The following is a 57,671-nucleotide window of genomic DNA, read 5'->3' as shown; positions in this document are numbered from 1 at the left end:
AACTCGCCGGTCTTACGGCAAAGCTTGTAATAGCCCCACCGCAGGGTGACGCCGATTTTCGGCAACAGAACCGCTGAGATAATCTCGCCGTCCTCAAGCAGCGTTGTAAAGGCGCCCAGCATGAACTCGCTGGCGCGCACCTGACGCGTACCGCCCGCCTTCGCGAGCTCAAGCCGGGCATCAAGGGTCGAAAGCGCCAGCGGCCAGTCCGCTGCGGGATCGGCATGAGCCAGACTGCCGCCGATGGTTCCTCTGTTACGAATCGCGCGATATGCAATACCCGAAGCGACATACTGCATAAATCCGTTACGCAAAGGCTCGTACTTCCCGTCCTCGATTTCCGCGTGAGTGATGGCTGCGCCCACACGAACCCCATCCCCTACGACAGTGACACTGCGTAGTTCGTCGACATGTGACACGTCGACCACGCGCGATGGCCTCGCCAGACGGAGATTCAGCATCGGCCCCATCGACTGGCTACCGGCGATCGGCTTCACGCCCGTCGCCGATTCGCCAAACTCACGTAACGCATCGGCCAACGTGGCGGCGCGTACGTATTCAAAGGCAGCGGCCTTCATCAAATCACCTCGTGAGCATGTTCGGCTTCTGCCTTGCTATGCGTGGCCGCTTTGGCCGCCTCAATCGCAGTAAGCAGCCGTCGTGGCGTGAGGGGTGTCTCGCTGACAAGCGCTCCAATCGGGCTAAGCGCATCGTTCACCGCATTGAAAAGTGTGGCAGGGGGTGCAATTGCGCCGCCTTCGCCCACCCCCTTCGCGCCGAATTCCGTATAGGGCGACGGCGTTTCCATATGAATGATGGTCAACGGCGGCAACTCCGTAGGCCCGGGCAACATGTAGTCTGCGAGCGTGGACGTCAGTGGCTGGGCGTTATCGTCGTATAGCGTTTCTTCATAGAACGCGGTGCCAATGCCCTGTGCCGTGCCGCCGATCGTCTGGCCTTCGACAACCATCGGGTTAATCATTCGCCCACAGTCTTCGACAATGACGTAGTCCAGGATATCAACGTGGCCCGTCTTTGTGTCAACCGCCACGGCAGCCGCATGCGTCGCGTAGCTGAACGCACCGGTATCGACCTTTGGCTTGAAACCTTGGGTGGCCTCAAGCCCGGTCAGATCGACGCCAGGAGGTAGCCGTTCGGGCCGTAAATACCACGCGTGGCCGATCTCCGCGAGGGAAACCCGCCCCGTTGCGCCCACCACCTCGCCGGCCTCGAATCGGACCGCGTCCTCCGCTTCGTCCAGGATGTGCGCGCCAATTTTGATCAGTCGCGGCACCAGTTCACGGCACGTTGCAGCAACCGCACCACCAGCCATGACGATGCTGCGAGAAGCGTAGGTGCCTGTCGAGTACGGCGTGAGGGCCGTGTCGCCGTGCACGACCTTGATCTTCTGAATGGGAATGCCCAGCACTTCATTGGCGATCTGCGCCAATGTCGTTTCCATCCCTTGCCCATGGGAATGGATGCCCGCACGAACCTCCAGACCACCATCCGCTGTAATCCGGACAGTTGCCAGGTCGTAGCCTGGAACGACAGGCAAACCCCACGACGCGAATACCGCTGTGCCGTGCGCCGATTGCTCGGTGAATGTCGCGAACCCAATGCCGATCAGCCTGCCGTCCGGCTCGCCCTGTTTCTGGCGGCGGCGCCACTTGGCGACATCAAGCTGTTCCGCGGCCCGCTTCAGACTCTCCTGGAAATCGCCGCTGTCGTAGTGCTTCTTGACAACGTTCGTATAGGGCATTTCGGCCCCGCGAATCAGGTTGTCATAGCGAACCTCCCACGCCTCACGGCCGACAGCCCGCGCGATGGCGTCCATGGTCAGCTCGATAGCGAAACAGACACCGGTGCGTGCCACGCCGCGATACGGAAGGAACCCGGGCTTGTTGGTTGCCGCGCACTGGGTACGACAACGATATCCCCTGAAATCATAGGGGCCAGGCAGATTGCCCAACGCCTGCCCTGTTTCGAGCCCAATCGTAAAAGGCCACGCGGAATACGCGCCTCCGTCAATCAACAGATTGCAGTCCAGCGCGAGGAGTCGCCCGTTGTTGTCCGCATACGCGGTAAGTTCGTAGTGGTGCTGACGCGTATTCGCCCCCGCGATCAAATGCTCGCGACGGTCTTCGATAAAGCGAAACGGACGTTTGTAGGTGAGGGCAAGCCACGCGACACAAAGCTCTTCCTGCTGAAGCACGCATTTGTAGCCAAACGCACCGCCCACGTCCGGCGAAATGACTCGCACCTGCGCGTGATCAATACCGAGGCATTGCGAAAGCACCGTACGGATCATGTGCGGGACCTGGGTCGACGTAATAACGACCAGTTGCGCCTGCGTGTGATCCCAGTACGCCAGTACCGCTTTGCCTTCCATTGGGACCATGCACTGGCGAGCCAGGTCGACCTTTTGCTTGATGACGATCGGTGCATCCCTGGAGCGCTCGTCGAAATTGACGTCAGCCTTCAGATCGAGGAAGAGATTGTCTGTCCAGTGGTCATGCACCCGCACGTCCGTACGGTCACGTGCCGCGAATGCACTCGCCAGCGCCGGCAGTTCGTCCAGATCCAACTCGACTTCCTCCGCGATGTCCTCTGCCTCCGCGCGGGAACTCGCGAAACACATCGCCACAGGCTCGCCGACAAAGCGCACCTTCCCAGATGCGAGCGGTGGGTGCGACGAGGGCTTGTAAGTCGGCAAGCTGGAATCGGCCACAATGTCTGTCGCCGTCCGCATGTCTTCGCGCACAATGACCCGGTCGGCGAAGCGTTCGGGCTTACCGATGCGCTCGATGCGCGCATGCGCAAGCGGGCTGCGCAGGAACGCGACTTCCTGCAAATCAGGAAACGTATAGTCGGCGACGAATTTGCCCTTGCCATGCAAATGTCGCTCATCCTCGCGACGCCTCACGCGGGCGCCGACGCCGCCACTTTCGATGGGCGCTTCCGTCGGGTCAGTGTGGCTCATAAGCATCCCCCTGGTTTGTAGCCCGCTGTTAACATTCTCTGATCACCCCCTTCAAACGGGATAAGCCAGATCGTTCGCAATCATCGCCGTGTCGTAAATTGCCTGGCGTTCCTTCAGGAGCAGTTCATTGCCATTTCGAGCAAAGCGGTCAAAAAGCCGACCCGCCTGATGCAGGGAAGTCGCGCCTTCAACCAGGGTCTGCATCAACATGTAATTGCTCTGAGCAATGATTTCTTCGTCTGTAACGTCAAGGATACGAACGTTAGTGACGAAATGCAGCATCTGCCGCGGAGCAAACATCTGCGTCCTGGAGATAGCAACTGCGCGGTCGCGCAGCATGTCCCGGCCTTCCGCGTAGACCAGTCCGACCGGAAACCCGTGGGCGGCATTTTCGTACTCGGTCACCCGATAAAGACAGTTTTCCGTAAAAAAGTCTGGCCACCGTTCGATGTCGCCCCCGTCGAGCACCGCACAATATTCGGCATGGAAATCTTCCACGGCTGCGCGCGCGGCGAGTGCCTTGTCGTGTGCAATTGGCTTCTTCTCGAATCCTGGCAGCATCTAGAACCCCATCACTTCACGGTAGTGTTTGTACATCGCACGAATTGCAGCTTCCGAAATCAGATTGTCCGCCGTGCCAATTTTCTCGCTGTCGAGTTTGAGAACACTTCGATCGGTCACCGAGCGACGCACGCCTTCCTGCACAAACTTCATGGCTTCGTTATCCTCAAGACCGAGGAACCCCGCCGGCCCCATCAGGTTGCCCTGGCGCAGCCGGTGACGCGTGGTCTCGTCAGAGTCGTCTTCGTATCCGAACATCGTCCACAGCATGATCATGCTGTTCGGACCATTCGGAACAATATGCCGGACCCCCAAGGTATTCATTTCACGCTGGACAATCAGATTCGGCCAGATTGTCTGCATCGTCACCGACCATTCTGAATCAAACTCCTTGACGTACTCAAGGAACCGCTCGTCCTTGAGGACCATACCCTCGTGGAACGAGCGCATTTCCTTTTTCTTGTCGGCATCCACCGTTGCATAGAGTGAATCGCTTTTCGCCGACGCCATCGTGCCGTGTATGCCGTATTTACTGTCGGCCACCATCGCCGAGCGGTTTCCTGCAACCAGCAAGCCGAACACCACCAGGAACGAGTGCAGCAGCGTTGCGTGGTACGGGTCCTTCAGATTCTCGTGGTACATCTTCCAGTTGCATGGCAACTCGTTCTTGTAAAACCCGAGGATGCGCAACTTCTTGCCGTTGAAGACGGTGTCGAAATCCTTCAGGATTTCGGGCGTGAGGTAATCTTCAATCGGCTCCATGTCGTGCGTGAATGAGGCGAAGACCACCCCATTGCGCGTCGTGACAGCGAGCTTCTTGAGACCGTGGTCCTCATTGCGGAAGTCGCGTGGCATCCCGCCGAGTTTGTTCACACCCCGTTTGAACGGAATACCTTGCAGGTTCCCTTTCAGGTCATAGGACCACTGGTGATACGGGCACACGAATTCAGTATTGTTGCCGCGCGTATGGCGACAAAATTCAGCGCCGCGATGGGCGCAGCGGTTTTCGAACACGTGGATGGAACCATCTTCTGCGCGCGAGACTACCACCGGCGTCGGACCGACATACGAGCGCTTGTAGTCCCCGCTGTTGGGCACTTCAGCCTCCAGCGCAACGAAGTTCCAGGTACGGCCCTGAAAAATCCGCTCAACCTCGCGAGCGTACACATCGTCACTCGTGTAAACCCAGTCTGGAATAGCGTGGAGGCCTTCTTCCGGCCAGACCAATTGCTCGATGGGCTTATTTTTGACGCTCGGCGCACCGAGCCCGATTACCGTCTCTGACGAATACAAAGTACTCTCCTGAATGCGTTATGAGTGAGCTTTACGTTCAAGTTGTCGCAACTTGACGTTCAGGTCCGCGAGGGCCTCGGGGTCGACCTGAATCGCCTCCTCAACGAGACCGCGAATCGCACGCAGTTCGCCGCCGTTATTGACTGCGAGTGCATACACAATGACGTTGTCGCGCAAGCCCATGAGTAAGGTCCTGTCGTTCGATGTCTGCCGCTCGATCCATTGATCCACCGGGCCGTCGAGCATTCCGAGCATCTGCACGTTCCAGTCGTACTGGTCCGTCCAGAACCAGGGGCTTGGCCGGTATTCGACCGTCTCGCCCAGCATGTTGCGTGCGGCAACGATCGCCTGGTCCTGTGCGTTCTGCCATGACTCGAGACGCAGACGCCGCCCAGCTGAGCCAAAGGGGAAATTTGCGCAATCGCCTGCTGCATAAATGCCGGCGACCGTGCTTTCGCAGTGTGCGTCAACATGTATGCCGTTACCTGTCTCGAGGCCGGACGCCTTGGCGAGCTCTTCGTTCGGCTCCTGCCCAATGGCAACCACGACGAAATCGCAGCGCTGTGATGCATGGTCAGCAAAGGTCAGCGTTACCCCAGGCGCATGCTCAACTGAGGCAATCAGCTTGGCACCCAGCATGAACTTCACCCCGTTCTGTTCGTGCTTGTTGCGCAAGCGGTCCGAGAATTCGCGCGGCAGCGCGCGCCCCAGTAATTGCTCACCCGCTTCAACCACGGTGACGTCGATTCCGCGCACCCTTGCGCTGGCTGCAAACTCAAGCCCAAGAAAGCCGCCGCCGATGACGACCACCGAACTCGCGCCGACCATGCGCTGCCTTACCCGCATCGCGTCCGCCAGAGTACGCAGCGTAAATAGATGGTGACTGACAGGCGTGCCCGGCAGGTGGCGCGCGCGACCGCCCGTTGTCAGCAGGCATTTGTCGAAGCTGATGCTTCGCCCACTCTTGAGCATCGCAGTGCGGTGCGTCACGTCCAGTTTTTCGACACCGTCTGCTATCCAGTCGATCTTTCTGGTCGCGTAGAAGTCGCTCGAATGTAACCACGCGTCGAAGCATTCGTTATCGTCCGCTGCCGTCAGCACCGTCTTCGACAGTGCAGGACGCTCGTACGGCCTGTGCTGTTCATCACCGACGAGCAGGATCGAGCCCTCGAAGCCCTGCGCCCTAAGCGTCTCGGCTGCGCAGCCGCCGGCTTGTCCGGCACCGACAATCAAAATCGTTTCCACTTTCAGATTCCTGGCGTAGTCAAAAAGATTCGGCGCTCAGAGCTCAACCATCACTGCGCCGCCTTCGACGTGGACCCTGTAAGTCTTGATCGGCGCGGTCACAGGCGCACAAAGCGCGGCGCCAGTCTTCACATCGAATTTCCCCTGATGAAGCGGGCACTCAATGCATCCGTCTTCCAGAAAACCATCGCTGAGCAGCGCAAATTGATGCGTGCACACGTTGTGCGTCGCATAGACCTCTCCATCTACGAGATACAGGGCGATCTGCTCCTTGTCGCCCATTGCCGCATAAGGCTCGTCCGGGTTCAGATCGTCAAGATTTGCTGCGAATTTGAGTGTCATCGCTTTGCCTTGGAAATTGATCAGTATGCTGATGAATTCATGGTACCAGTAATTCACTTTGAGTCAATACGCACAAAATTATCGTTTACCCTTTGAAAATGGGTGTCGCGACAGGGCCGCACGGCGAGAGCTACATTTGGCAGCCACATAAGCCGTATGACGAAGAAAATGAAAGCCCAGCACAGATCCAGCAGAGCCCTGACGCCGCAGGGTTCACTGCCCTTGCTGATGGAGACAAAGGGAAATTCGAACGGCACAGCACCCAGTTCCGTGCCGACCAACAGCGCAAGGATCCCTCCCAGATGATCACCGGCGACAGGCGACGCTCAACTCGCCGGAAATATCGGCGCACAGGATGTCCGCCCGGAAATGAATGTGGACATTTTCGGTCTCCCCGGCTTATTTTTAGCCATGGGGATCGGCACGGCGTGCATGAAAGGAGCCCAGGCGCCTGAGGATGAGACCGCGGCACAGCGGGGGCGCTATGCCGCAATATGGTTAGCCCGAAGTCGGCCGCGAGCGCTGGATAGCACATGAACACTATCAGATCGAAAGACGGCGTTGAGATTCTTTACATCACCCTCTTTCCATGTACAGCCATGTATCCGTAGCGTGTCCAGATACATGGACATACACACGGCGTGCTTCACGACACATCCCAGATACGTCCGCAATATCTAATACGTTCAACGGCGACTATTGCATATGCAACATGAGAGCGGACATTGATCTGAACACTCAACGCAATGCAGGCAGTGAAACAAGGGGCGAGATCGCGCGCACCTGCCTTCTCACACGCACGCGGCAGACTTCGCGCAGCCCGGCCTCGAGATTCGGCACGCCTTCCATTGAACTTCGATATTGACTCAGGACATGCTATGAAATCATTGATCAGGATTGCCACCGCGAGTGCCATCTGTGCTGCGCTGATGGCGGCCGCTTTCCCTGGCTACGCGCAGTTGCCAGCAACGGCCGCGCAGCGCCCAGCACCGGTGCATCAGCACGTGACGGCGCGGGCCGCGGGCGTATCGGACGCAGCGCTGGTGAAGTCGCTTCCCGGCTTCAGCAATGGGTACGCCGAGGTTAACGGTGTGCGGCTGCACTACGTTGTCGGCGGCAAGGGTGAGCCTTTGGTGTTGCTGCCCGGCTGGCCTGAAACCTGGTGGACGTTCCACAAGATCATGCCGGCGCTTGCTGAACACTACACGGTGATTGCGGTCGATCTGCGCGGCATGGGTGCTTCGTCGAAGCCCGACAACGGCTATGACAAGAAGACCATGGCTGCAGATATTCACGAACTCGTGAAGTCACTCGGTTACGAGAAGGCCAGCGTTGCCGGCCACGACATCGGTTCGGCCGTTGCGTTCGCCTATGCGGCGAACTATCCGCAGGCCACCGACCGGCTCGTGATGCTCGAACTGCCGCATCCCGATGACAGCTTGCTGTCGTTTCCCCTGCTGCCGCCACAAGGCAACGTCGGCGACAAGCTCGGCAGCGCGCGTCCGTACCTGTGGTGGTTCGCCTTTAACCAGATTCATGGTCTACCCGAAAAGCTGCTCGCCGGCCGGGTTGGCCTTGAGCAGGACTGGATCTTCACCTATTTTCTGAAGAACGAGAGTGCAATCGACGCACGCGATCGCGCGGTCTATGAGCACGCGTACAACAGCATCGAGGCCATTCGCGCAAGCGACGGCTGGTATCAGGCACTGCCGCAAGACGTCGTCGATTACAGGAACTACGGCAAGCTCGATATGCCCGTTCTCGCGATGGGCGGCCCTGCCTACGGGTGGATGAAGAAAGTCATCAGCCAGAAAGCAACGAATCTGAACGCAGTCGAAGTGCAGGACAGCGGCCATTTTGTCCAGGAAGAGCAACCCGAGCTCGTCGCGAAGACGATGCTTGACTTCCTACAAGCCACGCACGATTGATCGGCGCATGCATGCGATCACTTTCGCCATTCTCTGTGTATATGCATGCATAACTCAAACTCTGTTTAAACGGTGCATGACGAACGACCTGTTCGAGCTAACGGCAACACACTGATCACTATTGGAGACTGATTCCATGTCAAACGACGCTCCCCAATCCTCATCGCGCCGGCACTTTGTCGGTGTGGCCGCCGCGACGCTCGCCGCCGGCTCGTTGAGCCGGCTTGCCCTCGCGGACACGACCCCGGCCGTCGGCAAGATTACGGAACCCGCCAACGGCGACAAGACCGCGATTCGGCCGTTCCGCGTTCACGCCCCCGAAACACAGCTCACCGATATGCGGCGGCGCATCAAGGCCACGCGTTGGCCCGACCGTGAAACCGTGCCCGACGAATCGCAGGGCATCCAGCTCGCCACCATTCAGGGGCTCGCTCAATATTGGGCGAGCGGCTACGACTGGCGCAAATGCGAAGCACGGCTAAATTCATATCCGCAGTTCATCACCGAGGTCGACGGGCTCGATATCCATTTCATCCATGTCCGGTCGAAGCACGAAAACGCGATGCCGCTGATCGTGACCCACGGCTGGCCCGGCTCGATCATCGAACAGTTCAAGATCATCGACCCGCTCGTCAATCCAACTGCGTACGGCGCACCGGCTTCGGATGCGTTCCATCTCGTGATTCCGTCCTTGCCGGGCTATGGCTTTTCGGCGCGGCCGACCACAACGGGCTGGGGACCGGAGCGCACCGCGCGAGCGTGGGTCACGTTGATGAAGCGCCTTGGCTATGAGCGTTTTGCTTCGCAGGGCGGCGATCTCGGTGGCATTGTCACGAACATCATGGCGAAACAGGCGCCGCCCGAGCTGATCGGCATTCATGTCAATTTCCCCGCGTCCGTTCCGGCGGAGATTCTGAAATCGCTGGCGGCGGGCGACCCGATGCCTGCCGGCTTGTCGGACGAGGAGAAGCACGCGTATGAGCAATTGAGCGCCAACTTCAAAAAGAAGCGCGGCTACGCCTTCGAAATGGGCACGCGCCCGCAGACGCTGTACGGTCTCGCCGATTCGCCTGTCGCGCTCGCCTCCTGGCTTCTCGACCATGGCGACGGATACGGCCAGCCCGCCGCTGCGTTGAGCGCGGCGGTCCTCGGCCACCCGGTCAACGGTCATTCCTCCGGCGCGCTGACACGAGACGATGTGCTCGACGACGTCACGCTGTATTGGCTGACCAATACGGGGGTTTCGGCGGCACGGTTCTACTGGGAGTCGCACGCGAACTTCTTCCTCGCGGCCGACGTCACCGTGCCGGCCGCCATCAGCGCGTTCCCAGGCGAAAATTACCAGGCGCCGAGAAGCTGGACCGAAAAGGCCTATCACAACCTCATTTACTTCAATAAGCCTGAAACGGGCGGACACTTCGCGGCATGGGAAGAACCGCTGATCTTCGCGAACGAAGTGCGCACGGGGTTAAGGTCCTTGCGCACATAAGGCGCCAAGCGCTCCGACGCGTGTGCGTCGGAGCGTATGGCGGCCAATAGAATCGATCAACGAGAAGCAAATGCCAGAAGCGGGGCTATCGCCATTTATGCTGGGGAATGCGGGTGGACGCTGGAGTCGCTTCCCTTCGTAACACACGCGGTGTGGGCGACGCTTCGCCCGAGAGATGCATCACGGAGAGGTTGTGGTATCGGCATTGTTATATTTTGACGCCGGCTTACCCGCTGTGCCCTCCTCCATCGGACGAGCAGTCGAACGAATGTGATGAGGTGTGGTGGTCACCATGGGCCGACGAGTCCGTGTGGCAAACATCGGACGCGCGCGCGTCGCGGGGTGTCGAAATATCCACCATCGGCAAGTAGGGAGTCTCCGATGGTCCCGGTCGATTCCGCTTGTTCGTCCTGAACAATCGCTTGAGGAACTTGAGCATCATTCGTCCTTGTTCTTGGCTTATACGAAACAGCAACTCAGCAAATCGGGGATTCCTAGGGCGCCTTTGTGCAAGATTACTTCAATTTATCAACTGGCACCGTATGCGCGGCGTGCGTCCTAACATTCCAGGGGGCATTGCCGGACCGTAACCGGCCGAATCATGAAGCGGTCCGTACTTCTCGACGACGTCCGGCGACACGTTCAGGCGCGGCGCGAGCGGACCAGCGCATGGAACAACATTCACCACTTTTGCGCGCACGTTCTTCCAGCCAGAGCGAAACAGGCTTTCGATAACGTAGGGCAGGAACCCCCTCTGCGTCAGACGCAAGTTTTTTAGGTCAGTCACTATCAAGTTGCGCTTTACATTGCCGATAACAAACGTGAATGGGCGTTACGCGCGTGCGGTAGCAACGCACTGCATGGTCGGCACATAGACAACACGCCGGCAAGGGAGACCCTATAACAGCTCGCGACGACGGTTGCCATGAAACGAACGGCATCCGGTAATCGTCCGGGAAAAGACGGACATAAAGAATAATGAAGCGACGTCTGATGCAATGCCTGTCGGGGATGGCATTGCTAGCTGCAGCCACGAGTACATTTGCCGACGACGGCTTCGCTATCACGCGCTTCGATGTGGAGGGGAACAGCCTGCTGCCGGCGGACGAGGTGCAACGGCTGTTGCAACCGATGAGCGGACCGCACCGCGTCTACGGCGACATTCAGCATGCGCTCGAAGCGCTGGAAAATGCCTATCGCAAAGCGGGCTACACCGCTGTGCAGGTCTATGTGCCCGAGCAGGAGTTGACCAGCGGCATCGTCAGAATCCAGGTGACCGAAAACCGGATTGGCAAAACCACCGTCACCGGCAACCAGCACTTCAGCGAAAAGAATGTCCTCGCCGGGCTGCCGCAACTCCAGAGCGGCCAGTCGCCGAACCTGCGCAAAATCTCGGAGGCGGTGCAACTAAGCAACGACAACCCCGCCAAGCAGGTCAGCGTGACGCTGAGCAGCGGCAATGAACCCGGCACGGTCGACGCCGAAGTCAAGGTGGCGGACAGCAATCCGCTGCACATCTTCGCCACGGTCGACAACACCGGCGCGTCCTCCACCGGCCGCTGGCGCACCGGCGTCGCCATTCAGGACGCCAACCTGTTCAATCTCGACCAGGTGGGCACGCTGGCGTACACGACCTCCCCCGACAGCCCGAGCGGCGTAAGGGTCAACGTCTACTCCGTCGGCTATCGGATCCCGCTGTACAGCCTTGGCGACAGCCTTGATTTTTTCTACGGCAAGTCCGATATCAACACGCCAAGCTCGTCGCCGACACTCGGCGGCCTGCTGGGCTTGACCGGCAAAGGCGACATCTACGGCTTCCGTTGGAACCACTTCTTCGCCCGGCGTGGCGAGACCACCAGCAAGCTGATCTTCGGCTTCGACTACAAGAAAATCGATTCGACCTGCAACGTCAACGGCGTGGGAATCAGCACCGCGGGACCGACGCCGCCGGTCGCGTCCTGCGTGCCCTACTCCACGATGCCGCTCAGCCTGACGTATAGCAGCCAGACGCTCGGCGTCGGACAAAGCATCGATTACGACATCGGCATCTCGCGCAACATTGCGACCGGCACGGAATACACCAACACCGACGGCCGCACCGATCGGTATTCGTACCTGACGCCCGGCAGCCGCGATACCGTCGACGGCTTCATGATCCTGCACGGCGACGCTTCAATCATCCAAAGCTTCGCCAACGACTGGCAATGGCGTGTCGCCACCACTGCGCAGGTCACGAGGAACCCATTGGTGTCGTCGGAACAGTTCGGCCTGGTTGGCATGTACGCCGTGCGCGGTTTCACGGAGCGCGCGGTGGTTGCCGATAGCGGCGTGTTCGTCAATACCGAGATTTATACGCCTCAACTCGTCAGCAAGGGCAATTTGCGCCTGCTGGCTTTCTTCGACTTCGGGTATGGCCACAACAGCAATGTCGGCAGCAGCGGCATTCCAGCGAACCTGAACGTATCGAGCATGGGTGTCGGCGCACGTTACGCCTTCGGCCGCAACGTCAGCATCAGGCTGGACGTCGCGCGAGTCGACGCGGCCGGCAATTCACTCACCGAGAAGCGCGGAGACTTCCACGCCGATGTCAGCGCAAGCCTGGGCTTTTGATATGACGAGTCGAAATCAATTGAAAATGCCGGCAGCCGTCTCGCCATTGCGCATGTCGGCCACGGCGGTTGCGGCCATTCTCATGACGTGGAATATCCCGTCCATGGCGGCACCGCCCGCACCCAACACACTGCCGACCGGCGGCAACGTTACGTACGGGACCGCCACGATCACGCAAAATGGCAATGCGCTCAACATCAACCAAAGCAGCGGTTCCGCGATTGCGAGCTTCGGCACGTTCAGCATTGGCGCCAACGCGGTAGTCAACATCAACCAGCCGGGGGCGGCATCGTCTTTCCTCGCGAGAGTGACCGGTTCGGATCCCTCGCAGATCTACGGCCTGCTCAAGTCCAACGGCACCTTCGCGCTGATCAATCAGAACGGCATCCTGGTCGGACCGTCCGGCGTGGTCGACGTGTCGCGGTTCATCGCCAGCGCACTCAACATCAGCGACAGCGACTTTCTGGCAGGACGGCTGACGTTCAGTACCGCCGACGTTGCCGGCCATGTCGAGAATCAAGGTGTCATCAAGACGGCCGGCGGCGGCAGCGTCTACCTGATCGGCGCCGACGTGAAGAACAGCGGCGTGATCACCAGCCCGAACGGCGAGGTGCTGCTGGCGGCAGGCCAGTCCGTGCAACTCGTCGACACCGGCACGCCAGGTGTGACGGTCAATGTGACCGGCACGGGCGGCAATGTCACCAACCTCGGTGACATCGCAGCGGAAGCGGGCAACATCGGCATTGCGGCGGGCCTGATCAACAACAGTGGCGCCATCAACGCAACCAGCGTGGTGAATCAGGGCGGGCGGATCTTCCTGCGCGCTTCGCAAAACCTGACTACGACGGCGAGCTCAAGTGTGACCGCCGATGGTGCGACCCAGGGCGGCGACGTCACGCTGTATTCGGACAAGGTTGCCTATCTCGACGGCAATATTTCCGCAACCGGCCGTGCCGGATCGGGCGGCTATGTCGAAACATCGGGCAAACAGTCGCTGGACGTGGTGAAGCTGCCGACAGTCGGCGCAGGCGGCAAGTGGTACATCGATCCCTACTCGCTCGAAGTGGTGTCGGGCAGCTCCAGCAACACGACCAACTCCGGCAACGTGATCGCCTCTACGGGCGCGGGTTCCACCATCAGTGCCGGCACGGTGTCGGGCATGCTAAACAGCGGCTCCAATGTCGTCCTCGCCACCGGCGCCGATGACGGAGCCACCGGCGGCGACATCACCGTTAGCGCTGCCATCAACAAGACCAGCGGCGCGGCGGCATCCCTGACCCTGAACGCCGATGGCAACATCAACATCAACGCCGATGTCACCAGCACGTCGAACACGCTCGCGCTGACCCTCAACACCAACGCCCGTGGCATCGCAAGCGGCAGCCACGCAGTAACTGTCAGCGACGCCACCCTCGGCCCTAACGGTGGAACACTATCCGTCAGCGACGGCTTCGGCACGTCCGGCAACGGCAACCTGATGCTGGCGAGCGGTGGTTCAATCGACCTCAGCCACGGTGGTGCCCTGTCCACCGGCAACCTGACACTCCTTGCCGGAGGAACGCTGAACGCCAATGCTTCCGCGAACCTCAGCGTCGGAGGGACATTGACCAACGGCGGGACGTTGTCACTGAGCAATGCCAGCCTGAACGCCGGCTCGCTCCTCAATACCGGTAGCCTCGCGCTGCACAACGCCACGCTGACGTCCGGCACGTTCACCAACGACACCGGGGGAAATCTGTCCGGTAACGGCACGATTTCGGTGGCGTCGGGCACCGGCGTCCTGCTCAACAACGGCACGATCGCCCCTGGCGGCGACGGCGCGATAGGTTCGCTGTCGATCAACGGCGGCTATAGTCAGAGTGCTACCGGCACGCTGCTGATCGACATCGCCGGCGCCGGCAGCTACGACACCCTGAGCTACTCTGCGCCGTCCCTCTCGCTGTGTGGAACGCTGGAAACAAATTTGCTGGGCGGCTATGTCCCGGTGATGGGAACGACCTTTGCTGCACTTTCCGGTCCCGTCAGTAGTACTCCGCCCGGTGTATTTCGTCATGTTCTCGGCAACGTGATCGACAGCAGCGGCGCCCTGCAGATGATCAAACCGGTTTACAACAGCTCGGGGCCGGGCTTGTCGCTTGCCATGGCGGGATCGGAGACTATCACCTATTCAGGCACCGCCGAGAGTCTGTGGGGCAACCCCTATTTCTGGTCGACCGGTTACTTCCCGACTGCCATCGATAACGTCATCGTGGCAGCGGGCGCACGCATGGCGCATGGATACTATGACGGTGTCGATACGGTCAACAGCATCACGTTCAACACGGGCTCCAATCTGTACATGTCGGGTGGCACGCTCAATGTGACCAACATTAACGGCAGTGGCAGCGTCGCCGCCGGCGGCGGCGTTCTGGCTTATACGGGCGTCGCCAGTCTTGCTTCGCTGTCCTTGACCAACGGCGGAAGCATCGTCGGCACCGGTAGCGGTTCCCAGCTCAATATCACTGGCGTCTTTTCGCAGAACGGCGGCTCGATCTCGACCAGCGGCGACATGTCCGTGACGCAAGGCAGCGGCGATCTGATGGTAGGCGATATCACCGCGCGCAACCTGACGCTGACCGCGGCAAACGGGGCGATAACCCAGCAGTTCTCGCCGCTGCACGTCACGCAGCAGTTGAGCACAACGTCTGCCAATGGCACGACGCTGACCCTTGCGGGCAATCAGATCGCGGGAATTTCCGCAAGCAATACCACGACCGGCGACATCGCGATCGTCAATCATCTCAACACTTCCGACGCTAGCACAGTGAGTGTCAACCGCATCAATAACGCAGGGGGCAACGTCAGCGTAAGCAACACTGGCGCGATGATCGTCGGCACGGCCGGTGTCAACGCGACGGGCGGCATCGATCTGTCGGTCGCCAACACCGGTGCTTCGACTGACAATCTCACGCTCAACGGCGTGCTTGCGTCCACTGCGGGGAACATCAACTCGTTCGCCGGCAACAATATATCGGTCAATGCGAACGTCGCGACTTCTGTGCCGGGGTTGGCCACATTCACCGCGGTAAATGGCGCCGTGACGTATGCGGCTGGCGTCAGCATTGCTGACGCCCACGGCACAGTCGTGCCAGTGGCGGCGACGGCGCCGCCGGTTGTGACGCCTGTGACACCTGTCACCCCGACGAACCCAACGCCCCCTACGACCTCCGTGACCCCGGTTACCCCGACCAGCCCATCGCCGCCTACGACCTCGGTGACTCCTGTCACCCCGACGAGCCCAACGACTCCCCCGCCCCCTGGTTCTTCGCAAACGGCGGCGTCCGTGGTTACGCAAGCGGTAACGCCCGTATCGAATGCCGTCGTTCAGGCTGTGACGTCGACATCGGGTGTCAGTTCGACCGTCACGCTTTCCACTTCGTCAACCAGCACCAGCAGTTCATCGCCCGCGGAGTCCACGACGGTGGGCGGTGAGCCAGGCACGTTCGGCGGCGATGACACGACGACAAGTTCCGGCCAGAGCACGGTGAAAACCGGCAACAAATCCACCACGACCAAACTGTATTGCAGCTGATATCCCGACAATGAAACGACTCATCAATACAAACCATTGGCGCGACGGTGCGATGTTCCGGCTTGCACGGCAGTTGCTGTGTCTACTAGCCATGTCAGGCTGCGGCAGCATCGCCTACGCGCAGACTGCGGGGACGGTGACGCATTTGTCCGGCGTGCTGACGGTGAAACATGCCGACGGCAGCACTGCAGTGCTGGCGATCAATTCATCCATATTGCAGGGTGACACGTTGGTCACCGAAGCAAACACGTACACCCGCGTGAAATTTGTCGATAACGGCGAGATGGTCTTGCGTCCTTCTTCGCAGGTCATCGTCAAAAGCTACGTATTCGACGTTGATCACCCCGAGAAGGACAGTGTCGCCATCCAGTTGGTCAACGGCGGCCTGCGCTCGGCAACCGGGCTGATCGGACGGCGCAACCATGATGCCGTCAGCTTCGAGACGCCGATAGGCGCCATCGGTGTACGCGGCACCAACTTCGGCGCAGTGTTCTGCCAGAGCGATTGCGGCAGCGTACCGACGCCACGGGGGAACATGCCCCAGAATGGTCTGTATGTCGATGTGTCTCAGGGCGCTATAGTGCTCACCAATCCGGCCGGCCAGCAGATCTATCAGACCGGCCAGTTCGGTTATGTCGCCAACCTGAACACTCCGCCGGTGGTGATTCCGCCAACGGAGGGCGTGCCGGTAACAATGCCGCTGTCGATCAGTAAGAATGCTCCGCCGACGGGTACCAGCGCGGCGAGCACTGACGTGGATTGCGTGGTGCGGTAAACATGTGCGCTGGGCCACACATCACCGGGAGGTGAGCCGCCAGGTGGTCTAAGCTTTTTCTAATTACATCCCGAGCATTCCATCCGTTATAGGCGGGGGCGGAGGCGCTATGAAGGATAACGGCGAATCAGAATCATCGGCGTCCGAGAATGTGAGCGACGCTTCGCGTCGCCGCTTCCTTCGCAACAGCGTCGCTGCGGGCGCAGAGGCGCTTGCACTTGCCGCCGGAGGCGCTGTTCCTGGCGCGCTTGCCGCAGCGGCGTCCGCTGCCCAGGCTCGCGGCAAGCAACCGAACTTCCTGATCCTGATGTGCGATGAGAACCGCTTTCCGCCGGTCTACGAGTCGCCACAGACCCAGGCTTTCCGTCACACCTATCTCAAGACGCAGAATCAGCTGCGCCGCAACGGGGTTGATTTTCAGCGGCATTACGCGGCGTCGGTAGCGTGCTCGCCCAGCCGCGCGTCGATCTACACAGGACAATATCCGTCGCTGCACGGCGTCTCACAGACCACCGGCGCGGCCAAGGAATCATTCGATCCGGACGTGTTCTGGCTCGACCCCGGCAGCGTGCCGACACTCGGAGATTACTTTCGCGCGGCAGGCTACGAGACGTACTGGCGCGGCAAGTGGCACGCCTCGGACGCCGACATGCTGATTCCGGGCACCCACGCCCAGTTCTTGAGCTACAACTCGAAGAATGGCGCCCCCGACGCCGACGCAGAAGCGCTCTACAGCAACGCCGAGCGCCTCGATCGCTTTGGTTTCAGCGGCTGGATCGGCCCCGAGCCACATGGAAAATCGCCGCTCAATAGCGGTTCCTCTGTGCCACGCGGTCAGCAGGGGCGCGACGTCGGTTTCGCGCAGCAGGCCAGAGACCTGATCCGGAAACTTGACCACGACGGCAGTACCAGCCCGTGGTTCATCGTGTCTTCGTTCGTCAATCCGCACGACATCACGCTCTGGGGGCTATGGGCAAACACCGGCCAGGCCGGGGATTTCGATTTCACCGTCCACTCCTACGTGCCGGAATTGCTGTTCGACCCTGAGCAATTCAAGCAGACGCGCAACGACAATCTGGCGAACAAGCCCTCGGCGCAGGCGTCCTATCAGGAAAGCTACGGGAAGTGGATGCAGCCTATCTTCGGGGACACGGCGACGCTCGAGAAGTACTTCCGCTATTACTACCAGTTGCAGAAGAACGTCGACGACCAGATGATGACCGTCTTCCAGGCGCTGCTCGGTTCGCGGTTTGCGGACAACACCATTGTCCTCTTCACGTCCGACCATGGCGACCTGCTCGGGTCGCATGACAACATGCATCAGAAGTGGTACACCGCCTACGACGAAGCGATCCGCGTCCCGCTGATCATCTACAGCAAGACGCTGTTTCCGCAGCCACGTTCGGTCGATTCGTTGACCAGTCACGTGGACCTGCTGCCGACACTGCTGGGACTCGCGGGAATAGACCCCGAGCCGATTCGCAAGAAACTCTCCGAAGATCACACCGATGCGCAGCCGTTAGTAGGGCGTAATCTTGCGCCGCTGGTGCTGGGCGAGGTTGCTCCGGAAAACGTCAATGACCCGCTGTATTTCATGACTGACGACGATCCGAGCCGCGGGCTCAACCAGGACAACTGGACCGGAATCGGATACAACTCCGTCGTGCAGCCGAATCATCTGGAAACGGTGATCGCGCGCCTCTCGGATGGCAAGGTCTGGAAGTACACGCATTACTTCGACAATCCGCAGTTCTGGAGCACGCCTGGCTACCCAGGCGATCGCCGCGATCCCAACTACCCGAACGTCGACGACGTGGTGCTTCGCCGGGTGGGACAGATCCCCGCCCCGCCTCCGTATCGCGATGACGACTTGGGCCCGCAACCGATCGCCTACACGGTCACGGTCAAGTCGACGCCGCACCCGGACGAATACGAGATGTACAACGTCACCGACGACCCCATGGAACTCGCCAATCTCGCTGACGACCGGACCTATCGGGCGCAGAAGAGCCAGCTTGAGCAACTGCTGCAGAAAGAGCGATGTGCGAAGCGGCTGGTGCCGCAGAGCGGGACCGTCCCGGGACAACCAACGTGCTAAAGGGTGAATGACCGGTTGAATACGCAAGCGCTTAGCGGCCGTAGCATCGCCGTACGGTGGGCATCAGCAAAGCCCGATGAAGGAAGGTTCATCTTCGTCAATCAAACGGCCGATTACCAGGTGAAGCCGACGTCTGATGACTGAGCTAAGTCGCAGGCGAACGTCGCTTCCTTACCGGCCCTGCCCGATTCCGAACCGACAATGGGAGCCATTGGCGATCGGCCTATGTCGGGCAGAAGTCGACCCACAGCGGCCGGTCAAGCTGAAACAGCTTTGATGGCTGCTCCCGGAATGCTTCAGACGTTCGGCGCCTCCGCATCTTGAAACAGACCGAGTGGCGCGGCGCGTAGACCGGCAAATCTCGTCTGTGTAGCTGGCATCTTGCTAGTTCGACATGGATCCATGCGAGAGCGGCATCATGCGGCGGGCCATTTCCGCTTATCATGCCCGCCTTCCACCCGTCTATACAGGCTGTTCGCATTCCCTGCGGCACCCACGACAGGATGCGTCCACAGCGTGCAGACTTACCACAACCTATTCACAACGCTTCAAACCTTGACGTCACGGCTATCAACCTCTCTTTTTCTGCTCTCGCTTACCGCGATAGGCATTGCATCGTGCCTCAGCGCACCAGGCGCAAGTGCCGCCGCTCAGCCACCGTCTAACATTCAGGCAGTGTCATGGATGTTAGTTGATGGCGAATCGGGCCAGATACTGGTCGAACACAACGCGGACGCTGAGCGGCAGCCTGCATCGCTCACCAAACTCGTGACAGCGTATGTCGCACTCGATGCGCTGAAGCGCGGGTCCGTGCGTTGGGACGAGAAAGTGCCTGTTGACGCGGCAGACATTGGTGAGGTCGGCGGCGACGAGGCAAGAATGTATCTGGTGCCGGGGCAGCAGGTACCTGTCAGAGACCTTGTTCAGGGTCTCATTGCCGCGTCGGCAAACGATGCCGCCCTGGTGCTGGCCAAACGCGTTGGCGGCTCGCCTGCCGGATTCGAGCAGTTGATGAACGACACCGCCAGAAAGCTCGGGATGACCCACACCCATTTTTCAACGCCTTCAGGCATCACAACGCCGGGAAACTACTCGACCGCCCGCGACCTTTCCACGCTGGCCATGCGCCTGACCAAGGATTTCCCGGAGTACTACACCTTTTCATCAGAGCAGCACTTCGCCTATGGGAAGTTCGAAAAACGGAACAAGAACTGGCTGCTCGGCAAGGACCCTTCCGTCGACGGCATGAAGACGGGTCATACGCGAGCGGCAGGATATTGCATTGTCGCCACTGCAAAACGGAAGCAGATCTCCCCTCCGATGATGCGTCGCGTGTTCGCTGTCGTCCTGGGCGCACCAACGGCTAACGACCGTATAACGGGTGCAGGCAGCCTCCTGAACTATGCGTTCTCAGCGTACAAGGACTATCCCCTCTCGGACGATGCGGGACATCGTGTCGTCACGCGCATGTCCGAGCCAAAGCTGGTGCAGACCAGCAGCCCTTGAAGTCGTCGGCAGTTGAGGACGCCAGGTCATAACATACTCGCAGCTGGGGCGGACAGCGACTTGCCCCGGCGCCCGTCACCTGATCACCGCAATACGACGGCCTGTCTGGGTTGGGTCAGCATCGTCGGCTGAAGGATATCATCCAGTTGTACCCGCGTGAGAAGACCACGCTCAACGACAATCTCCGCGACGCTCCGGCCGGAAACGAGTGCCTGCTGAGCGACCTGGGTTGCATTCACATATCCGATGTAGGGGTTCAGCGCAGTCACAATGCCGATGGAGTTCTCGACGAGTGACTGCAGTCGCTCACGGTTCGCGGTGATGCCGTCCACGCATTTTGATGCCAATGTCAGGCAGCCCGCCCGAAGATGGGCGACGCTCTTGAAAAGACTGTGCGCGATAACCGGCTCAAACGCGTTCAACTGCAACTGACCCGCTTCTGCCGCGAAACTGACCGTCACATCGTTACCGATCACCTCGAACGCAATCTGGTTCATCACTTCGGGGATAACCGGGTTCACCTTGCCCGGCATGATGCTGGAACCTGCCTGAACGGGCGGGAGGTTGATTTCCCCAAAGCCTGCGCGTGGACCACTGGAGAGCAACCGGAGGTCATTGCAGACCTTCGAGAGCTTGACGGCCACGCGCTTCAGCACACCCGACAGTTGCACGAACGAACCGACGTCCTGTGTTGCCTCGACGAGATTCGGCGAAGTGGTGACGGGAATGCCTGTGACGGAAGCAAGGTGACGGCATACAAGCGGCGCGTACTCAGGCGACGTGTTGATACCGGTGCCGATCGCGGTCGCCCCCAGGTTGATTTCGCAGATCAGCTTTGACGCCTCCATCAGACGGTCTTCGTCTTCGCCCAGCATCACGGCAAAGGTACTGAATTCCTGACCCAACGTCATGGGCACTGCGTCCTGCAACTGCGTCCGCCCCATCTTCAGGTCATTGCTGAACTCCTCGGCCTTTCGTTCGAACGAAGCACGCAGCACACCCATTGCATGGAGGAGCTGCACGGTACCCATGTAAGCAGCGATCTTGAGCGCAGTCGGATAAACGTCGTTGGTACTTTGTCCCAGATTGACGTCCTCGTTAGGGTGCAAAGCTGCATAGTCGCCGCGTCAACATCCGAGGTACTCCAGCGCGAGATTGGCAATGACCTCGTTCGCATTCATGTTCGTGGACGTGCCGGCGCCTCCCTGAATGACGTCGACCACGAACTGGTCATGCAGCACGCCCTGACGAATCGCCTCGCAGGCCTGCACGATGGCCTTCAGTTTGTGCTCCGGCAGCAGGCCCAGCTCGTGATTGGCGAGTGCTGCCGCCTCCTTGACGCTGGCAAGCGCGTTGACCAGATTCGGATACGTCGAAATTGGAATGCCCGTGATCGGGAAGTTCTGCAGCGCGCGCAGCGTATGGATGCCGTAATACGCCTCCTGCGGAACGGGCAGATCGCCGAGAAGATCGTGCTCGATACGGTGAGTCGAAACTGACATGTGATGCTCCAAAGGAAAAGGCAAAACCGTTGGCGCGTCCGGTGCGTTTGCGAACCGGGCGACGAAAGCTTTCGGGGCGAGCCGGTGTCCGCTCAGTTAGTGGCACTGCCCTTCGCGTAGGCGATGCATTGCCTCGCGAGGACTTCAGTCGGATCAACCAGTTGAGCGCGCCCGCCGCTGCGGCCGACGAATTCGCCCGCCGGAAGAAGAATTGGAAGCTCCGTGCATCCGAGAATGATTACTTCAACGCCCTCTGCAATCAGTCCTTCAACTGCCGCGATGATGTCTTCCCGACACTGACCGGTCGTGAAACCTGCCTTGACGCCGTTCTTTCCGTAGATGGCGTCCATCACACGCGCTTGCAAAGCGGCACCCGGGGCAATCTGGCGCAGACCCTGTGATTCGAGAGCCTTCTGGTAGACACCGCTGCCTAGCGTGCCCGATGTAGCCAGCACGCCGATATCGCGCAAGCCGGGAAAGGATTCACGCAGGTAGCGCACCGTGGCCGTGAGCATGTTGACGATAGGTATATCGAGGTATGGCTGGATCCGGTCGACGAACGCATGCGCAGTGTTGCAGGGAATCGCGATGATGTCTGCACCGCCGTCTTCCAGCTTTTTGCACGTGGCGTAGAGCGAGACGGTCGGGTCCACTCCTTCGCTAATGAGGTTTTCGGTTCGGTCGGGAATCTGCGGATTCTGTTCGACCAGAAGTTTGATGTGGTCCTGATCGCGCGACGCCGGCGTATGAAGAACGACCTTGTTAAGGAAATCGATCGTCGCAGCCGGGCCAACGCCACCCACCACGCCGAGCTTGAAAACGGGAGCAGCCGAACCGGGACCGCCAGAGAAGACATACTGCGCATACGCCATGTTGGAATCGACAAGTGGCACTTGCAACTGGCCGATTTCCCCGGCGACGAGGGCGATTTCCGTCATGCCCGGCACGATGACGTCGACGCCGCGCGCCACGAGGCTCTCGCACGCAGCGCGCAGCAACTCTACCGGGCGGCCACGGAGATTGCCGCTCTTGATACCGTCAGAACCATAGACGGCTTCCGTTACCGTATCGGTGTTGTCGGCAGTGTGCGGATACACCACTTCGAATTCGGGGGCTGCGAAATACCGTTCAAAGAGCCTCTTTTCACGAACGTAATCGGATGCGAGAACGCCGATACGCTTCGCGGCGGGGAACTTCCGCTGCACGTGGCTGCGAACTGCTTCGACGATATCGACAATAGGCAGACTCGTATTTGCCTTCAGTTCGTCGATAAACGTGTGACTCAGAAAACACGGGAGTACGACCGTCGTTACGCCGCGTTTCTCGAAGTCCCGGATCATGTTGAAGATGTACAGCTTGCGCTCCGTCGTCGCGGCACTGCCCGCCCCGGCTCCCTTGAACGGGCGCTGCTCGAAGATGACCTCGGCATGCTCGGCGTCGGAGGACGCCGGCGTCGCCTTCACGATCTTGAAGAACACATCGGCGCTTGCCAGCGGGCCCAATCCCCCTACTACACCCAGCTTGCGCCGGCTTTCCGCTACCGTCGTGCTCATCGTGCACTGGCCTCCACCTGCTCGAAGGAGGCGTCCGTCGACTTTGCTTCGCGTGCAGCTTCCCATTTCGCAATGACAGCAGTCGCAACGCTATTGCCAATCACGTTGGTCATCGTGCGACCCATATCGAGAATCTGGTCGATCGCGAGGACCAGGGCCACGCCGGCGGCAGGCAGATGAAACATCGGCGCGACAGCCGCAACGACGACCACCGACCCGCGCGGCACACTCGCCATTCCCTTGCTGCTCAACATCAGAATCAGCAACATGAAGATCTGCTGCGACACGGGCATCTGGACGCCAAAGGCCTGAGCAATGAAGATCGCGGCAAACGCCTGATACATCATTGAACCGTCGAGATTGAATGCGTAGCCCAGCGGCAACGTGAAGCCGACCACCTTCTTGTCGACGCCGAACTTTTCCAGTTGCTCGGTGAGTCGCGGATAGGCAGCCTCGCTGCTAGCTGTCGAGAACGCGATCATCGCGGGTTCGCGCACTGCCTTCAGCAGACTACCCACCTTGCGTCCGAGAAACACGTAACCGATCGCGATGAGGATTGCCCAGAGAATCAGCAGCCCGAGATAGAACGATCCGATGAGCTTGCCGTAGGTGTAGATCACATCGAGGCCACGCAGCGTCACGGAAGAAGCGATCGCGCCGAACACACCAAGCGGCGCAGCACGCATGACGTAGTTCGTGAGGCGAAGCATCACGGGAACCATTCCATCAATCGCCTGGATGACGATGCCGACGCGCGCGTCGCGCTTGAGTGCACTAAGGCCGATGCCAAGAAAGAGCGAGAAGACGAGGATCTGCAGAATGTCATTGCGCGCCATCGCATCCAGCAGGCTTGTCGGGAATGCGTGCGTGATGACATCCTTGACGTTCAGTGCCGCCGTGTTGAGTCCCGTGTTCACTTCGCCGGAACTCTCGGTCAGATGCAAACCTGCTCCGGGTTCCAGCGCATTGGCCATGACGAGCCCGAGCGCCAGAGAGATGAGCGATGCGCTGATGAACCATCCAACCGAGCGAAGCCCGATCCGGCCTACATCGTCACCGCTATCCATGCCCGCCAGCCCCGACACGAGTGTGACGAAGACCAGCGGCGCGATGATCATCTTGATCAGACGCAGGAAAATATCCGTGACAATCGAGAAGTAGCCGGCCACTGCTTTCAGCGTGGCGGGATCAGTAATGTTCGTGTGGCACGCGTAGCCAGCCCCGACTCCAACGAGCATGGCTACCGCGATGCTCAGCGTAAGGCGATTCTTCATTGTCATCCGTCCTGTAGCGGCGTGGACGGCAGGAAGTGACGGCCACGCGCGGGAGAAGAAATGAAAGCGGCGCTGGAAGCGGCACTTTCACCGTAGAACGGATGGTAGGGACGTTCAAAAAAACGCTGATGCTGTTACGACATGCTCCCATGCGAATCTCGCATAACGCGGGAAAACCCTATTCCAGCGTAGCGGAGCCAGCGCGCAGGTGATGCCAGAGCGTATCGAGGAAGTCGCTGCGATTCGTCGAATCACGATATGCGCGCAGTTCCACCTGCAAATGCCAACTCGCCGGCCCGGCCGGTACGAGGTCGCCATCGGCAAGCTCTTTCGTAATCGTGCTCCTGGGAAGCCAGGCTACGCCTTCGCCTTCCATGACCAGCTTCTTCAGCACCTCGGCCATGTCGGACTCGTAGTGCAGGCGCAACGACGGCGCATCCGAGGCTCGCTTCAGCAGCAGTGCCTGACAACGCCCGAAGTAGCTGGTCTCCGTGTAGGAGATAAGCGGTAGCGGCCGTTGCTTCGTCCCGGGCAGGCGGAACTTGGGTGCTGAACGCTCGTTCGATCTGCTGGTCGGCATCAGCGTATCGAGACCGACGGTGACATGCTCGTACCTCGCGGCATCGAGATGAAGGGGAAGCTCCGGATGATGATAGGCAAACATCAGTTCGCAGTTACCGTTCACGAGCATCAGAATCGAATCGTGAACGTTCGTCGGCACGACCCGGGCCCGCACCTCGCCGAATTGTGGAGCGAGTGCCTTGAGCCATGTCGGAAGGAAATTCAGCGCTATCGTGTGCCCCGCGCAAATCTGCAGACTCTTGCCCGCGATGCGCTGCTCGGTGCGGATGATGGCCCGCGTATCGAGAAGCCGTGCAAGCACATCGTCGGCGACTTCGCGAAACAGTTGACCGGCGGGTGTCAGCACGGGAGGAAAGCTGCTGCGGTCGATCAGTTCAGCGCCGACCCATTGCTCGAGCGACTGGATTCTGCGGCTGAACCCGGATTGCGTGACATTGCGAAATTCAGCGGCGCGGGAAAAGCTCTGGTACTGGGCAAGAGCGATGAAATCTTCAATCCATTTGATTTCCATGTTGGCCTTCGGACCGTCTTCGGAATCGTCGATTTTAGCCGTACAGTGACCATCCGGATCGGTTCGGCTGCAGATGCCAGCTCACCGATGAGCGGCTGCTTGTGTCTGGATCCGCGATCTCCTGGTCGGATCGCGACCGATGCCCCCTCCGCAGGCTTAAACAGCATACTGTGAATCTGCGGACGACTTATGCCCGTTGGAGCGGTTGGAACTGCTCAACGCGGTTGCGCCGATCTTCTGACGACGTCGCTAGCGCCATCGTCATCCCACCTTTGACCTGGGCGCTTTGGCTTTTCGCCCACGCGAAGTGGGCTTTACCGGCACGCTCCGTCCATACTTATTCCACCAGGCCGTTAGTGCCTCCATCGTGGGTCCAAGCCCGCGGGCCTTCTGAGTGATCTCGTACTCGACGCGCGGGGGTACTTCCGCGAACACGGTGCGCGACACCAAGCCATCCGCCTCCAGTTCACGAAGCTGCGCTGTCAACATGTGCTGCGTAATGCCGGGAATGGCTTTTCTCAGCTCGCCGAAGCGATAGATTCGCTGGTTGAGCAGCCACATTATTTCGAGCTTCCATTTGCCGGAAAGGAGCGCGAAGGCACGCCGCATTTCGTCGTGCATGTTGATCTCGTCATCGCTATTGGTCTGGTCTTCCATACTAAGTGCCATTTTTTCATCCTACTTGCGCGATTTCATCTTACGCGACATTCTCATGCCAAGTCGATTGGACGACTCGCAAAGGAAAACTTCATGCTTGAGAGCTATGCATATTGGATCAGCACGGCGCTGTTGTCGCTTTTATATCTGGTCTCCGTTCACCTGTACCTGACCAAACGAGACTTGGTGAAGCAGACCCAAATCGCGCTGGGCTACTCCGCCAATCATCTAGTGCCCTTCATGATCGTCGTGAAGATCCTGGCCCCTATCGCCATTCTCTCGCGGCTGAGTGTTCCCCTCAGTGATTTCGCCTATGCCGGCATTTTTTATCACCTGATCTTGTCTGGCATGGCACATCTCGGTGTGCGCAATCCGAAGGCGGCCGTGCCCGCAGTCGTGGGCCTGGTGCTCCTCGCCATCTCATTCGCCACCCAAAACGCTGCTCGACAGGTTCCGTCACCCTATGCGCCGAGCCTGACGCAGCCAATCCAACAAAGCAACTGAATGGAGATATATATGGGCCGACTTAACGGAAAAGTAGCTATCGTCACGGGCGCCGGGCGAGGTATCGGACGCGCTACTGCCAGGCTGTTCGCAGCGGAAGGCGCAAAAGTAGCGGTTCTTTCGTTCACCCCCGCCAATGTCGATACCGTTGTCGCCGAGATCAAGGCCTCCGGCGGCACGTCCCTTGGCGTGCCATGCGACATCAGCGACGCAGGGCAAATCAAGGTGGCGGTGGAAAAGGTCGTCGAATCCTACGGTGGCATTGACATTCTCGTGAACAACGCCTTCGACCCCACCGCTCCCTTCTCGTCCATAATCGATCTCTCCGTGAAGCAATTGCAGCGCAATTTCGAGGTCGGCCCGATTGCCTATCTGCGCACGATGCAGGCCTGCTACCCCCATCTCAAGGCGAGCGGTGAAGGGCGAGTCATCAATTTTGGCTCGATGGCGGGCGTCGTAGGCCTTGTGGGTTACGGACCGTACAACATGGCGAAAGAGGCGGTTCGTGCCCTGACGCGAACTGCAGCGAAAGAATGGGGCGCCGATAAGATAACGGTGAACAATGTCCTACCAGTCGCTGAAACATGGGACAAGGAAACCAACGTGCCCGCCCCAACCAATCCTCTCGGCCGATATGGATCGCCGGACGATGACATTGCGCCCGTTGTCCTTTTCCTGGCGAGCAAGGATGCGCAGTTCCTGACGGGCTACAGCCTCACCCCTGACGGAGGCTCGATCATCGACAGCGCACGCTAATCCACGAGAGCACGATCACCTTTCTGCATGACTGCGCGGGTCCTGGAATGCCACGTTGTCTCGAAGGCAAGTCTTTCAGGCGGAGCGGACACTCGAATGTCCGCTCGGAGATGCGGGCGATTGGCCGAAGATGGCCGACAAACGCCCTTTCACTCGCCGACGCCTGCGAGCGCGATGTTCCCTGCGCAATGATCAGTGCAGTAACCGTAACCGCCCGTCTGGGTCTCGCGTAATGCGGGAACACCAATGCAACGGTCCACCCTGCTCCGTGGACCAGTCTTCGTCCAGACAATATCGCCCGTCATCGGAAATCGACCAACGTGCATCAGCTTTCCGTACTCCCTGCTTCGACCCGGGATTTGGAAGTCGGCTAACTGTCGCGGTCCCGTCCGCGCCATTGGTCCATTCACGAACGCCACCATTCTGCCCGATCCGATTCATGGTCGATCCCGGCACCATAGAAAGTGCCTGCTCGCGGGTTAACGCCTCGCCCTCATCCGCCAACGCGCTGATCTGAATAAGGCATACGGCCAACAATCCGATAAAAAATCGCATATCCCTCCACATTTCTTTCGCTTTACACACGTAAGGATTCGGAAAACGTTTCCACAGGATTGTGCGGATTCATTAGCTTGCGGTTAAGTCTAGTTCAGTGTGTCGACATGTGCATCCGAATGGGTGATTCCGCTTATGTTTGTCCGACGCGTCGGACGCGTGCCAGACGCACCATTCAGGTTGCGGCGGTGCATAGATATCAACAACCTGAAATCGATCAGTTGCGAAAGGTATTTCGCAGTATCACTCGCACATAACAAACCTGTAATCGATGAGTCAGTGTCAGGCAAACCGCAGCAGCCACAATGCACTTCAAATCCTTAGCAATCTTCGTGCGGAGCTACTGGAGGGAGTTTGAACGTGAAAACATCGCCAGACGATGGCGCCGCATTGACGGCGCTACAGGAGATAAACGGCACCTCACGGACCATCACGGCGGAAACGGCCTGGCGCTACGATACACGACAGACACCCACGTGTTCTCCGTTGCCCGATAACACACTAGGCCTGTCGCGCTGGACGCTTCCCGCAGCCTGTGCCGAACGCGTCGTCAATCGGAGCGAAGCCCCGCACCACACAATCGCGATCAGTCTGAAGTCCACCGAACTGACGTTCTGTCACGGCGGCCGCGTGATCTGCGACGGCCGCGTGACGCCGGGCGTGACGCAAATTACGCGACCCGGGCAGGAAGTCAGTGCAATCTTCAGAGCCCCCTGCGACGTGCTACACCTTTACGCGCCACAAGCGCTGCTGCGCGAGTGCTACGCTCACATCACCGGCCGGCCATCTGTGGGCGATGTCATGCTCGGCAACGCCGACATCGTGCCAGACGTCGCCGTGGCGCGGCTTGCTCAGGTGCTCGTATGGGCACACGCCGAAGGCTCGACGGTCAGTGATCTGTTTACCGACAGCATTGGCCTCGCGATCGTCACGCGTTTGCTTTCGCACGAAACTCACACGGCGCGCAGTCAGCAGCGCACGGCCACGATCCTGCCTCGCTGGCGCCTCAAACGGGCCATGGAATTCATTGACGCGCATCTGTCTGAGCCCATCCGGCTCCACGACATCGCGCAAAGCGTGGGACTCACCCGCATGCACTTCGCCGCGCAGTTCCGCGCAGTCACCGGCACGAGTCCCCACGATTTCCTCGTGCAAAGGCGCATCGAAACGGCGCAGGTGCTGCTCGCAACAACTACCCAGGGTGTGCTGGATATTGCGCTCGCCACCGGTTTTCGTTCGCAAACGCATTTCACGACGGTATTCAAGCAACGTATCGGCGAGACGCCCAGCCGCTATCGCGCGCAGGTAGGCGCTGCCGCGTGTTCGATCCATCGCTTCGACTAGACGGCGGTGCCCCCGTGGAGACCTGATCAACACGTACCGCTACGGTCAAAGGTCGAGGGGCGGTCCCGAACAGCAGACCGCCCTCCTTCCCCGCCCGGCGAAACAGGACCGTTCACCGCGTCAGATTCACCTTCGCGAGATCGATCAGCCCCTTGCCGCGTCCGTCCATCACAGCCTTCATCATGAAGAGGCCGAAATGCCACGCTTCGTCGATGGTGGTCTTCGGCGGCATGATCAGTTCCTGACGTGCGCTGACAACATCCACGAGCGCGGGCCCATCGTGCGCCAGCGCCGCCGCTATCGCACCTTCGAGCTCCTGTGGCTTCTCGACCCGGATCCCCTTCACGCCGACCGCTTCGGCCATGCGCGCGAAGTTCGGATTGACGAGGTCGGTGCCGGTATCGACGAAACCCGACGCGCGCATTTCGATCTCGACAAAGCCGAGCGTGCCGTTGTTCAGGACGATCACTTTCACCGGCAGGCCCGCCTGAACGAGCGTGAGGAATTCGCCCATCATCATCGTGAAGCCGCCGTCGCCGGACATCGAAATCACCTGGCGGTCCGGATACGTGGCCTGTGCACCGATCGCATGCAGCAGCGCGTTCGCCATCGAGCCGTGGTTGAACGAACCGACCAGCCGGCGCCGGCCGTTGAGCTTCAGATAGCGCGCCGTCCATGCGATCGGCGTGCCGACGTCGCAGGTGAAGATGGCGTCGTCGGCCGCGAGCTGGCTCACGAGCCGCGTCACGTATTGCGGATGGATCGTCGTGCTCGACGGGTTGCTCTCCGCGAGCGCGTCGAGATCCTGGCGTGCGTGCCGGTAGTGCTCGAGCGCGCTATCAAGATGCGACGAATCGGTTTTTTCCTCGAGGACCGTCAGCAAGGCGGCGAGCGTGTCCTTGACCGAGCCGAGCAGGCCCAGATCGAGCGAGCAGCGGTTGCCGAGCGCCTCGGGACGCACGTCGATCTGCGCAATCTTCGCGTCGTCCGGATAGAACTGCCGGTAAGGGAAATCGGTGCCGAGCAGCAGGAGCATGTCGCACGCCTTCATCGCCGCATAGCCCGATGCAAACCCCACCATGCCCGTCATGCCGACATCGTAAGGATTATCGTGCTCGACGTACTCCTTGCCCCGTAGCGAGTGCACCACAGGTGCCTTCAGGCGCTTCGCAAGCTCGACCACTTGGTCATGCGCGCCCGCGCAGCCGGCGCCGCACATCAGCGTCACGCGAGATGCCGAGTGCAGCATGGCGGCGAGGCGTGAGATCTCTTCGTCGGAAGGCCGCAGCACGGGCGGCACCGAGGGAATCAGCCAGGGCGCCACCTCGGCGGCTGTCGGCGAGAGCGCAATGTCGCCCGGAATCACGACGACAGCCACACCGCGCCGGCCGACCGCGACGCGCATCGCACGGGTCAGGATCTGCGGCAGCTGGCCGACGTTCGAGACGAGCTCCACATAGTGGCTGCACTCCTTGAAGAGGCTTTCCGGGTGCGTCGCCTGAAAGTAGTCGATGCCGATTTCCGAACTGGGGATGTGCGCCGCGATCGCCAGCACGGGCACGCCGCTGCGATGGCAGTCGAAGAGCCCGTTGATCAGATGCAGGTTGCCCGGCCCGCAGCTGCCGGCGCAGACGGCGAGCTCGCCGGTGAGATGCGCTTCGGCGCCCGCCGCGAATGCCGCGCCCTCCTCGTGGCGCACGTGAATCCAGTCGATCTCGCCGGAACGTCTGAGCGAATCGGAAATGCCGTTAAGCGAGTCGCCGACCACACCATAGATGCGCTTCACGCCGGCGTGGGTCAGGGCATCGACCACATAATCCGCGGCGGTAGTCATGAGGCGGCTCCCATGAAAGAGCGAAGAGGGGTTCGCGCTACTGCGTATCCTTCGAGCATGTCACTCTCCTGTTTGTAAGGCGTACAAGCACACGTGCCCGCGGCCTCGGTTTCACTGCGTTCATACTCTCGTGTCTCGTCGAGGCGTACTTCTCGATTCGCACGCATTTATCGAAATCGCAAGAACCGTGGTTTCGGAAAGGTTCAACCGTAGCGTGCTGGCCACTTGCCCTGGCTGGAAGCGCGTCCTGCGGGTTAGCGGATACGGCACGCAATTGCTCGGAAACCGGACCGGTTTTGGGCGATACTAGACTGAAGTTCATTACGCTGCACAGTAGGCGCAACGGGTGCGCCCATCAGCCCCGCCGCTGCCGGAAACACTTCTCCTAGTGTGCCTGCCAACACCAAGCGAGGTCCGACATGGAACTGCTTACGGTACCCATCAGCAAGCCCGAGGCGACGAACTTCATTCTCGGTCAAAGCCACTTCATCAAAACGGTCGAGGACCTGCATGAGGCCATGGTCGGCACCGTTCCGGGCATCAAGTTCGGTTTGGCGTTTTGCGAAGCCTCCGGCAAGCGCCTTGTGCGCCGCTCCGGCACCGACGCCGATCTGATAGAACTAGCCAGCCGGAATGCCTCGGCCATCGGTGCGGGTCACAGCTTCATGATTGTTCTCGGCGACGGCTTTTTCCCGGTCAACGTGCTGAACGCGATAAAAGCTGTGCCGGAGGTCTGCCGGATCTTCTGCGCGACGGCGAATCCCACGCAAGTCGTGGTTGCCGAAACGGATCAGGGACGCGCGATCCTGGGCGTGGTCGACGGGTTTGGGCCGCTCGGTGTGGAAGCCGAAGAAGACGTTCAATGGCGCAAGGACCTGCTCCGCGCGATCGGCTACAAGGCGTAGGCCCGCCTGCCCTCCTGCCGCAACGCGTCCATCTGCCGACTTATGGAACCTCCGCAGCTCCAGCCGGGCACCCTGTGGCCGGCCATCCTCCGCCAGACCGAACACGCGTTGCGGCGCGGCGCGCTGCGACCGATCGAGACGACTCAAACGCTGATCGAAGAAGACGGCATACCCTTCCTCGTTCGCCAGGTCTCGAGCCTCGCCAGCAAGGAGCAAAGCCGGCAGGCGGACAAGACAACGGTCCGGGACCGTCGTGCGTTCAATCCGTTCCTCCCTTATGACCCGGACCTGTTCGTGGCCGATGTCTCGGACACTCACGTCGCACTGCTCAACAAGTTCAATGTCATCGACCATCACCTCCTGATCGTCACCCGCAGCTTCAGACCACAGGAGGCGCTGCTCGACCTGGCGGACTTCGCCGCTTTGTCCGCGTGCATGGCCGAATTCGACGGTCTGGCCTTCTACAATGGCGGTGCGCAAGCGGGTGCGAGCCAGCCACATAAGCACCTGCAGATCGTGCCGCTGCCGCTCGGTGAAGCGGGGCTGCCGCTCCCCATTGAGCCGGTCCTTGCATCCGCACGGATGGAGGGTGCAATCGGCACGATGCCGGGCCTGACTTTCCGGCACGCATTGGCCCAAATGAAACCGGCTTCCGCGGCCTCGCTGCACACGGCGCACACCATGCTGGATTGCTATGGCGCATTGCTCGAGGCGACGGGCCTGCGGGCAATCAAGATGAATGGCGAACTGCATCATTCAGCGCCCTACAATTTGCTTGTCACGCGCCGATGGATGTTGTTCGTGCCCCGGTCGTCGGAATGCGCCGAGGGCATTTCGGTGAATGCGCTGGGTTTCGCCGGATCGCTTTTCGTGCGCGACGCGGTACAGATGCAGGTCATCAGGGAACTTGGCCCGATGAACCTGTTGCAGCGCGTTGCCGTCCCTCTGGCAATCGGCCAATAACGCGTGCACGCATACGTTCCTAACGTATCAGACCGCACCCGCACTCACGCACTCAGTACGGCGCCCAACCATCGTCACCGATGAGCGGCACGAAGCTCACATCGCCGAACGAGTACTCGTGATAGTCGTGTTCGCCCCGGCGAACCAGCTTGATCAACTGCTGATGATGACGCTCGCGGCCTACCGGCATGACAATCCGCCCGCCAACCGAAAGTTGCGAGCGCCACGCGCGCGGGACGCGCGGACCACCGGCGCCCGCGATAATTGCGTCATACGGCGCATACGCGGCGAGGCCGAGGGTCCCGTCGCCGAGATGCACCGTCACGTTGGCAATGCCCAGCCGCGCCAGCGTCTCGCGAGCGGTATCGGCGAGAAGCGGATCGCGTTCAACGGAATCAACGTGGGCGGCGATGGCCGCCGCAATCGCCGCGGCATACCCGGAGCCCGTGCCGATGTCGAGAACCCGGTCGTGCGGGCCCAGTTCAGCCGCCTCGATCATCTGCGCGACGACGATGGGCTGCGAGATGGCCTGCTGACTTGCAATCGGCAATGCATTGTCGTCGTATGCGCAGTCACGCAGGTACGCCGGCACGAATTCCTCGCGCGGCACCTGGCGCATTGCGGATAGCACATGGGCATCGCGTATGCCCCGTCCCGCGATTTGCTGCACCACCATCCACTCACGCGCTTGTCTGAAATCGATCATGGTGACCTCCTTCTGATGGTCACGCAGGATTCGTGCACAAACGACTGGCGGGGAGCATCGATCGACTGCGGCCTGCTGTGCGGCGGCCAAAAAAAGGCCGCGAACGATATGCCGCGGCCCTCAATCACACGCGTTCGGGTAGCAACCTGACGCCAGATAACTTTCGCACACCGAATCCCTCTGCACAATCGGGTGTTTTGTCGGATCAATCCAGCGGGCCAGTCCGTTTATTGCCGGCCCGCGAAGGCCGCGGGCGGCATGATCAATGCTTATGGTGCATCCAGCTCATATGGTGCGCATCGAGCCACTGAGCCATCCCCTCGCCCTTGTGATCGCGCATATAACGCCGCGCCAGCATGACAGCCACGGCCAGCACGACCGCGAGGCCCACTACAAAGCTAATCATCGACTGAGTCATGGCAGCCTCCTTGACGAGTTGCGACCATGCCTACATTGTAGGCGCTGCGGCGAATTCGGCTTTTCGTCGGCCGGTGACGAATTCAGGCGGGCGCACCGTATGGCGCATGGACCTGTTTTCGCCAATAATGACCCCACCTCCACCACTGGACGAGGGCGACCATGCGTTACAGTCCCGACGCCATCCGCACGATCGCTCTGGTCGGGCATGCCGGATGTGGCAAGACATCGCTTGTGGAAGCCCTGCTGTTCCATGGCGGAGGCATCCATGCGGCCGGCAGCGTGGAGCGCGGCACCACGGTCTGCGACTTCGACCCGCTCGCGCGCAAATATCACCACTCGCTCAACTCCAACATCGCCCACCTGCACTACCGCGATACCCGCCTCTATCTGCTGGATACGCCGGGTTATCCGGACTTTTCCGGCTTGTCGATCAGCGCGCTGCCCGCGGTCGAGACTGCCGCGATCGTCATCAATGCGCAGACCGGCATTGAGATGATCACCCGGCGCATGATGGCGTGGGCGGAGGAACGTAAGCTCTGCAGAATGATCATCGTGAACGGGATCGATGGCGAAAAGGTCGATCTTCCTGGCCTTCTGGTGCAAATTCAGGAGACCTTCGGCAAGGATTGCCTGCCCATCAACCTGCCGGCGCAAGGCGGCCGCCAGGTGGTGGACTGTTTTTTCAATCCCGCCGGCGATGCCGATTTTCTGTCCGTCGCCGCGGCGCACGACGCACTGGTCGATCAGGTGGTCGAGATCGACCCCGAGCTGATGGAGCTGTACCTGGAGCAAGGCGAGGCGATCAGCCCGGAACAATTGCACGAGCCTTTCGAACGGGCGCTGCGCGAAAACCATCTGGTGCCGGTCTGCTTCACGTCGACGGTCAACGGTGCCGGCATTGCGGAGTTGCTCGACGTGTTCGTGCGGCTTCTGCCCAATCCCATGGAAGGCAACCCGCCCCTCTTCTATCGCGATGCCGGCGGCCGCCGCGAAGTCGTGCGCGCCGAGCCGGACGCCGACAAGCATGTCCTCGCGCACGCGTTCAAGATTGTGATGGATCCCTACATCGGCAAGATGGCTGTGTTTCGCATCCATCAAGGCACGGTAAGGCGCGACAGCCAGCTCTATATCGGCGACGCGCGCCAGCCGTTCAGGGTCGCGCATCTGATGATGCTGCAGGGCAAGGAACACGTGGACGTGCCGCAAGCCGGGCCAGGCGACATCTGCGCCACGGCCAAGGTCGACGAGATCGGTTTCGACGCCGTGCTGCACGACGCCCCCGAGGACGGCAACATCCACCTGACCCCGCTCGACTTTCCCACGCCGATTTATGGTTTGGCGATCGAGCCGGCACGTCCGGGCAACGAGCAACGCCTCTGGGAAATTCTGCAAAAGCTGAGCGCGGAAGACCCGTGCCTGCGCATCGAGCACCCGGTCGGCACTAACGAGACCGTGGTACGCGGGCTGGGCGAGCTGCATCTGCGTCTCATGCTGGAGCGGCTAGCCGATCAATACAAGCTCGAGGTGGTCACGCGGCCGCCGAAAATCGCCTATCGGGAAACCATCGGCGCGAAGGCCGATGGTCACTATCGTCACAAGAAACAGACGGGCGGCGCCGGGCAATTCGGGGAAGTGATGCTGAGCGTCGAGCCGCTGCCGCGCGGCACGGGCTTCGAATTCGTCGACGCCGTCAAGGGTGGCGCGATTCCCGGCCAGTTCATGCCCGCCGTGGAAAAAGGCGTCTTACAGGTCATCGACAGCGGACCGCTGGCCGGTTACCCGATGCAGGACGTGCGCGTCACCGTCTTCGACGGCAAGAGCCATTCGGTCGATTCAAAGGAAGTGGCCTTCGTCAGCGCCGGGCGCAAGGCCTTCATCGATGCGGTGCTGAAAGCCCGGCCGATCCTGCTCGAACCGATCGTGGACATCGAGGTGATGACGCCGGAAGCGACGCTGGGCGACATCATCGGCGATCTGTCCTCAAAGCGCGGCCAGGTGCATGGCACGCGCACGGCCGACGGCAATGCCGTGATCGTGGCGGGGCAAGTGCCGTTGTCGGAACTCAACGACTATCAGTCGCGCCTGAACGCGATTGCCGGCGGACACGGCAGCTACAGCATCCAGATCAGCCACTACGATCCGGTGCCACCCGCCCAGCAGGAGCGGATGGCGTCGCAGCACAAAAAACAGGGCGACGACACGGCGTGATGAGTGGCGGACTGACGGGCTCCCGCCCGCTTGTCCGTCCATCAGGCCTGTCAGATTTCCACTCGCGCGCCCAGTTCGATCACCCGGTTGGCCGGCAGCTTCAGATACGCCGCGACGTTGCCGACGTTGTGCAGCATGACCGAGAACAGACGCTCGCGCCACATCGCCATGCCGCTGCCCGGCGTCGGCACCAGGGTCGCGCGGCTCAGGAACCAGGAGGTTTCCGCGGGTTCGAACGGGAGGTCATCCACCTTGCAGCCTTCGAGCGCACGCGGCAGATTCACCTCATCCATAAAGCCATACGCGATGATGATCTGGAAGCAGTGCGAATCGAGACGATGCACGCTGACCCGCTCACTCGCCGGCACCCACGGCACCTCCTCATTGTTGACCGTCAGGAAAACAACGCGATCGTGCAGCACGCGGTTATGCATCAGATTGTTAATCAGCGAATGAGGAACCGCATTGGGCTCGGCCGACAGAAAAATCGCCGTACCGCCTACGCGCATCGGCGAGCGCGCCAGCAGTGTCGTCAGATAGGACTTGAGCGGCATCGTGCCGGCCCTGTTGCGCGCTTCCGTGCGCATCATTTCCGCGCCGCGGCCCCAGGTCGCCATGATGGTGTAGATAATCAGGCCGATCAGCAGCGGGAACCAGCCGCCCTGCGTAATCTTCAGCAGGTTCGCGGAGAAGAACGTCGCGTCGATCACGAAGAAAAATACCGTCGCGAACACACAGAGCGCCCAGTTGAGATGCCACGCGTAGCGAATCACGAAGAAGGTCAGCATGGTCGTGATCAGCATCGTGCCGGTCACGGCGATACCGTAAGCGGAACCGAGCGCCGTGGACGAACCGAAGCCCACCACCGCCGCCACGACCGCCGCCAGCAAGGTCCAGTTGATGCCGGGCACGTAGATCTGCCCCATTTCCCTTTCCGACGTGTAGACCACGTTCATGCGCGGCAGAAAACCGAGCTGCATGGCCTGCTTCGTCATCGAATACGTGCCGGAGATCACCGCCTGCGACGCGATCACGGTCGCGGCTGTCGCCAGCCCGATCATCGGATAGAGCGCCCATTGCGGGAACATTCTGTAGAACGGATTTTGCAGCGCGCCCGGGTCGGCCAGCAGCAACGCACCCTGCCCCAGATAGTTCAGCGCGAGGGCCGGAAACACGAGACCGAACCACGTCAGCCGGATCGGCCGCGCGCCGAAATGCCCCATGTCGGCATAGAGCGCCTCCGCGCCGGTCAACGACAGCACGACCGCGCCCAGTGCCACAAAGGCCAGCCACTTGTGACGCAGGCAGAATGCAAGCCCCGTGAACGGATCGAGCGCAACCAGTATCGCGGGCGCCTGCATCATATTGACGACGCCCACCACCGCAATCACGATGAACCAGAGCACCATCACCGGTCCGAACACGCTGCCGATGCCGGACGTGCCGCGCTTTTGCAGCAGGAACAGCGTGACCAGCGCAACCAGCGTTACCGGAATCACGCAGGTCTTGAGAAACGGCGCGGCGACTTCCAGTCCTTCGGCCGCGCTCAGAACGGAGATGGCCGGCGTGATGACGCTGTCGCCGTAGAACAGCGCCGCGCCCATGATGCCGACGCTGAGCAGCGTGCGGCGCAGCGTCGGCCGGTCCGCGACCGACGAGTCGGCCAGCGCCAGCAGCGCCATGATCCCACCCTCGCCGTGATTGTTGGCGCGCAGAATCAACGCGACGTACTTGAGCGAGACCACGATAATCAGCGACCAGACGATCAGCGAGACGATGCCGACGATATTCAGCGCATTGAGTGCGAGTCCGTTGGTGGGATCGAATACGGTCTGAATCGCGTAGAGCGGGCTGGTGCCGATGTCGCCATACACGACGCCGAGCGCGGCAAGCGAGAGCGCGGCCGTCGCCCCCCGATGATGTCCGTGCCCGCCGGACTTGCCCGTCTCAGGATTGGCTGAAATTGACTGGCTCATGTCTCGCTCCGGTTCTGATTCTCTCGCGGTGCAACATGCCGGACAGGCAGTGGCGCGTGCGGAGATCGTAGGTCCTTTTGCGCTTCGTGCTTCCCGTTTTCGCCTGCGTCCCCCGAGAACATAGCCAGCCTCGCCATGGGTCATGCCAGCGAACGCCGCACATTATTGTTCTTATGTTCGGCACACCTTGCGTTGCGCAATTCCGATGCGCTTCCACGCATGAACGACAGGGTGTGCCTCATTCAACATACACCATTGGCTATGGCGTAGAAAGGAAACCCGGAACGCCGGCCCCTATCCGGCACTGCGCTGATCCGCCATCTCCTGCGGGCGAACAGTCGGCGCTTTGTTCTGCAGAAACGGCGCGATGTGCCGCATGGCGCGCGACACGTAGTCGTCTTTTTCGCCCACCGGCGCGACGTAGTGAATCGCGCTTTCCGCCGCTTCGATCCCTTCGAGGCGGGCGATGATCCAGGCGGCAAGATAATGCGAAGCGAGACACCCGCCGGCGGTGGCGACATTGCCGTTGGCGAAGAAAGGCTGGTTCAGAACGTCGACGCCGGCCTCCTGAACCCACGGCTTCGTCGTCAGGTCGGTGCAGGCCGGCACGCCGTCGAGCAAGCCGAGCTTCGCCAGAACCAGCGTGCCGGAGCATTGCGCGGCCAGCAACTGCCGTGCCGGATCGAAACGCAATTGCGCCATGAGCGCCGCATCGGCGACAACGTCACGCGTCAGCCTGCCGCTGCCCACGATGACCGCGTCGGCCGTGCACGCCTCCTGCAGGCCGATGTGCGATTCGAGCACCACGCCGTTCATCGACCGTACCCGTGCCGCGGGGCTGGCGATCGAGACGCGCCAGTCCGGTTTCCTGACGCGATTGAGCACGCCAAGAGCGATCAGCGAGTCGAGTTCGTTGAAACCTTCGAAAGTGAGAATGGCAATGTGCATGGTGTTGTTTTCCTCGGCGAACGGGGGCGTGAGGTCGGGTTGCGGTGAATCATCGTATGGCCGAAAATCAATACAATCAAATAATTGTCATGGATACATTCCCGCATGGCCCAAGCCCGCTACAAACTTCTCGTGGATGCGTTGGCAGCCGACATCCGGTCGGGGCGTCTGCCGCCTGGCACGCGCCTGCCAACCCATCGGCAACTCGCCGTGCGGGAAAGACTCGCCCTCGTCACCGCGACGCGCGTGTATGCCGAGCTTGGCGCGATGGGCCTCGTCAGCGGCGAGACCGGACGCGGCACGTTCGTCAGGGAAACGTCTCTTCCGCCGGGCCTCGGCATCGATCAGCACACCTTGGCGTCGGATCTGGCGGACCTCAGCTTCAACTATCCGTCGCTGCCAGACCAGGCCGAGCTATTGAGGAACGCCTTGCGCCAGCTCGCGTCGTCCGGCGATCTGGATTCGCTGCTGCGCTATCAGCCGCACGGCGGGCGGCAGCACGAGCGGGAGACGGTCGCGCGACATCTCGCCAGCCGCGGATTAGCGGTCGAGGGCGAGCAGATTTTGATCGTCAACGGCGCGCAACATGGGCTCGCGGCTACCGTCATGGCGCTGCTGCGGCCAGGCGACGTGGTCGCCGTCGACGCGCTGACGTACCCGGGCTTCAAGGTGCTGGCGAACACATTGCACCTCGAACTCGCGCCGATTCCAAATGCGGGCGACGGCCCTGACCCGAAGGCGCTCGCCCGGCTCTGCAAGAACCGCAAGGTGCGTGCCGTCTACACCATGCCGACACTGCATAACCCGCTCGGGTGGGTGATGAACGCCGAACGTCGGCATGAACTGATCGCGCTTGCCCGTCGCCACGGACTACTCATCATCGAGGACGCAGCGTATGCCTTCCTGGCCGACGACCCGCCGCCCCCACTGGCGGCGCTCGCGCCTGAAACGACGGTGTATGTGTCGGGACTATCGAAAAGCGTGGCCACCGGACTGCGGGTCGGCTTCATCGCCGCGCCCGCTCAATGGGTGCCCCCAATCGAGCGCGCGATCAGGTCCACGACCTGGAACACTGCCGCCGTGATGACGTCCATTGCCTGCGGCTGGATCGACGATGGCACGGTGACCCGGCTCGAGGTGGAAAAACGTCGTGATGCGAGGGTCCGTCAAACGATGGCGGCGGAAATCCTCGACGGATTGCGGCGCGTCGCTCATCCCGCCTCGTACTTTCTCTGGCTCCCGCTGGACGAGGAGGTTCGGGCCGACCGGATTGCCATGGCGCTCATGCGCGAGCGCATCGCCGTGTCGACCGCCGAGCCCTTCTCGACATCGGAACACGTGCCTCATGCGCTGCGCCTCGCACTCGGTTCACTTGACCTGGACACCCTGCGACAGGCGCTGGAAAAGGTGAGGCAAGTGATCGGCGCTTATACGTATTAGCCATTTGCCGCCATGCGCATTCGACGCCGTCGCGACTAGCCGAAAGATTTCAGAAAACGCCTGACACAATTCTGTTTTTATATAAAACGGCCCGTATCCCGCCACGCTATTATTCGATCGGTTTCACACGCGGCTTTTGGTGACAATTCGCAAAAGGCATCACTCGCGCATCCTGTCTTATGCGGTAACAGTTCATGCGCCATGATTGGAATGAATCCGGTTGTACTGGTGCCATGCAATTCAGTGGTACTTCGAACACCCTGTGGATCCTGGTGATGAACGCACGACAACTGTCGGATGCGCAAACCGGCAGGGCATTGCCATAATGCATCAACCAGCTAATCCATTGGTGCCAGAAATTCAACCTAAATTTATTTGACCAAAAGATTGCACATTTCAACGGAAAAGGTTTATTAGTCTTGCCATCGCGATTCACGGCGTATAGAGATCCGGCGCCGAGGCGCCGCTGCACCCGCATTGAGATTCTCAGCGCCAGTTCCCCCCTCCATCACGGAGTCAACCGCTATAGACCAGTGTAACAACGTCGACGTCTCGCGCACCGCACCACTGCGATACCTACAACTTCCAACCGGGAGAGACTTCATCGTGAAACGCTCAAGGGCATACCAGAGAAGCTCGCACATTCTGTTCGCCGCATTGACCGTACTCGCCGGCGCACCACTCTTCATCGAGGTCACGGTGCCTGCCGCTTACGCACAGTCACCGGCCACGCTCTCGAATCAACAGCTGGACTCGCTGACCGCGCCGATCGCGCTCTACCCTGACGCCCTCCTCGCGCAGGTGCTGATGGCCTCCACCTTCCCGCAGGACGTGCCCGCCGCCGCCGCATGGTCGAAGGCCAATCCCAACCTCAAGGGCGACGATGCAGTGAAGGCGGTCGGTTCGCAGCCGTGGGATCCGAGCGTGCAATCGCTGGTGGCGTTTCCACAAGTGCTCGCCACGATGGCGTCGAAACCCGACTGGGTCACACAGCTCGGCAACGCCTTCCTCGCGCAGCCGAACGACGTGATGGACTCGGTGCAACGCTTGCGCAAGCAGGCCCAGAAGGCCGGCAACCTGCAGACCAATCAGCAGCAGAAAGTGATTGTCGAACAGAACACGGTCCAGATCGTGCCGGTGAACCCTCAGGTCGTGTATGTGCCGACCTACAACCCGACTGTGGTCTACGGCGCATGGCCCTATCCCGCCTATCCACCGGTGTATGTGCCGCCCCCGCCGGGCTACGCGGTAGCGAGCGGCCTCGCCGCGGGGCTCGCGTTCGGCGTCGGCGTCGCGATTACCAGTTCGTTGTGGAGCAACGTCAACTGGAACAATCACAGCGTCAACATCAACGTCAATCAGTACAACAACATCAATGTTAACCACCGGCTTGATGTGAACAGCAGCACCACCAACTGGAACCGCAACGCTAACGTCAACCGCAACACCAACGCCAATATCAGCGGTGCGCAGCGCGACGCGTATCGCGGCCGCGATACGTCGGCGTCACGGGCGCAGGCGCAGCAGACCTTGCAGAACCGCACCGGCCAGAATATGGGCGGCACGGCCAGCGAACGCCTGCAGGGTATCCAGCACGGCGGCGACAATGCCGGCAACATCCGCAACAGCGCGCAGAACGCGAATCGCGACAATGCTTTGCGCGGCGCCGGCAACGGTGGCGAGACGCAGCGGGACACGCAGCGCGGGCAGGCAAGCCGGCAATCGATGGCGAATAACGGCGGCGGCTTCGGATCGAATGGCGGAGGACAGCAGCGTGGCGGGAATCTGGGAGCAGGCGGTGGCGGACAGCAGCGCGGTGGCGGTTTCGCGTCCGGCGGTGGAGGCGGCGGCGGGAGACTCGGAGCGGGCGGCGGCGGTCAGCGAGGCGGTGGCGGCGGTCGCCACTTCGCCCGGTAACGTTGAACCGCTAGTTGAACTGCTCGTTAAACCGATCTGACAGGAGCCGCTCATGATTCGCATCCAACCGTTTCGCGCCCTCGGTGCGCGTTTTGCCGACGCTGTCGCGCCGGCCCTCGCCCCTCGCGTCATCCCTCGCCTTGCCGGCAGCGCGTTCGGCCTCGCCGCCCAGCTGTTCGGCGCGGCCACTGCGCACGCTCAAGCGGTATATCCGACGCCCGAAGCGGCAGTCAGCGCATTTGTCGACGCCCTCTCCACGAGCGACAACGACGCCATGCAGCATGTGCTCGGCAAGGACTTCACCCGTTTCATTCCGACCAAGGACATCGGCGAAGACGACATCTACGATTTTCTCGGCGCCTGGTCGGCTGGACACCAGATCGTCGACGACCCTGCGCCGCTCAACGGCCACGCGAGCAAGCATCTGTCAGTCGGCACCAGCGGCTGGACGTTGCCAATTCCGCTCGTGGAAGCGTCGAAAGGATGGCGCTTCGATCCTGCGGCCGGCCGCGATGAAATCATGACGCGCCGCATCGGCCGCAACGAGCGCGCGGCAATGCTGACGTCGCTCGCCTATCTCGACGCGCAACGCGACTACCAGGGGCTGACCCAGCATTACGCGCTGCACATCCTCAGCACGCCGGGCAAGCACGACGGCCTGTACTGGCCGACCGCGACGGGTGAGGCGGAAAGTCCACTCGGCCCGCTTGCCGCGACGATGCCGCATTCTGCGACCGTCACCAAAGAGGGCTACCACGGTTATCACTTCCGCATCCTGAGTGCGCAAGGGCCGCATGCCAAAGGCGGCAGCCAGAACTACGTGGAGAACGGCACCATGACGAAGGGTTACGCGCTCGTCGCCTGGCCCGCCGAGTATGGCAAGAGCGGCGTGATGAGCTTCATCGTCAATCGGGACGGGCAGATTTATCAGAAGAACCTGGGGCCACAGTCCGCGCATGCCGCGGCCGCGCTGAAGTCGTTCGACCCGGATTCATCATGGGAGGCCGTGCAGCCCTGAGTGTGCACGTCACCGCAGGGCGGGCAAGCGCCCGGCGCGAAGGGTGAGTACTGCGATGCGGGTCGCCGGCCCGCACCCAATACGGGGTCCCGCGGTGCGCGACAGCCAGCCCCCTGCCAAGATCCTGAACCTACCCATGAGCCGCCCGCAAGGACCCGCCGTGCCCCCCGAGCTGCCCGATCCGGACATTGTGCTGCGCCGTAGCTGGCTGCCCTCGCTGGTCTGGGTCATTCCGCTGATCGCCGCGTTGATCGGCATCGTGCTCGTCGTCAAGTCGGTCACGGAACGCGGCCCGGCGATCACCATCACCTTCAACAGCGCCGAGGGCCTCGAACCCGGCAAGACCCAGGTCAAGTACAAGGACGTCGAAATCGGCGTGGTGAAAACGATCAAGCTGTCAAAAGATCAATCCCACGTGGACATCGCCGTGCAACTGACCAAAGAGGCGGAGAATTTCGCCGTCAAGGACACGCGCTTCTGGGTGGTTCGCCCGCGCGTCGGCGCGAGCGGCGTGTCGGGCATCGACACGCTGCTGTCGGGCGCCTATATCGGCGTGGACGTCGGCCACTCCAAGGACATGGAAACCCGCTTCATCGGACTCGAAACGCCACCGCCCGTCACCGGCGACCAGAAGGGTCACCGCTATACGCTGCACGGCGATGCGCTCGGTTCGATCGACGTCGGCTCGCCGATCTTCTACCGGCGCGTGCAGGTGGGCCAGGTCTACGGCGTTTCGCTCGACAAGGACGGCACCGGTGTGACGATGCAGGTATTCGTGTCCGCTCCATACGACCAGTACGTCGGCACCAATACGCGCTGGTGGCACGCGAGCGGCGTCAATGTGCGGCTCGACTCGTCCGGCTTTGTCGTCAACACGCAGTCGCTCGCGGCGATTGTGGTCGGCGGCCTCGCGTTCCAGACTCCGCCGGGCCAGGCTATGGGTCCGCAGGCGACGGAGCAGGCCGACTTCCGCCTCGGGTCGGACGAAACGGACGCCATGCGCGCGCCGGACGGCATCCCGATCCGCGCGGTAATGACCTTCGACCAGTCGCTGCGCGGGCTGTCGGTGGGCGCGGTGGTCGACTTCCGCGGCATTGCGCTCGGCAAGGTGACGGATATCGGCGTCGATTACGATCCGCAAACCCACAGGTTCTCCATGCCGGTGTCGCTCGAAATCTACCCTGACCGGCTGAAACGGCGCTCCCGCGGTTCAGCGCCCATACCCGAGCCTGGCAGCACGGCAAGCCACCAGTTGCTGCAGCGTCTCGTCGAGCGTGGCTTGCGCGGCCAGTTGCGCACCGGCAATCTGCTGACGGGTCAGTTGTACATCGCGCTCGACATCTTCCCGAACGCGGCGCCGGTCAAATTCGACACCGCGAGCGATCCGATCGAAATGCCGACCATTCCGAACACGCTCGACGCGCTGCAGACGCAGGTGGCCGACATCGCGAAGAAACTCGACCGGCTCCCGTTCGACCAGATCGGCGCGAACCTGAACAACTCGCTGAAAAACGCCGACGCGCTGTTCAGCCGCCTGAACAGCGAGGTGGTGCCGCAGGCACGCGATACGCTCGTCGCCGCGCAGCGGACCTTCGGCTCGGCCGAGGCGACGTTGCAGCAGGATTCGCCGATGCAGTCGGACGTGCATCAGGCGCTGCAGGAACTGACCCGCACGCTGCAGTCGCTGAACGCGCTGGCCGATTATCTGGAGCGTCATCCGGAATCGCTGGTGCGCGGAAAATCCGGAGACAAGCCATGACTACCTCGCAACGCGCCTGCCGCCGGGGTGTGTTCGGCGGCATCGGGGTCCTCTGGGGACTGGCCGCTCTCGCCGCCTCGCTGGCCGCCTCGCTGGCGGCCTGTTCTTCGCCGTCGGCCAGCTTCTACACGCTCGGCTCCGGCGACACACCGGTGACCTCCAGCGGCACCGGCGCCGCGCTGTTAATCGAAGTCCCGCCAGTCGACGTGCCGCCGCAGATCGCGCGCACCGCATTCGTGGTGCAGACCGGCGCGAATCAGGTCGGCGTGCTCGAGCAAAGCCGCTGGGCGTCGCTGCCCGCCGATGAAATCCGTCAGGCGCTGTCGCAGGATCTGACCCGGCGGCTGAACGCCATCGACGTATCCGGCACGCCGCATCCGGATGGCGTGCCCGTCTATCGCGTCAAGGTGAGCGTGCGGCGTTTCGAGTCGTGGCCCGGTTCGCACACGCTGATCGATGCGGTATGGAGCGTGCGAGCGCTGCATACACAAACCGTGATGACATGCCGCAGCGTGATCACCGAAACGGTGGCGAGCGACAACGACGCGCTCGTGGCCGGCCACCGCCTCGCGCTCGATCAGGTGGCCGCGAAAATGGCCGCCGGCGTCGCCTCGCTCAACGCGTTGCCGGTGAGCCGCACGCAGACCGCAGCCACGACAACGGGCGCGTCGTCGACACGCGCGCGTGCGGCGGATGCCAGCGTGCCTTGCCCTGCGGATTGATGCGGGCGCTGACGGATCAGCGCGCAATCCGCGAGACGGGTTCGCTGTGCGTTGATCGCGCGTCGATTGCGCGTTGACGGCACTTTGACCGCTCAACAGACGCTCATTGGCCGCTCATTGACCGTTCAATGACCGCCCAATGAGCGCTCAGTGCCGCCACGATCCATGCGGCACTTCCACGTCCCGCCGCGCCGCCGCCAAACCTTCCAGCATGCCCGCACGGTCGAGCGCAGTGCAATACACCGGCTTCGCGCGCTCGAAGCGCCAGCTGTCCGCCAGCGCGCCGGCATCGACGGGATCGAAGCCGAATTGATCGAGCAAGCCGCTCACGACGCGTTTGGCCTCGTCATCGTCACCGGCAAACGGCAGTGCCCGGCGCTTTGCCGTGTCGGGTGCGTTGGGCTGCCTGCCATCTGCTTCGAGATTCTTCGCCAGGATCGCGTTGAAGGCCTTCACTACCCTGGCGCCCGGCAAAGCGGCGGCGAGCATCTGGCTGGTGGTCGTGGCGCGGCTCTCGAGCGCCTCGATCCGGCCGTCGCGGTCGGGATAGTAGTTGCAGGTGTCGATCACGATCTTGCCGTCAAGCGCTTCCGCCGGTAATGCATCAATGCTGCTGAACGGCACCGCCACTACCGCCACATCGCCGAAAGCCGCGGCCTCCTGCGCCGTGCCGAGCGCGCAGCCGAGCGCCGCGCCCGTGCTGACCAGCGTACGCGGGTCGCGGGAGTTGCTGATCATGACCGTGTGACCGTTCTGCTGCGCCAGCGCCGCCATCGCGCGGCCGATAAAGCCCGCGCCGAGAATTCCTATTTTCATGTTTCACACTCCATGCCTGTCCGGGGATCGAGCCGTTGAACACGCGCTCAACGGTGAGAACCACTATGATTCAAAACTCGAACGGAATAAATGTGCGAATTTCGACGACTGTCGAAAATCTGAGTGGGGAATCATGGATCGACTGACCAGCATGGCGATTTTCGTCAAGACGGCCGACAGCGGCTCCTTCGCCGCGGCGGCGCTCGCGTTCGGCATCTCGGCGCAAATGGCCGGCAAGCACGTGAGCACGCTCGAGGAACGCGTCGGCGCGCGTCTCATCAACCGTACGACGCGCCGCCAGAGCCTCACCGAGATCGGCCAGATCTTCTACGAGCGTTGCAAGGCGCTTCTGGCCGATGCCGAAGCAGCCGAATCGGTTGCCCAGGCGCTGTCCGCTGCGCCGCGCGGTCGGCTGCGCATCAACGCGCCCGTCACGTTCGGCGCCTGCTGTCTTGCGCCGCTGATCACGCGCTACCTGAAGGCGAATCCCGAGGTGCGGGTCGAGCTGACGCTGACCGACCGCTTCGTCGACCTGATCGATGAAGGCTATGAAGCGGCAATCCGTCTCGGCGCGCTGTCCGACTCCTCGCTGATCGCCCGGCCGCTCATGCCTTACCGGCTGGTCGCGTGCGCGTCGCCCGGCTATCTGGCTGAACGGGGTGAGCCGCGCACGCCGCGGGCGCTGACGGAACACGAATGTCTGAGCTTCGTCTTTACGAGCATGCCGCCCGCCACCGAGTGGCGTTTTACCGATAGCGCCAACACCGAACATGTCGTGCCGATTGCCGGCCGCTTCGAAGCCAACGACGTGAAGGCGTTGCTGGCCGCCGCGCTCAACGGCGGCGGCGTGATCCTCGCGCCGGAGGTCGCGGTGAAGGACGAACTCGCGGCAGGCCGACTCGTGCGCCTGCTGGACGGCTACGAAGCCGAAGCGCGGCCGATGCATCTGGTGTTTCCCGCCGCCCGCGTCACGCCGAAATTGCGCGTGTTTATCGACCAGGTGGTGGCCGAATTCGGACCGCAGCACGCGTGAGCGCGCCGGGCACACAGGCGCGTGATCGGTTCGTGACAACCCGCCAATCTCACCGCATTGCCCGCTAGAATGCCCGGCTTTGTCCGCTTCGGGCCCGCCGCAAGGCAAAATACGGGTTTTGTGCGCGCGAACCGCGCCGCGCTCCCGGATAAATCAGACGTCGGCGGCAGGCATGCCGCCGGCCCTCGCCAACTCGCATGACGACCGCCCGCGCAAGCCCCGCCAGGGGGCCTCGCGGCCGTTCGCGTGCGGCGCGGCCAGGACAGCTCGTCCTTTAACAGAGCACCTCAGGAGCATTTATGACCGATTCGAACCCGTCTTTCCTCGGCAGGATTTCCCTTGCCGTGGGCACGTTCTTCAGCATCCTCGGCGACGGTGAGTTCGCCGCCGGAGTGTTGCGTCTGCGCAAGGGTGGTGCAGCGCCCGCCCCGGCCCCCACGCCGGCGCCCGCCGCCGCACCGGCACCGGCTCCGAAGCCTGCGCCCGTGCTGAAGGAAGCGAGTCCCGACGCCGCGCTGCAACTGCTCGGCTTGCTGCAACGCGACGCCCGCTTCATCGATTTCGTCGAAGAGGACATCAAGAGCTATAGCGACGCCGACATCGGCGCGGCCGCGCGCCTCGTGCACGACGGTTGCCGCGCCACGCTGCGCGAGCACTTCACGATCCGCCCGGTGCGCGACGAAGCCGAAGGCAGCCGCGTCACGCTGGCCGAAGGCTTCGACGCGGCCTCGATCCGTCTGACCGGCAACGTCGTCGGCAAGGCGCCGTTCAACGGCAGCATTAGCCATCGCGGCTGGCGGGTCGACGAAGGGCGTCTGCCGAAGCTCGCGGACAGCCACAACGCGAAGGTCATCGCACCGGCCGAGGTGGAGCTATGAGCGACGCAAACCAGTCACGCGAGTCACGTTACGTCATTGGCATCGACCTGGGCACCACGCATTGCGCGCTGTCCTATGTGGACACCAGCGCCAGCGACGGCGAGAAAACGACCCAGGGTGTGCTGCCTGTTGCCCAGCTCACGGGCCCCGGCGCGATCGGCAACCTCGACCTGCTGCCCTCGTTCCTCTATCTGCCGCATCCGGACGAGCTCGCCTCCGGCGACCTCTATCTTCCGTGGACCGGTCAGCGCGAGTTCGCGGTCGGCGAGTTCGCGCGCAGCCGCGGCGCGGCCACGCCGATCCGGCTCGTGTCGAGCGCGAAGAGCTGGCTGTGCCATCCGGGCGTCGACCGGCGCGCGGCGATTCTGCCGAACGACGCGCCGCCGGAAATCGCGCGCGTCTCGCCGCTGGAAAGCTCGGTGCGCTATCTGACGCATTTGCGCGAGGCATGGGACCACGCGCATCCGGACGCGCCGTTCAGCCAGCAGGACATCACGGTGACGATACCCGCCTCGTTCGATCCGGCCGCGCGCGAGCTGACCGCCGAAGCCGCCGAGGCGGCCGGTTATGGCCGCATGACGCTGCTGGAAGAGCCGCAAGCCGCGCTGTATAGCTGGATTCAGAAGAGCGGCGGCCAGTGGCGCAAGCAGGTCAAGGTCGGCGACATCATTCTCGTGGTCGACGTGGGCGGCGGCACGACCGACCTCTCGCTGATCGCGGTGGTGGAGCGCGACGGCAATCTCGAACTGCATCGTGTCGCGGTCGGCGAGCACATTCTGCTCGGCGGCGACAACATGGACCTCGCACTCGCGCACGTGGTCGCGCGCAAGCTGGCGGCGCAAGGCACCCAGGCCGACGCATGGCAATTGCGCGCCCTTACCTATGCATGCCGCTCGGCCAAGGAAACGCTGCTGAGCGACTCCGCCACCGAGACCGTGCCGCTCGTCGTGCCGAGCCGCGGCTCGAAACTGATCGGCGGCTCGATCCGCACCGAGCTGACGCGCGCGGAGCTGACCCAGACGATCCTCGAAGGCTTCTTCCCGCAGGTGGACAGCGCCGCGCGTCCGGTGAGCCGGGCTCGCGCGGGTCTCACGCAGCTCGGCCTGCCCTACGCGCAGGACGCCGGCATCACGCGGCATCTGGCGGCCTTCCTCGGCCGCCAGGTGGGCGCGCTCGCCGAACTGGAAGGTCTGGGCGAGACGGCCGCGGCGCGGGATGCGAGCTTCCTGCATCCCACCGCCGTGCTGTTCAACGGCGGCGTGTTCAAGTCGCCGCTGCTGGTCGAGCGCATCATGAGCACGCTCAACGGCTGGCTCGCGGCTGAAGGCGCAGCGCCGGCACGGTTGCTCGAAGGCGCCGATCTCGATCTGGCGGTCGCGCGCGGCGCGGCCTATTACGGCTACGTGCGGCGCGGCCAGGGCGTGCGGATTCGCGGCGGCACCGCCCGTGCGTACTACATTGCGATCGAATCGGCGATGCCCGCCGTGCCGGGTCTCGAGCCGCCGATCCAGGCGCTGTGCGTGGCGCCGTTCGGCATGGAAGAAGGCACCGAGGCCGAGTTGCCCGCGCAGGAGTTCGGGCTGGTGGTCGGCGAACCGGTGCACTTCCGCTTCTTCGGGTCGTCGGTGCGCCGTCAGGATCAGGTCGGCACGCTGCTCGACTTCTGGGGCCCGGAGGAATTGCAGGAGCTGGAAGAGATTCAGGCAACGCTGCCCGCCGCCGGCCGCACCGCCGGCGAAGTCGGCCCGGTGAAGCTGCACGCGCGCGTCACCGAAGCGGGCACGCTCGAACTCGAAGCCATGCCGCGCGGCACCGACGAGCGCTGGAAAGTCGAGTTCGACGTGCGCGGCAACGCGAATGCATGAGTGAGATGAAGCGGTATAGCGTCGGTATCGATCTCGGCACCAGCAACACGGTGCTCGCCTACGCCGAGGCGGGCGCGGCAGGTGGTTCGCCGGGTGGTTCGCAGCAGATCCGCGTCTTCGAAATCGAGCAGCTGGTGAGCCCCGGCGAAGTGGCCGCGCGCCCGCTGCTGCCCTCGGTGCGCTATCACGCGGCGCCGGGCGAACTGAGCCCCGGCGATTTGCAACTGCCGTGGTCCGCCGCCGCTAATACTACCGGTACGGAAGACGCGCAGCCGGTCGTGATCGGCCGGCTCGCGCGCCTGCTGGGCGCTCAGGTGCCGGGACGGCTAGTGGCGAGCGCGAAAAGCTGGCTCTCGCACGCGTCGGTTGACCGCGTCGCGCCGATCCTGCCGTGGGGCGCCGCCGACGACGTCCACAAGGTCTCTCCTGTAGAAGCCAGCGCGAGCTATCTGGCGCACGTGCGCGCGGCCTGGAACCAGCGGTTTCCCGATGCGCCGCTCGAACGCCAGGACGTGGTGCTCACCGTCCCCGCCTCATTCGACGAAGGCGCGCGCGCCCTGACCGTCGAAGCGGCGCGCATGGCGGGCCTGCCCGTCCTCAAGCTGCTGGAAGAGCCGCAGGCGGCGTTCTACGACTGGCTGTTCCAGCATCGCGAGCGGCTGGCCGGCGAGCTCGCGCAGACCCGCCTCGTGCTGATCTGCGACGTGGGCGGCGGCACCACCGATCTCACGCTGATCGAAGTGAATTTGCAGGGCGGCGAGCCGCAGCTCACGCGCATCGGCGTGGGCAATCACCTGATGCTCGGCGGCGACAACATGGATCTGGCGCTCGCGCATCTGGTGGAAGCACGGCTGCCGGGCGGCGGCGAGCGCGGGCGTTTGTCGGCGGCGAGCCTGTCGCAACTGGTGGAGCGTTGCCGCGGCGCCAAGGAGCAACTGCTCGGCGCCGATGCGCCCGAATCGGCTTCGATCACGCTGCTCGGCGCAGGGTCGAAGCTGATTGGCGGAGCGCGCACGGTGCAGGTCACGCGCGCGGAGGTCGAGCAAATTATCGTCGACGGCTTCTTTCCGGCAGTGGCGTCCAGTGAGCGGCCCGGCAGGCCGCGCGGCGCGATCGTCGAGTTCGGCCTGCCCTATGCCACCGACGCGGCCGTCACGCGTCATATTGCGGCGTTTCTGAGCCGGTTCGCGGCGCACTCGCGTAAGGCGCTAGGCACGGACGACGCCGGCACGGGTACGAATGACGGCGGCGAGGCTGCGTTGCCCGTCCCCGATACGCTGCTGCTGAACGGCGGGGTGTTCCGCGCGCCGGCGCTGAGCGGGCGCCTTGCGAGCACGCTCGGCGCATGGCGCGGCGCGCCGCTCAACGTGCTGCACAACGACAACCCCGACGTGGCGGTCGCGCGCGGCGCGGTTGCCTATTCGCTGGCGCGTGCGGGCCACGCGCCGAAAATCGTCGGCGGCTCGCCGCGCAGCTACTTCCTCGTGTTGGACGATTCCGGCGACGCCACGCCTGATGCGCTGCCGCAGGAACGCGGCATTTGCCTGCTGCCGCGCGGCACCGAAGAAGGCCACGAGATCCTGATCGCGAATCGCGCGTTCGCGCTGCGTCTCGGGCATCCGGTGCGCTTTCACCTCGTCTCGTCGAGCGCGGACACGGTGTATCAGGCCGGCGAGTTGATCGATCTGGCCGATATGGCTGCAGGCGATTTCGTGCGCCTGCCGCCGATTGCGACGATCGTGCAGCCGCGCGGCGCGAGCACCGCACGTGAAACCAAGGTGCAGATCGCGACCTCGCTCACGGAAGTGGGCACGCTCGAAGTTCACTGCATTGAAGCCGACATCGAAGCCGATAAGCCGGCGCAACGCTGGCTGCTCGAATTCCAGTTGCGCCGCGAAGACGCACAAGTGAACCTCCCGGACGATCCCGCGAACGCACGCCATCCGGCGCTCGATCAGGCGATCGAACAAATCGACCGCAGCTTCGGTTCGCGCTCGCAAAACGTCGACCCCAAGGAAATCAAACGCCTGCGCGCCCAGCTCGAACACCTGCTCGGGCCGCGCGACAGTTGGAACAGCGCTCTGCTGCGCGAACTGTTCGGCGCGCTGTGGGAACGCGGGCGCCGGCGGCGCCGCTCGGCGGATCACGAGCGTCTGTGGCTGAATCTGGCCGGCTACTGCGTGCGGCCGGGCTTCGGCTATCCGCTCGACGAATGGCGCGTCGAACAACTCTGGTCGCTGTTCGACGACGGCATTCAGTACGTCAACGAGAGCCAGGTCTGGTCGGAATGGTGGACGCTCTGGCGCCGCGCGGCAGGTGGGCTCGACGAAAGCGCGCAACTGCGCGTGCTCGATGCGATGGAATACCTGCAAACGGCCGCGCAGTCGCGTCACAAGCTGCCGTTCGACGTCGCGAAGACCGGCTTCACGGATATGGTTCGCCTGAGCGCGTCACTGGAGAGGATTCCTGCCGAACGCAAGATCGAACTCGGCGAATCGGTGCTGAATCGTTTGAAGAAGCCCGCTGAAAATCACCAAAGCTGGTGGGCGGTGGGCCGTATCGGCGCGCGGCGGCCGTTCTACGGCAGCGCGCATGGCGTCGTGCCGCCGGAAGTCGCCACGCAATGGCTGAACGCGATCCTCGCGCTCGACTGGAAGAAGGTCGATCCCGCCGCGTTTGCCGCGGTGCAGATTGCCCGCATGACGGGCGACCGTTCGCGCGACCTGCCCGACGACGTGCGCCACGCAGTGGTGCGCAGGCTCGAAGCGGCGAATGCGCCGCGCGCGTGGATCACGATGGTGAGCGAGAGTGTGGAGCTCGACAAGGCCGACGAAGGCCGCGTGTTCGGCGAGTCCTTGCCGGTGGGGCTGAAGCTGATTGCGGATTGAGGGGCTCGCCCCTCGACCCGCTCCCCTCACCTCATTACGGCCGTTCGCCCCGCGCCAGACGCGCGTCGATGTCACGCACGACCGGCATCAGATCCGCGACGCTGTCGATCACATAGTGCGCGCCAGCCGCCTGCAACTTCTGGATCGCCGCCCCGCGGCGCCGCGCGAATTCAGCCGGCGCGAGCGCCTTGACGTCCGCTTCGGCCATACCGAACGCGTTGCCGCTCACGGCGACCCCAACGGCCCACGTGCCGCCGTTGATGCCCTCTTCAATGCCCACTTCGGTGTCGTCGACCTTGATCACGTCCTTTGTGCGCCACACGCCTAATTCCGGCAGCGTCTTGTAGATCATGTACGGCGACGGCCGGCCTTCCGGCGTATCGCCGGTGCACACGATGCTGTCCGGCGAAAATCCCTGCGCCGCCGCGCCCGGCACGATCTCGGCCATGATCTCGCGTGTATAGCCGGTGGTCGTGCCGATGCGGATGCCGTCGGCGCGCAATGCGCTCGCCACCTCGGCCACACCCGGAATCACCGAGCTGTAGCTCGCCGCGACCGCGATGTTCTTCGGCACGAACACGTCGTACACGGCGTCGATATCCGCCTCGCCCGGCGGATGGCCGTATTTGTCGGCCCAGGCCAGCGCGACGCGCGGCAACGCCATTAGCGCCGCGATATGCGGGCGCTTGGCCATGCCCATCGGACCGCGTGCTTCCTCAATCGTGATCGACACGCCGAACAATTCGAACGTCTCGACGAAGGCGCCCATCGGCGCCAGAGAACCATAATCGACCACCGTACCGGCCCAGTCGAAAATCACTGCTTTTACATGCTTCACAGACTTCAATTTCCAGGTCATTCCAAAACCCGCGCGGCATGCCGCGCGCCCTGCGTGGCCATGGGTTCCGCACGCGTACGCACGGAACCCCCGCGGTACCCCATTAATCAGGCCATTTCCGCCAATGCCTTACGCTCTTCGATCGCGGCCGCCGGCGGCGTGGCACGGTCGACGCCCATCGTCCGCAACGCATTGCCGCAGGCCTCGACGACGCGGCGCATCACATGCTCATCCACCTGGCCGATACAGCCGATGCGGAAACTGTCCACCACCGTCAGCTTGCCCGGATAGATGATGAAACCTTGCTGCTTCATCAATTCATAGAAGCGCTCGAATTTGAACGACGGGTGCGCCGGCGAAAAAAACGTCACGATGATCGGCGAGCGCCAGCGCGCGCCCAGGAGCGGCTCGAAGCCGAGTTCATGCATGCCCGCCACCAGCACGTCGCGATTTTGCGCGTAGCGCGCGAGGCGTCCAGCCTGGCCGCCCTCGAGCTTGTGCAGACGCAGTGCTTCGATAAACGCGGCCACCGTATGGGTGGGCGGCGTGAAGCGCCATTGGCCGGTGCGGTTCATCACGTCCCATTGATCGTAGACGTCGAGCGCGAGCGAGTGGCTGCGGCCCTTGGCCTCCTGCAGCGCGCTCTTGCGGGCGATCACAAAGCCGAAGCCCGGCACGCCCTCGATGCACTTGTTCGCCGACGACACGAAAGCCTCGCACGCAATCTCGCGCACGTCGAGCGGCACCGCGCCGAATGCGCTCATCGAATCGATCAGCAGCTTGCGGCCCTTCTTCGCAGTGGCGGCGGCGATTTCCTCCAGCGGATTGAGAATGCCCGAGCTGGTTTCGCAATGCACCGCGATCACATGGGTGATACGCGGGTCGGCATCGATCATCCGTTCGACTTCCTCGCCACGCGGCGGCAGGTAGTCGCCCTTGTCGAGCACCGTATGGGCGCGGCCGAGATAGCCGAGCGTGGAGGCAATGCGCTTGCCATACGCGCCGTTGGCGAGCACCAGGGCGTGCGCGTCGCGCGGCAGGAGGCTGCCGAGCATCGCCTCGACGCAGTAGCTGCCGCTGCCTTGCAACGGGACGCAGTCATACTCGCCCGCCGTGTCGCCGGCGATGTCCAGCAGGCTCGTGCGCAAGAGCGCCGTCATCGCGCGGAAATCGCCGTCCCACGAGCCCCAGTCGCGCAGCATGGCTTCCTTGGTGGAGAACGCCGTGGTGAGCGGCCCGGGCGTCAACAGATACGGCTCACCCTTGGCCGGCGGCGCGCAGGTGGCCGCAGCAGATGCTGCCGCGGGCGCGGCGGGGGCATTGCCGATCGTGCTTTCCATGTTCGAACTCTCCGATATCGCTGTTTCGGTACTTCAATCCGGTACTTCACTTCCGTAGTTCACTACAGTACAGAAAGAAGGAGCATCGGTAAAATCGATATAATTGATGCAGGTATCGCAAAAACTTATTTACTGGCGAGGCACACGTGCAATACGCGCAATTGCGGGCGTTTCATGCGGTCGCGGAACATGGCGGATTCTCCAAAGCCGCGCAGGCGCTCTCGCTCACGCAGCCTGCGGTGTCGGACCACGTGCGGCGGCTGGAACAGGATTACGGCGTCAAACTGTTCGAACGCGGGCCGCGCGGCGTCGAAACCACCGAACTCGGCCTGCGCCTGTTCAGCGTGACGCGGCAGATGCTCAGCTGCGAGCGCGACGCGCGGCAGCTGCTCGAATCGGCGGGCGGGCTCGAATCCGGTTCGCTCTCGCTGGTCGCGGACGCGCCGGATCTGGCGGTCGCGCTCATCGGCGCATTTCGCAAGCTGCATCCGGGGATCGTCGTGACGCTATCCATCGCCAACGCGGCCGATTGCATGCAGCGCGTGCTGTCGAGCGCGGTGGACGCCGCCATTACCGCCGCGCCGCAGGTGCACAGCCGGCTCGAGGCGCGCGTGTTGCGCCGCGACCCGCTGGTGGCGATGGTGCCGGCGAGTTATGCAGTCGCGAAGAAACGCAAGCTGAGCTACACCGAACTGGTTCAGCAGCCGATGATTTTCCGCGAGCCGCAATCGGTCACGCAGCAATTGCTGGAGATCGAACTGGTGCGCGAGTCCTTGCAGGTGGAACCGGTGATGTACGTGGACGGGCGCGAGGCGCTAGAAGAAGCGGTCGCGCAAGGCATGGGGGTGGGCGTGATCGCGCGCGCCGAATTCAACGAATCGCGGCGCATCAGGATGATTCCGCTGGAGGATTGCCAGGTGCAGATGATCGAGTCGCTCACGCGCCGCGCCGAGCGGCCGGGATCGAATCTGCTGGATGCGTTGTTTGCGGTGGAGTTGCCGGGGCCTGCGCCCGCCGCCGCAGCCCGATAAAAGCAGCGGCGGCACATTGTCAGGCGCGCGCCGGCATGCGCCACAGCCTCAATGATATCGGGCCATGCCGCACGCCGCCGTGCGCCACGCGCTCAAGTGTTACCGCGACCCGCCGCTCACAATCAGGCTTTCGCCGGTCACCCAGCGCGCATCGTCCGAAGCGAGGAAGGTGACGACGTCGGCGATATCGTCCGGCTGGCCGATGCGGCCAAGCGGCGTCGTGCTGACAGCCCATGTCTCGAAGTCCGAGCCGATGAAGCCCGCGCTATGCGTGCCTTCGGTAGCGATCATGCCTGGATTCACGGAGTTCACGCGGATCTTGCGCGGCCCCAGTTCACGGGCAAGGGAGCCGGTAATGCCGTCCACCGCGCCCTTCGTCGCGGTATAGACCGCGCTGCCCGCCGGCGTAATGCGGCTCACGACCGAACTGATGTTGACGATGCTGCCGCCTTCGCCGAGATGCTTGACCGCCGCCTGCGTGACGAGCAGCAGGCCCAGCACGTTCACATTGAAATGCTGATGGAAGT

The 57,671-nt window shown here is 62.2% G+C and carries 42 protein-coding genes and 1 pseudogene (2 of these 43 running past the window's edge); 23 read left to right on the top strand and 20 right to left on the bottom strand.

Annotated features, from left to right (window positions below; translation table 11 throughout):
* The 6 genes in view from A6V37_RS12165 to A6V37_RS12140 are tightly spaced (at most 45 nt apart) and all read right to left on the bottom strand, a layout consistent with a single transcriptional unit that may run on beyond the window.
* Positions 1–578, bottom strand: partial view of an FAD binding domain-containing protein gene (locus tag A6V37_RS12165; protein ID WP_064267297.1) — the 5' portion only. Its footprint begins 262 nt before the window's first position; only the first 578 of its 840 coding nucleotides appear in the window; the start codon lies at positions 576–578; the stop codon falls past the left edge of the window.
* The gene (locus A6V37_RS12160) at positions 578–2,989 is read right to left on the bottom strand and encodes a xanthine dehydrogenase family protein molybdopterin-binding subunit (protein ID WP_423213110.1); all 2,412 of its coding nucleotides are present in this window, start codon (positions 2,987–2,989) and stop codon (positions 578–580) included. The genes A6V37_RS12165 and A6V37_RS12160 overlap by 1 nt, the downstream gene beginning before the upstream one ends.
* Positions 2,990–3,034: 45 nt before the next feature.
* Complete coding sequence (locus A6V37_RS12155) at positions 3,035–3,544, bottom strand: aromatic-ring-hydroxylating dioxygenase subunit beta (RefSeq protein ID WP_064267295.1); 510 nt, start codon at positions 3,542–3,544, stop codon at positions 3,035–3,037.
* Positions 3,545–4,837: an aromatic ring-hydroxylating dioxygenase subunit alpha gene (locus A6V37_RS12150; protein ID WP_064267294.1), complete on the bottom strand. Its 1,293-nt coding sequence runs from the start codon at positions 4,835–4,837 to the stop codon at positions 3,545–3,547.
* Between the two features lie 18 nt (positions 4,838–4,855).
* A complete protein-coding gene (locus A6V37_RS12145; RefSeq protein WP_082902661.1) occupies positions 4,856–6,082 on the bottom strand; it encodes an NAD(P)/FAD-dependent oxidoreductase in 1,227 nt (408 codons plus the stop codon).
* Positions 6,083–6,118: 36 nt separating this feature from the next.
* Positions 6,119–6,424, bottom strand: coding sequence for a non-heme iron oxygenase ferredoxin subunit (locus A6V37_RS12140; RefSeq protein ID WP_064267325.1), 306 nt, complete (start codon positions 6,422–6,424; stop codon positions 6,119–6,121).
* Positions 6,425–7,302: 878 nt separating this feature from the next.
* On the opposite strand from A6V37_RS12140, the gene A6V37_RS12130 reads away from it, so the two are divergent.
* The 7 genes from A6V37_RS12130 to A6V37_RS12100 all read left to right on the top strand — a co-directional run bounded on the left by A6V37_RS12130 (position 7,303) and on the right by A6V37_RS12100 (position 20,401).
* Positions 7,303–8,352, top strand: a complete 1,050-nt coding sequence (locus tag A6V37_RS12130) for an alpha/beta fold hydrolase (protein ID WP_064267292.1) — start codon at positions 7,303–7,305, stop codon at positions 8,350–8,352.
* 136 nt (positions 8,353–8,488) lie between these two features.
* On the top strand, positions 8,489–9,841 hold the full coding sequence (locus tag A6V37_RS12125; protein ID WP_064267291.1) for an epoxide hydrolase: 1,353 nt from the start codon (positions 8,489–8,491) through the stop codon (positions 9,839–9,841).
* Positions 9,842–10,819: 978 nt separating this feature from the next.
* Positions 10,820–12,451, top strand: a complete 1,632-nt coding sequence (locus tag A6V37_RS12120) for a ShlB/FhaC/HecB family hemolysin secretion/activation protein (protein WP_242665778.1) — start codon at positions 10,820–10,822, stop codon at positions 12,449–12,451.
* Positions 12,452–12,476: 25 nt separating this feature from the next.
* Positions 12,477–16,022, top strand: a complete 3,546-nt coding sequence (locus tag A6V37_RS12115; RefSeq protein WP_064286018.1) for a beta strand repeat-containing protein — start codon at positions 12,477–12,479, stop codon at positions 16,020–16,022.
* A 10-nt stretch (positions 16,023–16,032) separates the two neighbouring features.
* The gene (locus tag A6V37_RS12110; RefSeq protein ID WP_064267288.1) at positions 16,033–16,797 is read left to right on the top strand and encodes a FecR family protein; all 765 of its coding nucleotides are present in this window, start codon (positions 16,033–16,035) and stop codon (positions 16,795–16,797) included.
* 109 nt (positions 16,798–16,906) lie between these two features.
* Positions 16,907–18,895 carry a sulfatase family protein gene (locus A6V37_RS12105; RefSeq protein ID WP_064286017.1) on the top strand — a complete coding sequence of 663 codons (1,989 nt, stop codon included), beginning with the start codon at positions 16,907–16,909 and terminating at the stop codon, positions 18,893–18,895.
* A 555-nt stretch (positions 18,896–19,450) separates the two neighbouring features.
* Positions 19,451–20,401 carry a D-alanyl-D-alanine carboxypeptidase family protein gene (locus tag A6V37_RS12100; protein ID WP_423213111.1) on the top strand — a complete coding sequence of 317 codons (951 nt, stop codon included), beginning with the start codon at positions 19,451–19,453 and terminating at the stop codon, positions 20,399–20,401.
* Between the two features lie 83 nt (positions 20,402–20,484).
* Here A6V37_RS12100 and aspA read toward each other — a convergent pair.
* From aspA to A6V37_RS12075, 5 genes and pseudogenes are all read right to left on the bottom strand, one after another.
* Positions 20,485–21,903, bottom strand: a pseudogene (gene aspA / locus A6V37_RS12095) (aspartate ammonia-lyase).
* Between the two features lie 92 nt (positions 21,904–21,995).
* Positions 21,996–23,456, bottom strand: a complete 1,461-nt coding sequence (cuyB, locus tag A6V37_RS12090; protein ID WP_064267285.1) for a cysteate racemase — start codon at positions 23,454–23,456, stop codon at positions 21,996–21,998.
* Positions 23,453–24,730, bottom strand: a complete 1,278-nt coding sequence (locus A6V37_RS12085) for a dicarboxylate/amino acid:cation symporter (protein ID WP_064267284.1) — start codon at positions 24,728–24,730, stop codon at positions 23,453–23,455. Before A6V37_RS12085 ends, cuyB begins: the two co-directional genes overlap by 4 nt.
* A gap of 178 nt (positions 24,731–24,908) precedes the next feature.
* Positions 24,909–25,823 carry a LysR substrate-binding domain-containing protein gene (locus A6V37_RS12080; protein WP_064267283.1) on the bottom strand — a complete coding sequence of 305 codons (915 nt, stop codon included), beginning with the start codon at positions 25,821–25,823 and terminating at the stop codon, positions 24,909–24,911.
* A 261-nt stretch (positions 25,824–26,084) separates the two neighbouring features.
* The gene (locus tag A6V37_RS12075; RefSeq protein WP_064267282.1) at positions 26,085–26,480 is read right to left on the bottom strand and encodes a winged helix-turn-helix transcriptional regulator; all 396 of its coding nucleotides are present in this window, start codon (positions 26,478–26,480) and stop codon (positions 26,085–26,087) included.
* Positions 26,481–26,573: 93 nt separating this feature from the next.
* Between A6V37_RS12075 and A6V37_RS12070 the strand changes: the two genes are divergently transcribed.
* The 3 genes from A6V37_RS12070 (at position 26,574) to A6V37_RS12060 (ending at position 29,639) form a co-directional block, all read left to right on the top strand.
* On the top strand, positions 26,574–26,984 hold the full coding sequence (locus tag A6V37_RS12070) for a DoxX family protein (protein ID WP_064267281.1): 411 nt from the start codon (positions 26,574–26,576) through the stop codon (positions 26,982–26,984).
* Positions 26,985–26,996: 12 nt separating this feature from the next.
* The gene (locus A6V37_RS12065) at positions 26,997–27,740 is read left to right on the top strand and encodes an SDR family NAD(P)-dependent oxidoreductase (RefSeq protein WP_064267280.1); all 744 of its coding nucleotides are present in this window, start codon (positions 26,997–26,999) and stop codon (positions 27,738–27,740) included.
* 915 nt (positions 27,741–28,655) lie between these two features.
* Entirely contained in the window at positions 28,656–29,639 is a 984-nt protein-coding gene (locus A6V37_RS12060; protein WP_131799847.1) for a helix-turn-helix domain-containing protein, read from the top strand.
* Between the two features lie 112 nt (positions 29,640–29,751).
* Here the strand turns inward: A6V37_RS12060 and poxB are convergent, their stop codons facing one another.
* A complete protein-coding gene (gene poxB / locus A6V37_RS12055) occupies positions 29,752–31,473 on the bottom strand; it encodes a ubiquinone-dependent pyruvate dehydrogenase (protein WP_064267279.1) in 1,722 nt (573 codons plus the stop codon).
* Positions 31,474–31,892: 419 nt separating this feature from the next.
* Between poxB and A6V37_RS12050 the strand changes: the two genes are divergently transcribed.
* Together A6V37_RS12050 and A6V37_RS12045 are read left to right on the top strand one after the other, a co-directional pair.
* Complete coding sequence (locus tag A6V37_RS12050) at positions 31,893–32,378, top strand: adenosine-specific kinase (RefSeq protein ID WP_064267278.1); 486 nt, start codon at positions 31,893–31,895, stop codon at positions 32,376–32,378.
* Positions 32,379–32,420: 42 nt separating this feature from the next.
* Entirely contained in the window at positions 32,421–33,341 is a 921-nt protein-coding gene (locus A6V37_RS12045; protein WP_064267277.1) for an ATP adenylyltransferase family protein, read from the top strand.
* 52 nt (positions 33,342–33,393) lie between these two features.
* Here the strand turns inward: A6V37_RS12045 and A6V37_RS12040 are convergent, their stop codons facing one another.
* Positions 33,394–34,047 (bottom strand): protein-L-isoaspartate(D-aspartate) O-methyltransferase, encoded by a 654-nt coding sequence (locus A6V37_RS12040; RefSeq protein ID WP_064267276.1) that lies wholly within the window; start codon positions 34,045–34,047, stop codon positions 33,394–33,396.
* Between the two features lie 262 nt (positions 34,048–34,309).
* The gene (locus A6V37_RS41295; protein ID WP_165614424.1) at positions 34,310–34,465 is read right to left on the bottom strand and encodes a hypothetical protein; all 156 of its coding nucleotides are present in this window, start codon (positions 34,463–34,465) and stop codon (positions 34,310–34,312) included.
* 161 nt (positions 34,466–34,626) lie between these two features.
* On the opposite strand from A6V37_RS41295, the gene fusA reads away from it, so the two are divergent.
* Positions 34,627–36,675 carry an elongation factor G gene (fusA, locus tag A6V37_RS12035; protein WP_064267275.1) on the top strand — a complete coding sequence of 683 codons (2,049 nt, stop codon included), beginning with the start codon at positions 34,627–34,629 and terminating at the stop codon, positions 36,673–36,675.
* 50 nt (positions 36,676–36,725) lie between these two features.
* On the opposite strand, the gene A6V37_RS12030 is transcribed toward fusA, so the two are convergent.
* Positions 36,726–38,651 (bottom strand): potassium transporter Kup, encoded by a 1,926-nt coding sequence (locus tag A6V37_RS12030; RefSeq protein ID WP_064286016.1) that lies wholly within the window; start codon positions 38,649–38,651, stop codon positions 36,726–36,728.
* A gap of 294 nt (positions 38,652–38,945) precedes the next feature.
* Positions 38,946–39,599, bottom strand: coding sequence for a DJ-1/PfpI family protein (locus A6V37_RS12025; RefSeq protein WP_064267273.1), 654 nt, complete (start codon positions 39,597–39,599; stop codon positions 38,946–38,948).
* 105 nt (positions 39,600–39,704) lie between these two features.
* On the opposite strand from A6V37_RS12025, the gene A6V37_RS12020 reads away from it, so the two are divergent.
* The 5 genes from A6V37_RS12020 (at position 39,705) to A6V37_RS12000 (ending at position 46,455) form a co-directional block, all read left to right on the top strand.
* A complete protein-coding gene (locus A6V37_RS12020) occupies positions 39,705–41,039 on the top strand; it encodes an aminotransferase-like domain-containing protein (RefSeq protein WP_064267272.1) in 1,335 nt (444 codons plus the stop codon).
* A 606-nt stretch (positions 41,040–41,645) separates the two neighbouring features.
* Positions 41,646–42,956: a DUF3300 domain-containing protein gene (locus A6V37_RS12015; protein ID WP_064267271.1), complete on the top strand. Its 1,311-nt coding sequence runs from the start codon at positions 41,646–41,648 to the stop codon at positions 42,954–42,956.
* Positions 42,957–43,008: 52 nt separating this feature from the next.
* Positions 43,009–43,974, top strand: a complete 966-nt coding sequence (locus A6V37_RS12010; protein ID WP_064286015.1) for a DUF2950 domain-containing protein — start codon at positions 43,009–43,011, stop codon at positions 43,972–43,974.
* 136 nt (positions 43,975–44,110) lie between these two features.
* On the top strand, positions 44,111–45,733 hold the full coding sequence (locus A6V37_RS12005) for a PqiB family protein (RefSeq protein WP_064267269.1): 1,623 nt from the start codon (positions 44,111–44,113) through the stop codon (positions 45,731–45,733).
* Entirely contained in the window at positions 45,730–46,455 is a 726-nt protein-coding gene (locus A6V37_RS12000; protein ID WP_082902658.1) for a PqiC family protein, read from the top strand. Before A6V37_RS12005 ends, A6V37_RS12000 begins: the two co-directional genes overlap by 4 nt.
* Before the next feature lie 147 nt (positions 46,456–46,602).
* Here the strand turns inward: A6V37_RS12000 and A6V37_RS11995 are convergent, their stop codons facing one another.
* Positions 46,603–47,271, bottom strand: a complete 669-nt coding sequence (locus A6V37_RS11995; protein WP_064267268.1) for an NADPH-dependent F420 reductase — start codon at positions 47,269–47,271, stop codon at positions 46,603–46,605.
* Between the two features lie 133 nt (positions 47,272–47,404).
* Between A6V37_RS11995 and A6V37_RS11990 the strand changes: the two genes are divergently transcribed.
* The 4 genes from A6V37_RS11990 (at position 47,405) to A6V37_RS11975 (ending at position 53,935) form a co-directional block, all read left to right on the top strand.
* On the top strand, positions 47,405–48,304 hold the full coding sequence (locus A6V37_RS11990) for a LysR family transcriptional regulator (protein ID WP_064267267.1): 900 nt from the start codon (positions 47,405–47,407) through the stop codon (positions 48,302–48,304).
* A gap of 299 nt (positions 48,305–48,603) precedes the next feature.
* Complete coding sequence (locus A6V37_RS11985; protein WP_064286014.1) at positions 48,604–49,182, top strand: DUF2760 domain-containing protein; 579 nt, start codon at positions 48,604–48,606, stop codon at positions 49,180–49,182.
* The gene (locus A6V37_RS11980) at positions 49,179–51,047 is read left to right on the top strand and encodes an Hsp70 family protein (RefSeq protein ID WP_064286013.1); all 1,869 of its coding nucleotides are present in this window, start codon (positions 49,179–49,181) and stop codon (positions 51,045–51,047) included. Before A6V37_RS11985 ends, A6V37_RS11980 begins: the two co-directional genes overlap by 4 nt.
* Positions 51,044–53,935 (top strand): Hsp70 family protein, encoded by a 2,892-nt coding sequence (locus tag A6V37_RS11975; RefSeq protein WP_208607862.1) that lies wholly within the window; start codon positions 51,044–51,046, stop codon positions 53,933–53,935. Before A6V37_RS11980 ends, A6V37_RS11975 begins: the two co-directional genes overlap by 4 nt.
* A 34-nt stretch (positions 53,936–53,969) precedes the next feature.
* On the opposite strand, the gene phnX is transcribed toward A6V37_RS11975, so the two are convergent.
* Both phnX and A6V37_RS11965 read right to left on the bottom strand, forming a co-directional pair.
* Positions 53,970–54,773: a phosphonoacetaldehyde hydrolase gene (gene phnX, locus A6V37_RS11970; RefSeq protein ID WP_064267322.1), complete on the bottom strand. Its 804-nt coding sequence runs from the start codon at positions 54,771–54,773 to the stop codon at positions 53,970–53,972.
* A gap of 107 nt (positions 54,774–54,880) precedes the next feature.
* Positions 54,881–56,113 carry a 2-aminoethylphosphonate--pyruvate transaminase gene (locus A6V37_RS11965; protein WP_064267263.1) on the bottom strand — a complete coding sequence of 411 codons (1,233 nt, stop codon included), beginning with the start codon at positions 56,111–56,113 and terminating at the stop codon, positions 54,881–54,883.
* A gap of 146 nt (positions 56,114–56,259) precedes the next feature.
* Here A6V37_RS11965 and A6V37_RS11960 point away from each other — a divergent pair, with 146 nt between their 5' ends.
* Entirely contained in the window at positions 56,260–57,144 is an 885-nt protein-coding gene (locus A6V37_RS11960; protein ID WP_064267262.1) for a LysR substrate-binding domain-containing protein, read from the top strand.
* A gap of 99 nt (positions 57,145–57,243) precedes the next feature.
* Here A6V37_RS11960 and A6V37_RS11955 read toward each other — a convergent pair whose 3' ends face one another.
* On the bottom strand, positions 57,244–57,671 hold the 3' portion of the coding sequence (locus tag A6V37_RS11955; RefSeq protein WP_064267261.1) for an SDR family NAD(P)-dependent oxidoreductase. 319 nt of this gene lie beyond the right edge of the window; only the last 428 of its 747 coding nucleotides appear in the window; its start codon lies beyond the right edge, outside the window; its stop codon occupies positions 57,244–57,246.

The organism is Paraburkholderia ginsengiterrae, assembly GCF_001645125.1.
In the GTDB taxonomy this organism is placed as follows: domain Bacteria; phylum Pseudomonadota; class Gammaproteobacteria; order Burkholderiales; family Burkholderiaceae; genus Paraburkholderia; species Paraburkholderia ginsengiterrae.
This window is presented reverse-complemented; position numbering and strand designations above follow the sequence as displayed.

What these genes read in the sequence shown, in the direction of transcription:
- A6V37_RS12010 (WP_064286015.1), top strand. Translation starts at nt 43,009, where the DNA reads ATGATTCGCATCCAACCGTTTCGCGCCCTCGGTGCGCGTTTTGCCGAC.
- A6V37_RS11985 (WP_064286014.1), top strand. Translation starts at nt 48,604, where the DNA reads ATGACCGATTCGAACCCGTCTTTCCTCGGCAGGATTTCCCTTGCCGTG.
- A6V37_RS12125 (WP_064267291.1), top strand. Translation starts at nt 8,489, where the DNA reads ATGTCAAACGACGCTCCCCAATCCTCATCGCGCCGGCACTTTGTCGGT.
- A6V37_RS12025 (WP_064267273.1), bottom strand. Translation starts at nt 39,599, where the DNA reads ATGCACATTGCCATTCTCACTTTCGAAGGTTTCAACGAACTCGACTCG.
- A6V37_RS12075 (WP_064267282.1), bottom strand. Translation starts at nt 26,480, where the DNA reads ATGGAAGACCAGACCAATAGCGATGACGAGATCAACATGCACGACGAA.
- A6V37_RS12140 (WP_064267325.1), bottom strand. Translation starts at nt 6,424, where the DNA reads ATGACACTCAAATTCGCAGCAAATCTTGACGATCTGAACCCGGACGAG.
- A6V37_RS11965 (WP_064267263.1), bottom strand. Translation starts at nt 56,113, where the DNA reads ATGGAAAGCACGATCGGCAATGCCCCCGCCGCGCCCGCGGCAGCATCT.
- cuyB (WP_064267285.1), bottom strand. Translation starts at nt 23,456, where the DNA reads ATGAGCACGACGGTAGCGGAAAGCCGGCGCAAGCTGGGTGTAGTAGGG.
- A6V37_RS12160 (WP_423213110.1), bottom strand. Translation starts at nt 2,989, where the DNA reads ATGCTTATGAGCCACACTGACCCGACGGAAGCGCCCATCGAAAGTGGC.
- A6V37_RS12030 (WP_064286016.1), bottom strand. Translation starts at nt 38,651, where the DNA reads ATGAGCCAGTCAATTTCAGCCAATCCTGAGACGGGCAAGTCCGGCGGG.
- A6V37_RS12130 (WP_064267292.1), top strand. Translation starts at nt 7,303, where the DNA reads ATGAAATCATTGATCAGGATTGCCACCGCGAGTGCCATCTGTGCTGCG.
- poxB (WP_064267279.1), bottom strand. Translation starts at nt 31,473, where the DNA reads ATGACTACCGCCGCGGATTATGTGGTCGATGCCCTGACCCACGCCGGC.
- A6V37_RS12120 (WP_242665778.1), top strand. Translation starts at nt 10,820, where the DNA reads ATGAAGCGACGTCTGATGCAATGCCTGTCGGGGATGGCATTGCTAGCT.
- A6V37_RS12155 (WP_064267295.1), bottom strand. Translation starts at nt 3,544, where the DNA reads ATGCTGCCAGGATTCGAGAAGAAGCCAATTGCACACGACAAGGCACTC.
- A6V37_RS12040 (WP_064267276.1), bottom strand. Translation starts at nt 34,047, where the DNA reads ATGATCGATTTCAGACAAGCGCGTGAGTGGATGGTGGTGCAGCAAATC.
- A6V37_RS12105 (WP_064286017.1), top strand. Translation starts at nt 16,907, where the DNA reads ATGAAGGATAACGGCGAATCAGAATCATCGGCGTCCGAGAATGTGAGC.
- A6V37_RS12020 (WP_064267272.1), top strand. Translation starts at nt 39,705, where the DNA reads ATGGCCCAAGCCCGCTACAAACTTCTCGTGGATGCGTTGGCAGCCGAC.
- A6V37_RS12065 (WP_064267280.1), top strand. Translation starts at nt 26,997, where the DNA reads ATGGGCCGACTTAACGGAAAAGTAGCTATCGTCACGGGCGCCGGGCGA.
- A6V37_RS41295 (WP_165614424.1), bottom strand. Translation starts at nt 34,465, where the DNA reads ATGACTCAGTCGATGATTAGCTTTGTAGTGGGCCTCGCGGTCGTGCTG.
- A6V37_RS11980 (WP_064286013.1), top strand. Translation starts at nt 49,179, where the DNA reads ATGAGCGACGCAAACCAGTCACGCGAGTCACGTTACGTCATTGGCATC.
- A6V37_RS11975 (WP_208607862.1), top strand. Translation starts at nt 51,044, where the DNA reads ATGAGTGAGATGAAGCGGTATAGCGTCGGTATCGATCTCGGCACCAGC.
- A6V37_RS12115 (WP_064286018.1), top strand. Translation starts at nt 12,477, where the DNA reads ATGCCGGCAGCCGTCTCGCCATTGCGCATGTCGGCCACGGCGGTTGCG.
- A6V37_RS12005 (WP_064267269.1), top strand. Translation starts at nt 44,111, where the DNA reads ATGAGCCGCCCGCAAGGACCCGCCGTGCCCCCCGAGCTGCCCGATCCG.
- A6V37_RS12070 (WP_064267281.1), top strand. Translation starts at nt 26,574, where the DNA reads ATGCTTGAGAGCTATGCATATTGGATCAGCACGGCGCTGTTGTCGCTT.
- A6V37_RS11990 (WP_064267267.1), top strand. Translation starts at nt 47,405, where the DNA reads ATGGATCGACTGACCAGCATGGCGATTTTCGTCAAGACGGCCGACAGC.
- A6V37_RS12045 (WP_064267277.1), top strand. Translation starts at nt 32,421, where the DNA reads ATGGAACCTCCGCAGCTCCAGCCGGGCACCCTGTGGCCGGCCATCCTC.
- A6V37_RS12050 (WP_064267278.1), top strand. Translation starts at nt 31,893, where the DNA reads ATGGAACTGCTTACGGTACCCATCAGCAAGCCCGAGGCGACGAACTTC.
- A6V37_RS12000 (WP_082902658.1), top strand. Translation starts at nt 45,730, where the DNA reads ATGACTACCTCGCAACGCGCCTGCCGCCGGGGTGTGTTCGGCGGCATC.
- A6V37_RS12085 (WP_064267284.1), bottom strand. Translation starts at nt 24,730, where the DNA reads ATGAAGAATCGCCTTACGCTGAGCATCGCGGTAGCCATGCTCGTTGGA.
- A6V37_RS12110 (WP_064267288.1), top strand. Translation starts at nt 16,033, where the DNA reads ATGAAACGACTCATCAATACAAACCATTGGCGCGACGGTGCGATGTTC.
- A6V37_RS12080 (WP_064267283.1), bottom strand. Translation starts at nt 25,823, where the DNA reads ATGGAAATCAAATGGATTGAAGATTTCATCGCTCTTGCCCAGTACCAG.
- A6V37_RS11995 (WP_064267268.1), bottom strand. Translation starts at nt 47,271, where the DNA reads ATGAAAATAGGAATTCTCGGCGCGGGCTTTATCGGCCGCGCGATGGCG.
- fusA (WP_064267275.1), top strand. Translation starts at nt 34,627, where the DNA reads ATGCGTTACAGTCCCGACGCCATCCGCACGATCGCTCTGGTCGGGCAT.